General features: G+C 45.0%; 63 protein-coding genes and 1 pseudogene (1 of these 64 running past the window's edge). 22 read left to right on the forward strand and 42 right to left on the reverse strand.

Translation table 11 applies throughout. The annotated features are described in order from the left end of the window. The 3 genes and pseudogenes from G519_RS42700 to G519_RS0111270 all read right to left on the reverse strand — a co-directional run. Positions 1–466, reverse strand: a pseudogene (locus G519_RS42700) (hypothetical protein); the annotation flags it as partial. A gap of 72 nt (positions 467–538) precedes the next feature. After that, complete coding sequence (trxA, locus tag G519_RS0111265; protein ID WP_029194765.1) at positions 539–853, reverse strand: thioredoxin; 315 nt, start codon at positions 851–853, stop codon at positions 539–541. 142 nt (positions 854–995) lie between these two features. Next, a complete protein-coding gene (locus tag G519_RS0111270; RefSeq protein WP_029194766.1) occupies positions 996–1,379 on the reverse strand; it encodes a MerR family transcriptional regulator in 384 nt (127 codons plus the stop codon). A 209-nt stretch (positions 1,380–1,588) separates the two neighbouring features. Between G519_RS0111270 and G519_RS48895 the strand changes: the two genes are divergently transcribed. Beyond that, the gene (locus G519_RS48895) at positions 1,589–1,732 is read left to right on the forward strand and encodes a YqzM family protein (protein ID WP_084160126.1); all 144 of its coding nucleotides are present in this window, start codon (positions 1,589–1,591) and stop codon (positions 1,730–1,732) included. 138 nt (positions 1,733–1,870) lie between these two features. Here G519_RS48895 and dnaI read toward each other — a convergent pair whose 3' ends face one another. From dnaI to G519_RS0111295, 4 genes are all read right to left on the reverse strand, one after another. Then, on the reverse strand, positions 1,871–2,821 hold the full coding sequence (gene dnaI / locus G519_RS0111280; RefSeq protein ID WP_029194767.1) for a primosomal protein DnaI: 951 nt from the start codon (positions 2,819–2,821) through the stop codon (positions 1,871–1,873). Between the two features lie 55 nt (positions 2,822–2,876). Then, a complete protein-coding gene (locus G519_RS0111285; RefSeq protein WP_029194768.1) occupies positions 2,877–4,397 on the reverse strand; it encodes a replication initiation and membrane attachment family protein in 1,521 nt (506 codons plus the stop codon). A 328-nt stretch (positions 4,398–4,725) separates the two neighbouring features. Further along, positions 4,726–5,601: an alpha/beta fold hydrolase gene (locus G519_RS42705; protein ID WP_064743432.1), complete on the reverse strand. Its 876-nt coding sequence runs from the start codon at positions 5,599–5,601 to the stop codon at positions 4,726–4,728. A gap of 75 nt (positions 5,602–5,676) precedes the next feature. After that, a complete protein-coding gene (locus G519_RS0111295) occupies positions 5,677–5,961 on the reverse strand; it encodes a YuiB family protein (protein WP_029194769.1) in 285 nt (94 codons plus the stop codon). 191 nt (positions 5,962–6,152) lie between these two features. On the opposite strand from G519_RS0111295, the gene hemQ reads away from it, so the two are divergent. Beyond that, a complete protein-coding gene (hemQ, locus tag G519_RS0111300; protein ID WP_029194770.1) occupies positions 6,153–6,899 on the forward strand; it encodes a hydrogen peroxide-dependent heme synthase in 747 nt (248 codons plus the stop codon). 164 nt (positions 6,900–7,063) lie between these two features. Here the strand turns inward: hemQ and G519_RS0111305 are convergent, their stop codons facing one another. Next, positions 7,064–7,345, reverse strand: a complete 282-nt coding sequence (locus G519_RS0111305) for a hypothetical protein (RefSeq protein ID WP_029194771.1) — start codon at positions 7,343–7,345, stop codon at positions 7,064–7,066. 27 nt (positions 7,346–7,372) lie between these two features. Further along, positions 7,373–8,563, reverse strand: coding sequence for an NAD(P)/FAD-dependent oxidoreductase (locus G519_RS0111310; protein WP_029194772.1), 1,191 nt, complete (start codon positions 8,561–8,563; stop codon positions 7,373–7,375). 411 nt (positions 8,564–8,974) lie between these two features. Here G519_RS0111310 and G519_RS0111315 point away from each other — a divergent pair, with 411 nt between their 5' ends. Next, positions 8,975–9,976 (forward strand): NAD(P)/FAD-dependent oxidoreductase, encoded by a 1,002-nt coding sequence (locus G519_RS0111315; RefSeq protein ID WP_029194773.1) that lies wholly within the window; start codon positions 8,975–8,977, stop codon positions 9,974–9,976. Between the two features lie 309 nt (positions 9,977–10,285). Here the strand turns inward: G519_RS0111315 and sda are convergent, their stop codons facing one another. Further along, complete coding sequence (sda, locus tag G519_RS48900; RefSeq protein ID WP_409372009.1) at positions 10,286–10,450, reverse strand: sporulation histidine kinase inhibitor Sda; 165 nt, start codon at positions 10,448–10,450, stop codon at positions 10,286–10,288. Positions 10,451–10,780: 330 nt separating this feature from the next. Between sda and G519_RS0111320 the strand changes: the two genes are divergently transcribed. Then, a complete protein-coding gene (locus G519_RS0111320) occupies positions 10,781–10,942 on the forward strand; it encodes a hypothetical protein (protein ID WP_029194774.1) in 162 nt (53 codons plus the stop codon). 47 nt (positions 10,943–10,989) lie between these two features. Here the strand turns inward: G519_RS0111320 and G519_RS0111325 are convergent, their stop codons facing one another. Next, positions 10,990–11,670, reverse strand: a complete 681-nt coding sequence (locus G519_RS0111325) for a glycoside hydrolase family 73 protein (RefSeq protein ID WP_036632696.1) — start codon at positions 11,668–11,670, stop codon at positions 10,990–10,992. Between the two features lie 149 nt (positions 11,671–11,819). Beyond that, positions 11,820–12,098 carry a hypothetical protein gene (locus G519_RS0111330; RefSeq protein ID WP_029194776.1) on the reverse strand — a complete coding sequence of 93 codons (279 nt, stop codon included), beginning with the start codon at positions 12,096–12,098 and terminating at the stop codon, positions 11,820–11,822. Between the two features lie 291 nt (positions 12,099–12,389). On the opposite strand from G519_RS0111330, the gene G519_RS42710 reads away from it, so the two are divergent. Beyond that, positions 12,390–13,187: a DUF3888 domain-containing protein gene (locus G519_RS42710; RefSeq protein ID WP_051253332.1), complete on the forward strand. Its 798-nt coding sequence runs from the start codon at positions 12,390–12,392 to the stop codon at positions 13,185–13,187. Positions 13,188–13,450: 263 nt separating this feature from the next. On the opposite strand, the gene erpA is transcribed toward G519_RS42710, so the two are convergent. Both erpA and G519_RS50125 read right to left on the reverse strand, forming a co-directional pair. Continuing rightward, positions 13,451–13,822, reverse strand: coding sequence for an iron-sulfur cluster insertion protein ErpA (gene erpA / locus G519_RS0111345; protein WP_029194777.1), 372 nt, complete (start codon positions 13,820–13,822; stop codon positions 13,451–13,453). Between the two features lie 132 nt (positions 13,823–13,954). Then, positions 13,955–14,146 carry an aspartyl-phosphate phosphatase Spo0E family protein gene (locus tag G519_RS50125; RefSeq protein WP_036632699.1) on the reverse strand — a complete coding sequence of 64 codons (192 nt, stop codon included), beginning with the start codon at positions 14,144–14,146 and terminating at the stop codon, positions 13,955–13,957. A gap of 381 nt (positions 14,147–14,527) precedes the next feature. Between G519_RS50125 and mqnE the strand changes: the two genes are divergently transcribed. Beyond that, positions 14,528–15,631 (forward strand): aminofutalosine synthase MqnE, encoded by a 1,104-nt coding sequence (gene mqnE, locus G519_RS0111355; RefSeq protein ID WP_036632701.1) that lies wholly within the window; start codon positions 14,528–14,530, stop codon positions 15,629–15,631. 44 nt (positions 15,632–15,675) lie between these two features. Further along, positions 15,676–16,740 (forward strand): NAD(P)/FAD-dependent oxidoreductase, encoded by a 1,065-nt coding sequence (locus G519_RS0111360; RefSeq protein WP_029194779.1) that lies wholly within the window; start codon positions 15,676–15,678, stop codon positions 16,738–16,740. A gap of 2 nt (positions 16,741–16,742) precedes the next feature. On the opposite strand, the gene G519_RS0111365 is transcribed toward G519_RS0111360, so the two are convergent. Next, positions 16,743–16,997 carry a YuzB family protein gene (locus G519_RS0111365; protein ID WP_029194780.1) on the reverse strand — a complete coding sequence of 85 codons (255 nt, stop codon included), beginning with the start codon at positions 16,995–16,997 and terminating at the stop codon, positions 16,743–16,745. Positions 16,998–17,092: 95 nt separating this feature from the next. Here G519_RS0111365 and G519_RS0111370 point away from each other — a divergent pair, with 95 nt between their 5' ends. Next, entirely contained in the window at positions 17,093–17,338 is a 246-nt protein-coding gene (locus G519_RS0111370; RefSeq protein WP_029194781.1) for a NifU family protein, read from the forward strand. A 65-nt stretch (positions 17,339–17,403) separates the two neighbouring features. Here the strand turns inward: G519_RS0111370 and G519_RS0111375 are convergent, their stop codons facing one another. The 4 genes from G519_RS0111375 to G519_RS0111395 form a co-directional block, all read right to left on the reverse strand. Continuing rightward, positions 17,404–18,195: an SDR family oxidoreductase gene (locus G519_RS0111375; RefSeq protein ID WP_029194782.1), complete on the reverse strand. Its 792-nt coding sequence runs from the start codon at positions 18,193–18,195 to the stop codon at positions 17,404–17,406. Between the two features lie 7 nt (positions 18,196–18,202). After that, positions 18,203–18,913, reverse strand: a complete 711-nt coding sequence (locus G519_RS0111380) for a Cthe_2314 family HEPN domain-containing protein (protein ID WP_029194783.1) — start codon at positions 18,911–18,913, stop codon at positions 18,203–18,205. A 249-nt stretch (positions 18,914–19,162) separates the two neighbouring features. Then, the gene (locus G519_RS0111390) at positions 19,163–20,926 is read right to left on the reverse strand and encodes a UbiD family decarboxylase (RefSeq protein ID WP_029194785.1); all 1,764 of its coding nucleotides are present in this window, start codon (positions 20,924–20,926) and stop codon (positions 19,163–19,165) included. 133 nt (positions 20,927–21,059) lie between these two features. Next, positions 21,060–21,959 carry a COX15/CtaA family protein gene (locus G519_RS0111395; protein WP_029194786.1) on the reverse strand — a complete coding sequence of 300 codons (900 nt, stop codon included), beginning with the start codon at positions 21,957–21,959 and terminating at the stop codon, positions 21,060–21,062. 245 nt (positions 21,960–22,204) lie between these two features. On the opposite strand from G519_RS0111395, the gene G519_RS0111400 reads away from it, so the two are divergent. Further along, positions 22,205–22,726 carry a general stress protein gene (locus G519_RS0111400; RefSeq protein ID WP_029194787.1) on the forward strand — a complete coding sequence of 174 codons (522 nt, stop codon included), beginning with the start codon at positions 22,205–22,207 and terminating at the stop codon, positions 22,724–22,726. 89 nt (positions 22,727–22,815) lie between these two features. On the opposite strand, the gene G519_RS0111405 is transcribed toward G519_RS0111400, so the two are convergent. Further along, positions 22,816–23,160: a thioredoxin family protein gene (locus tag G519_RS0111405; RefSeq protein ID WP_029194788.1), complete on the reverse strand. Its 345-nt coding sequence runs from the start codon at positions 23,158–23,160 to the stop codon at positions 22,816–22,818. A 165-nt stretch (positions 23,161–23,325) separates the two neighbouring features. Here G519_RS0111405 and G519_RS0111410 point away from each other — a divergent pair, with 165 nt between their 5' ends. The 3 genes from G519_RS0111410 (at position 23,326) to G519_RS0111420 (ending at position 25,856) form a co-directional block, all read left to right on the forward strand. Then, positions 23,326–24,165, forward strand: coding sequence for an SPFH domain-containing protein (locus tag G519_RS0111410; RefSeq protein WP_029194789.1), 840 nt, complete (start codon positions 23,326–23,328; stop codon positions 24,163–24,165). A 12-nt stretch (positions 24,166–24,177) separates the two neighbouring features. After that, the gene (locus G519_RS0111415) at positions 24,178–24,369 is read left to right on the forward strand and encodes a type II toxin-antitoxin system antitoxin (protein ID WP_029194790.1); all 192 of its coding nucleotides are present in this window, start codon (positions 24,178–24,180) and stop codon (positions 24,367–24,369) included. Positions 24,370–24,554: 185 nt separating this feature from the next. Beyond that, on the forward strand, positions 24,555–25,856 hold the full coding sequence (locus G519_RS0111420; RefSeq protein WP_029194791.1) for a DUF2515 family protein: 1,302 nt from the start codon (positions 24,555–24,557) through the stop codon (positions 25,854–25,856). A 15-nt stretch (positions 25,857–25,871) separates the two neighbouring features. Here the strand turns inward: G519_RS0111420 and G519_RS0111425 are convergent, their stop codons facing one another. From G519_RS0111425 to G519_RS0111465, 9 genes are all read right to left on the reverse strand, one after another. Then, a complete protein-coding gene (locus G519_RS0111425; protein ID WP_029194792.1) occupies positions 25,872–27,545 on the reverse strand; it encodes a putative polysaccharide biosynthesis protein in 1,674 nt (557 codons plus the stop codon). 33 nt (positions 27,546–27,578) lie between these two features. Next, positions 27,579–28,058 (reverse strand): DUF456 domain-containing protein, encoded by a 480-nt coding sequence (locus G519_RS0111430; protein ID WP_029194793.1) that lies wholly within the window; start codon positions 28,056–28,058, stop codon positions 27,579–27,581. A gap of 43 nt (positions 28,059–28,101) precedes the next feature. Beyond that, complete coding sequence (locus G519_RS0111435) at positions 28,102–28,836, reverse strand: Cof-type HAD-IIB family hydrolase (RefSeq protein WP_029194794.1); 735 nt, start codon at positions 28,834–28,836, stop codon at positions 28,102–28,104. A gap of 36 nt (positions 28,837–28,872) precedes the next feature. Then, a complete protein-coding gene (gene asnB, locus G519_RS0111440; RefSeq protein WP_029194795.1) occupies positions 28,873–30,747 on the reverse strand; it encodes an asparagine synthase (glutamine-hydrolyzing) in 1,875 nt (624 codons plus the stop codon). 370 nt (positions 30,748–31,117) lie between these two features. Then, positions 31,118–32,398 carry a hemolysin family protein gene (locus G519_RS42720; RefSeq protein WP_036632707.1) on the reverse strand — a complete coding sequence of 427 codons (1,281 nt, stop codon included), beginning with the start codon at positions 32,396–32,398 and terminating at the stop codon, positions 31,118–31,120. A 72-nt stretch (positions 32,399–32,470) separates the two neighbouring features. Next, positions 32,471–34,534 carry a peptidoglycan D,D-transpeptidase FtsI family protein gene (locus G519_RS42725; RefSeq protein ID WP_051253333.1) on the reverse strand — a complete coding sequence of 688 codons (2,064 nt, stop codon included), beginning with the start codon at positions 34,532–34,534 and terminating at the stop codon, positions 32,471–32,473. 18 nt (positions 34,535–34,552) lie between these two features. Continuing rightward, positions 34,553–35,275, reverse strand: a complete 723-nt coding sequence (locus G519_RS0111455; protein WP_029194796.1) for an HAD-IA family hydrolase — start codon at positions 35,273–35,275, stop codon at positions 34,553–34,555. Positions 35,276–35,441: 166 nt separating this feature from the next. Further along, complete coding sequence (locus G519_RS0111460) at positions 35,442–36,590, reverse strand: transglutaminase domain-containing protein (protein ID WP_029194797.1); 1,149 nt, start codon at positions 36,588–36,590, stop codon at positions 35,442–35,444. A 41-nt stretch (positions 36,591–36,631) separates the two neighbouring features. Next, positions 36,632–37,066, reverse strand: coding sequence for a hypothetical protein (locus G519_RS0111465; RefSeq protein WP_029194798.1), 435 nt, complete (start codon positions 37,064–37,066; stop codon positions 36,632–36,634). A 321-nt stretch (positions 37,067–37,387) separates the two neighbouring features. Here G519_RS0111465 and G519_RS0111475 point away from each other — a divergent pair, with 321 nt between their 5' ends. Beyond that, positions 37,388–38,554 carry an MFS transporter gene (locus tag G519_RS0111475; protein WP_029194799.1) on the forward strand — a complete coding sequence of 389 codons (1,167 nt, stop codon included), beginning with the start codon at positions 37,388–37,390 and terminating at the stop codon, positions 38,552–38,554. 169 nt (positions 38,555–38,723) lie between these two features. After that, a complete protein-coding gene (locus G519_RS0111480; protein ID WP_029194800.1) occupies positions 38,724–39,077 on the forward strand; it encodes a toprim domain-containing protein in 354 nt (117 codons plus the stop codon). A 21-nt stretch (positions 39,078–39,098) separates the two neighbouring features. Here G519_RS0111480 and G519_RS0111485 read toward each other — a convergent pair whose 3' ends face one another. The 8 genes from G519_RS0111485 to G519_RS0111520 all read right to left on the reverse strand — a co-directional run bounded on the left by G519_RS0111485 (position 39,099) and on the right by G519_RS0111520 (position 45,645). After that, positions 39,099–39,731, reverse strand: coding sequence for an SCO family protein (locus tag G519_RS0111485; protein WP_036632708.1), 633 nt, complete (start codon positions 39,729–39,731; stop codon positions 39,099–39,101). Between the two features lie 17 nt (positions 39,732–39,748). Further along, complete coding sequence (gene cyoE, locus G519_RS0111490; protein ID WP_029194802.1) at positions 39,749–40,726, reverse strand: heme o synthase; 978 nt, start codon at positions 40,724–40,726, stop codon at positions 39,749–39,751. 206 nt (positions 40,727–40,932) lie between these two features. After that, entirely contained in the window at positions 40,933–41,787 is an 855-nt protein-coding gene (locus G519_RS0111495) for an urease accessory protein UreD (RefSeq protein WP_029194803.1), read from the reverse strand. Then, a complete protein-coding gene (gene ureG, locus G519_RS0111500; protein WP_029194804.1) occupies positions 41,780–42,439 on the reverse strand; it encodes an urease accessory protein UreG in 660 nt (219 codons plus the stop codon). Before ureG ends, G519_RS0111495 begins: the two co-directional genes overlap by 8 nt. Positions 42,440–42,462: 23 nt before the next feature. Then, the gene (locus tag G519_RS0111505; RefSeq protein ID WP_051253334.1) at positions 42,463–43,188 is read right to left on the reverse strand and encodes an urease accessory protein UreF; all 726 of its coding nucleotides are present in this window, start codon (positions 43,186–43,188) and stop codon (positions 42,463–42,465) included. 41 nt (positions 43,189–43,229) lie between these two features. Next, positions 43,230–44,912, reverse strand: coding sequence for an urease subunit alpha (gene ureC, locus G519_RS0111510; protein WP_036632735.1), 1,683 nt, complete (start codon positions 44,910–44,912; stop codon positions 43,230–43,232). A 13-nt stretch (positions 44,913–44,925) separates the two neighbouring features. Continuing rightward, entirely contained in the window at positions 44,926–45,309 is a 384-nt protein-coding gene (locus G519_RS0111515) for an urease subunit beta (RefSeq protein WP_029194807.1), read from the reverse strand. 33 nt (positions 45,310–45,342) lie between these two features. Continuing rightward, entirely contained in the window at positions 45,343–45,645 is a 303-nt protein-coding gene (locus tag G519_RS0111520) for an urease subunit gamma (RefSeq protein WP_029194808.1), read from the reverse strand. Positions 45,646–45,928: 283 nt separating this feature from the next. On the opposite strand from G519_RS0111520, the gene urtA reads away from it, so the two are divergent. The 7 genes from urtA to gerQ all read left to right on the forward strand — a co-directional run bounded on the left by urtA (position 45,929) and on the right by gerQ (position 52,445). Further along, on the forward strand, positions 45,929–47,203 hold the full coding sequence (urtA, locus tag G519_RS0111525; protein ID WP_029194809.1) for an urea ABC transporter substrate-binding protein: 1,275 nt from the start codon (positions 45,929–45,931) through the stop codon (positions 47,201–47,203). Positions 47,204–47,376: 173 nt separating this feature from the next. Beyond that, the gene (urtB, locus tag G519_RS0111530; RefSeq protein ID WP_029194810.1) at positions 47,377–48,282 is read left to right on the forward strand and encodes an urea ABC transporter permease subunit UrtB; all 906 of its coding nucleotides are present in this window, start codon (positions 47,377–47,379) and stop codon (positions 48,280–48,282) included. A gap of 21 nt (positions 48,283–48,303) precedes the next feature. Next, entirely contained in the window at positions 48,304–49,380 is a 1,077-nt protein-coding gene (gene urtC, locus G519_RS42730) for an urea ABC transporter permease subunit UrtC (protein ID WP_084160129.1), read from the forward strand. Between the two features lie 50 nt (positions 49,381–49,430). Then, complete coding sequence (gene urtD, locus G519_RS0111540) at positions 49,431–50,222, forward strand: urea ABC transporter ATP-binding protein UrtD (protein ID WP_051253335.1); 792 nt, start codon at positions 49,431–49,433, stop codon at positions 50,220–50,222. Next, entirely contained in the window at positions 50,215–50,910 is a 696-nt protein-coding gene (urtE, locus tag G519_RS0111545) for an urea ABC transporter ATP-binding subunit UrtE (RefSeq protein WP_029194812.1), read from the forward strand. Before urtD ends, urtE begins: the two co-directional genes overlap by 8 nt. A 227-nt stretch (positions 50,911–51,137) precedes the next feature. After that, a complete protein-coding gene (locus G519_RS0111550; protein ID WP_029194813.1) occupies positions 51,138–51,824 on the forward strand; it encodes a response regulator transcription factor in 687 nt (228 codons plus the stop codon). Between the two features lie 168 nt (positions 51,825–51,992). Next, positions 51,993–52,445 (forward strand): spore coat protein GerQ, encoded by a 453-nt coding sequence (gene gerQ / locus G519_RS0111555; protein WP_036632711.1) that lies wholly within the window; start codon positions 51,993–51,995, stop codon positions 52,443–52,445. Positions 52,446–52,500: 55 nt separating this feature from the next. On the opposite strand, the gene G519_RS0111560 is transcribed toward gerQ, so the two are convergent. Further along, entirely contained in the window at positions 52,501–52,797 is a 297-nt protein-coding gene (locus tag G519_RS0111560; protein ID WP_029194815.1) for a hypothetical protein, read from the reverse strand. 176 nt (positions 52,798–52,973) lie between these two features. Between G519_RS0111560 and G519_RS0111565 the strand changes: the two genes are divergently transcribed. Continuing rightward, positions 52,974–53,957, forward strand: coding sequence for a metal-dependent hydrolase (locus tag G519_RS0111565; RefSeq protein ID WP_029194816.1), 984 nt, complete (start codon positions 52,974–52,976; stop codon positions 53,955–53,957). A 172-nt stretch (positions 53,958–54,129) separates the two neighbouring features. On the opposite strand, the gene G519_RS0111570 is transcribed toward G519_RS0111565, so the two are convergent. The 4 genes from G519_RS0111570 to G519_RS0111585 form a co-directional block, all read right to left on the reverse strand. After that, a complete protein-coding gene (locus tag G519_RS0111570) occupies positions 54,130–54,996 on the reverse strand; it encodes an SDR family oxidoreductase (RefSeq protein ID WP_029194817.1) in 867 nt (288 codons plus the stop codon). A gap of 2 nt (positions 54,997–54,998) precedes the next feature. Then, entirely contained in the window at positions 54,999–55,502 is a 504-nt protein-coding gene (locus tag G519_RS0111575; protein ID WP_029194818.1) for a hypothetical protein, read from the reverse strand. Between the two features lie 107 nt (positions 55,503–55,609). Beyond that, on the reverse strand, positions 55,610–56,173 hold the full coding sequence (locus G519_RS0111580; RefSeq protein WP_029194819.1) for a MarR family winged helix-turn-helix transcriptional regulator: 564 nt from the start codon (positions 56,171–56,173) through the stop codon (positions 55,610–55,612). A gap of 145 nt (positions 56,174–56,318) precedes the next feature. Beyond that, on the reverse strand, positions 56,319–56,354 hold the 3' end of the coding sequence (locus G519_RS0111585) for a small, acid-soluble spore protein, alpha/beta type (RefSeq protein WP_029194820.1). Its footprint extends 192 nt past the window's final position; only the last 36 of its 228 coding nucleotides appear in the window; its start codon lies beyond the right edge, outside the window — the gene reads right to left on this strand; the stop codon is at positions 56,319–56,321.

The raw sequence follows: 56,354 nt of genomic DNA on the forward strand, positions 1-56,354 counted from the left end.
ATGGGACATCTTTCGCTTTTTTTGAAATCGTGGAGTGATCAGCTTTTGCCATCCCAGAGGAAGGCATGCGTTTTTCTCCATCACGGTAGCCGTCCCATTGCCCAAGAGCAGCTTGGGACAAAAAAAGAAAGAGATCATAAACTTTGAATTTCCGCCCAGTGTCAACGTATCCGGCTTCTTTGATGAGAGGAAGCACTTCTTCTTTCGGTATAATTGTTTGCAGAATATTCGAGAACATAGTAGACTTTTTCATGAGGTCGCCTTCTTTCGGATGTTTGTAGGGGTACAAACAGTTTACCGAATGAGCGGCCTTTTTCCCTGCCATTTTATGGATAATCAACAGACCTGTACAAAATACAACATTCGTCCATATTTGCCCATCTGCTCGAACAATTGTTGTATTTCGTACAACATAATCGTCGCAATCGTCCCTAATTATAAACGCTCCGCTATTTTCGGAAAACAAAAAAAAGCTCCTTTTCAGCATAGCAGAAAAAGAGCTTTTTCTCACGAACAATTGTTTCTAGTTTGTAACAAATTATTGATGACGAGAAACAACATTTTTCAACGCTTCTTTGGATTGGAAGCCAACTACTTTATCAACTGGCTGTCCATCTTTGAACACGATAAGAGTTGGGATACTCATAACGCCAAAGCGAGCAGCAGACTCTGGATTGTCATCCACGTTTACTTTTGCAATTTTCAAGGACTCAATTTCTTTATCAAGCTCTTCCAAAACGGGAGCGATCATTTTACAAGGTCCGCACCAAGGTGCCCAGAAGTCTACAAGTACTGTACCTTCTCCTTCAACTTCGGTTTTAAAGCTGTTATCAGAAACATTCACGATTGACATGATAGTTCCTCCTTCTAAGAATGGATTTGATTTATAACATCAAGTAGTACCTAGCTACCGATGAACGTCAACATGTAAAGTATACCACACCAGTGGGTCATTTCAACCAAGCCATAAGTTAGCAAAATGGTTGAAGTTGGATCTACTTAGCAGGTAACCCTACAGGCAGCCCCTGGAGTCTTTGCTGCTCGATATAAGCGATACGATCCTTCAAATTGGCTTGCAGCAACTGCAACATCTTCATCTGTTGTTCGATTTCTTCGAGCTTCTCTGTGTAGAGTGGCAGCAAATCATCGCACATCGACTCCTGATTTTTCATGACGCAGTTGAGAAAGCTTTCAATCTGTTCGGTCGTAAAGCCTAAGCTCAAATAAAACTGAATGGTCTTCACGCGCTCAACAGCCATCTGGTTGAATACCCGATATCCGTTTTCTTCACGCTGCGTCGCGATTAGCCCCTTCGCCTCATAATACCGTAAAGAACGAATACTGGCTCCGGTAAGCTTGGATAACTCACTAATCCGCATGGCCTTCACCTTTTTCCTTTTCCTTGATCAAGTAAGGATGATTTTATTGTAAACCATGACACTAGTGTTAGAGTCAAGTCTTATTTAATACTTTCCGCTGCTATCTGTTATTGTTTGCATAATTGTCACTTTGATAAGCTTTACAACTTTCGACGAATTTGGGTATACTAAGCTTAAACATACGAATGTCGGACGTAGGGGGTAACCACATGAGCGATCCTAAACACCCTGAGCTTCACGTGTACGAAGAACCGCGTAATGATTTCATGGATGTAGGTATTGGCTTTGGCGCTTTCTTTGGCTTTTTGTTTGTAATTGCAGCCATTGCAACCGTGATTCAAGTTATGAAATAGGAATGTCCAAGCCTCTAAGAGAGCCGCTTTGCACTCAGTGTGAAGCGGTTTTTTCATCCCGTTTGTTATTAGGAAGAACTTATATTTACTTATGTAGTCAAAAAAGCTGTACAGATGAAAGCATCTGTACAGCTTTTTTTATTTCCCACGCTTGTTCGTACCTGTTACCACAACAACATCGACAAAAGGACGAATACGGTCCATAATCCGCTGTCCCTTGTACTCCTCGTCACCATCTTTGTTCGTGAAGCTGAAATGCTTCTCCAAATCAGAGAGCGCATAATTGGACGTGAAAAAGGTCGGCTTACGATTCATCCGGTGATTCACGATAGCGCCAATCACATGATCTCGCAGCCACGGATTCAAATTCTCCGCGCCAATATCATCGAAAACTAATAGATCTGTTTCCTTCAGAAGATCAATCGTTTCCTTCAGCTTGTAGGGCTCCTGGAACATCCCCTTCAAGTCCTCGGCAAAATCCGGCATATAAACAATTGCCCCTGTCATACCGACTTTGGCCAGCTGATGCAGCATGTAGCCCATCAGGAACGTCTTCCCCGTTCCAAATGATCCGGACAAGTAGAGCCCTCTAGTCTGAAGCCCCTCTTCCATCGTCAGGCTGACGTAGTCGTTAATTTGCATAACGGCTTTCGCCCGATCCAGATCCGTTTCAAGGATATCTCCAAACGAATAGCTCCGGGAAATCATCCGCGGATCCACGTGAAAGGTGCGGATTCGGCTGCTTATGGCATCCTGCAGCTGCTTCGCATTGAACTTCTTGCAAGCCACCTTTTCCTCATGAACAAACGGCTTTTCATTGACGGAGTCGGCTGTTAACATCGTATAATGCCCCGTCATATCATTCGGACAGTTATCTAAACCTGGACAGTTGGAACAGTTTTTGTACTCTGACACATATTGATAAAGCTTGTTCATATTAATCTTAATGGTATAGTCATCGACAAACGGATACTTTTGGCGAAATTTGTGAACTAAAACGTCGTCCATGACAACTTTAATTTTCGCTTCTGCCTTCCGTCTCCATTCGGATTGCGGCATTGATTTGAGTAAGTGAGACAGGGAATCCATGCTTCCTGCACCTCCTTATAATTCTCTTGTACGTTTGTACCTTCGGCTCTAACCCTCAGCTCTTCCGATTAAAGCGCTCGTCCAGCTTCTGCGCCATCCTTCTCGCGGCTTCCAGCTCTTCATCTGTCAGCCTTGAAGCCGCTGCTGTGCCGGCATCCGGCACAACAATTGGAATGTGAGGCTTCTGCGTCTTGCCTTGCCGGCCTCTCGTTACAGAGCCACCGCCAGCTTTAGCGGCCTCCACCTTGGACGCGGCCTTTTGTTTGTAGCTGATTTTCTCACGCACATATTCCACCGCTTGTTCGTAAGTAACAATTTGCTTGCCCAGCATATCCGATGCGACCGCTTCAATCGAAGACTTAGCCCACGAGCGGCGGTCGATATGTAGGAAGTGGATCAAGACATTAATGACTTCCTCTTTCAATCTATAATTCAAATCAATCTTCTCAAAAATATTAAGTACACCGTCCGGGATGGAGCCCTGAGTAAAGAACATTTTCAGAACTGCCGTGTACGGCTCATTTCGCATAATGTAATTGTATTGATGATCTGTACATTCGCCGCGCAGCTGCTGCGGCACTTCTAGGTAATAAGCCATCTCAACTGACTTGTCTCCAGACGTGTCTAGCATATCCTCATTCGCTTCGCCTTGAGACTTCTCTTCCGATCTGGACAACGTGCGCTCTCGTTCCTCATCCCGCTTCTTGCTCTGTCTGTAGAACAGATTCGCATTATACTGCATAAGATCCATCTGCAGCTCGCCCTCTTCGGTGAATGCGCCATCCTCATCCAACAAACGGCATGTTTCCTGAAGCGAAAGGTTGTACTTCTTCGCCACAATATTAATCGCAGCCATCTGATCCGGTTTATGCTTGAGAGCCTCAACGAAAACACGATTACTCGCACCTCGCGGGAACCTCATAATAATATCCGCATACTGGAAGCCTTTGGTGGTCACGTCCATCCGAGCGTCTCCCTGTTTACTGGCCGAGGCCTCATACAGGGCTTGCTCCAGTTCGTAGTCAACCACCTGGGTATTGAGGCGGAATAAATCATAGAACGGAACAGACAGGTTCTCTTCACTCGCGTCACGGCACTCTTCCGGCTCCGGCGAGAGCAGCTCTTCCCGAAGGGAAAGGAGCATGAACTTACCGACCTTATCGCGGAGCAGCAGCGTCAAATGCTGATTGCGGAAAAACTCATTGGGGCCAAGCGGAGGAAACAAGGTGTATACGAAGACATAGTCTTCTTCGCCCGGCAGAAACTTGCGAGTTGTCTGCAGGAGCCCTATGGCTTCTAGCTTCGAAGATTGCTCAATTAAATATTTGCGTCCTCGCTCCCCCTGCTCAAGCTCGAGCAGCAGGAACAGCTTTCGCTGCTGTTCCAGAGGCGAATATCCGACTTTTTCTGCACTCATCTGCAGATAGAGTGCTTGATAGAGACTTATAGCCAATCCGCCGATCATAGGCTGATACATAATGGCTAGCATTTTATAATCCAGACTGCTCAAAGAAAACTCACGGTTTACACAAAACCTGTGGTTCTCGGTGAAATGCAGCATATTCGTCATTCTCATTCCGTTACAGCACCATCCTGCCTCAACCGATTGCAGCTATGTAAGCATCTCGGTTTCTCTCTATTAGTCTACCACAAAAATCGACATGCTTGGTATCTACGAGAGAAAGATAATATTACCTAATATGAAAAAACCAACCTTTCGGATGACAAAATTCCGACAACTTAGCTGTTAGACAGACGCTCCGACTTGTTTTTGTAAGCATTGCACAATCTTTGAACAGTTGGGAATATGATTGCAAAAGAGACTATGAAAGCGTTCAGACATTTTAATACAAAAAAAGAACCTGTTGAGTTTAATCAACAAGATCTTCAACCTATCAGCTTGGTTAATGAAGCGGCAGCTGACTTTCCTGGATATCCTCGCCATACATGGCCGGATTCAGCTTTTTTGCAATCGCTAAGTCCAGCAGCACACGCTGTGTCTGATTATCTTCCAGACTGTCCACCCAAAGGCGGATCAAGTCATTCATCTTTGAAGGGTTTTTAAGTGGAATTTGATGTTTAGCATCCTTGATGAAATAAAGTGAGCTATGCGGCAGCTCTTCATGGAGTATGTTCGCATACCTATGAAATGCGCGGTCCTTTTGACCAAAAATCAATAGGATCGGAAGTTGGATGCCCCGGAGACGACGGGTACAATTGTAAATCATGGACTGTTCAAAATATGGCTTCACATTTTTGGCATCATCACTCACGGAACTTTGGTACAGTTCATGATAAGTAGAAGCATTATCCGCATTCCCAAAGGTGATCGCCTTTTTCAACACATTCATAAAGAGACCAGAACCGGCCATCTGTACTGCGAGCCAAACCCTGCCTTTGTTATAAGGATCAGTTAATTCCGACATCCCGCTAACTACGATTCCCCCAAGGAAACGTTTCGGATATGTGAGGAGCGCTTCCAGCACTAACGAGCCACCTGTCGAATAACCGCACAGGAACACTTTTTCAATACCCAGGAAATCTAGCAACTGTCTTACATCTTCAACAATAAGCGCATAACTAAGTGTACGTTCTGACGACTTGCTCGCGCCGTGCCCCCTAATATCAAAAGTAATGACTTGAAAATGGTCGGAAAGCTGCTCTCTTTGATAAGCAAAAGTTTGTAAGGTCAATAAAGGTGGATGAATAAAGACAATCGGGGTGCCAGTCCCCGTAATCTCATAATTTAATTTGGTTCCGTTCACATGAGCCAAAGGCACAATAGTCTCCTCCGAAAGGTCAATTTAGGTAACTTAACCTTATCATGACCAGTTCTGCCTATTTCTATGAGAACCTTAAAACATTTTGAAGCCTCTAATCCGCAGCGCTTTAATGGCCGATCCGCTTAAAATAGCGCCAACCAAACCACCGATAGCCGGAACAATATCAACAATTGTAAAGCTGTCTCCACTGGAAAGAAAAGACGCCTCTCCGATTGAACCATAAATAACAACACCGATAACCAAAGCAATAAAAGCATACAGTGGAAACCATGTTGTTTTCATTAGCATATTCAAAATAAACCCAATCCCAAAAAATAACACTATCATTAAGACAGTGGCTATGACCATTTGTAACAATGTAAGTTCCCCCTTAGCAATGTAAGAAGCCCGTTCATCAATCTGACTTCCTTATAATTGTAATCCACGAAATGTCACAGGTAAAGTGTACACAAATTGAACATTTCCCTCTTCACCCTTTGTTCATTTGCCCTTTCCCCATGAATTGGATACAATGTAGGGGATATTAGCCCTTGAATGGAGGAAAACCAATGAGTGAAGCCGTACAAACACTGGAAGGCTGGTATGCTCTCCATGATTTCCGTCTGATTGACTGGAATGCATGGCATGCTGCAACCCCGCAGGAGCGTAAGCACGCAACGGACGAGCTGAATACATTTCTGTCTCAGTGGCAGCAATTCGAGAACGATAAACTAGGCAGTACTGCCGTTTATAGCATCGTTGGTCAGAAAGCCGACTTTGTATTCATGCAAATGCGCGAAACGCTAGAAGAACTGAATGAATTAGAAAATACGTTTAATAAATCCAGCTTCGCTGCTTTTACAATCCCGGTCTATTCCTACGTATCCATAGTAGAGTTAAGCAGTTATCTTGCTAAGCCAGGCGTGGATCCTTCAGAAGATCCGGAAATTCAAGCCCGCTTGAAGCCTATCCTGCCTAAATCGAAGCACATCTGCTTCTATCCGATGAATAAGCGTCGCGATGGCAATGACAACTGGTACATGCTCCCTGCGGAAGATCGCAAAACAATGATGCGCAGCCATGGCATGATTGGACGCACATACGCGGGTAAAGTGAAACAAATCATTACTGGTTCCGTAGGACTAGATGATTGGGAGTGGGGCGTAACCCTGTTTTCCGATGATCCACTTCATTTCAAGAAGCTCGTTTATGAAATGCGTTTCGACGAAGTGAGCGCACGTTTCGGTGAGTTCGGCGACTTCTATGTCGGCAACCTGCTGACTCCTGATAAATTTGCTAAATTAATTCAAATTTAAGATATAACTCAAGAGTGAAGGACTCCGTGTCCCTCACTCTTTTTTTGCATGACTGTACAATCAACATTGTGCACATTTTGGGAAAAGGGTAATCAGCCCTTGAAGATGAATGAAGCAAAAAAAGAAAGCCTGCTCAATGAAGAGCGAAGCTTTCTTATCATGAATTATTCCTCATCCTCATCGTCACGCAGAGCAGCCTCTAACTCAGCTTCCATCTGTGCTTTACGAGCTAGATACGCTTCCGTATCACGGTCACGCTGGCGACCTTTTTCCTTCAAGCGTTCAATCGCTGGTAGAATGAGGATATCAATTTCCTTTTGCACAACAGCTACATGATCATAACGTTTCTCAGTCTCTAGAAAGTGACCGACCTCGATCAGGGCATTGTAACGATCCAGTTCATCCCGGGTAAGAAGTCCTCTTACTTGGACACTGCAGTGCCGCATGGCGATCCCCCCGTTACCTAATGATGACTAGAAACGTCCTTTACGTATAACAAGTGGAATTCCGCCAATAATGTAGAGGTATCTCATATCAACCACTTTTTTCATCATGGCTGCAACGTTACCTTTGAGCTTACGGGAACCAACGATACCGATAGCTTGGCCTTTACCTAAGGAAGCAACTGTACCTTTGTTGGAGTATTTGAAAGTTTTCATTTGCGAACCGCGAATGGAAGCAATCAAGTTATGCGCAACAGCTTCACCTTGCTGCATAGCGATTTGAGCTGTTGGAGGGTATGGTCTTCCTTCATCGTTCATCACGATGGAACAGTCACCAACGACATAGATGTTATCGAATCCAGGCGCACGAAGGTGCTCATCGACCTTAATTCTGCCGCGCATCGTTTCGAAGCCAGCTTCATCTAGCATATGGTTACCGCGGATACCGCCTGTCCAAACGACTGTAGCAGCTTTGATGAACTCATCGCCAGCGATCAGAACACCTTCAGGTGTACATTCTTTAATGGCTGTACCGATTTTGAAAGTAATGCCTTTGTCAGTCAAAACTTTCATCGCATACTCAACAAGCTCAGGATCGAATCCTGGCAGCGCCGTTGGAGCTGCTTCAATATTATAAATCTTCACAAGGGAAGGATCTACGTCGAACTCTTTGCAAAGCTGTGGAATACGGTCAGCAAGTTCGCCAATGAACTCGATTCCAGTAAACCCTGCTCCGCCAATAACGAATGTCAGGTAATCTTTGCGATCTGGCTCACGCTTGTACTTCGCGAATTGATACTCAATATGTTCACGAATGAAACGAACGCTATTGATACTGCGAATGTTCAGTGCGTTTTCTTTAAGCCCAGGAATACCGAAAGTTTCAGCTTCGCCGCCAAGACCAATAACCAGGTAGTCATAGGAAAGCGTACCGTCTTCGAGAATAACCTTTTTCTCATGCGGACGGATTTGAGTAACTGTGGATTTCACGAAATCAACTTTAAATTCATCAATCAATTTCAAAATGTTCACGCGTGCATTTTCAGGATTATCCGTTCCTGCAGCAGGCATGTGAAGATGGGTAGTAATGTAATGATAGTCATGTTTGTTTACCAGTGTTACATCGGCTTCATTGTAATTTAGTTCTTTTTGCAAACGAATTGCGGAAAGGATTCCGCCATAGCCTGCTCCTAAAATAACGATCCTTGGTATTCTACTCATTTCTCTCTCACTTCCATATCCGTATTTATAGTCCTATGGTTTCTCTATCTTGTGAAAAATTACACAAACAGCTTCAAAAGTAGTATACTGCCTCTAGTTTGCACTCAGACGCAGCGAATTATGATGAAACAGGATGAAATTAGTCACAACATGCGTAAACCGATTCTCATGATATAATATAATTTTCATAAGTAAATATCAAGTGCTATTTTGCTTTAAAATAAGGCGTACAAGCCCTTCTAGCCTTACCATCCTGTGTAAGCATTATTTATCATATATATAAGCGAATTATATAAAGAAATCGCACTTTCCTGTTTCCTTCAATAGAAGAGACGTTTATAATGAAATAATGATTATGGCAATACATAAATATTTACCACATCAAAAGAACCGAATCGGAGGAGTCTAAGAATGAACGAGAGAGAAACAAATCAAGATATCGTAGATATCATTGTAATTGGTGGAGGCCCAGCTGGAATGTTTGCATCATTCTATGCGGGTATGCGCCAAGCATCAGTTAAAATTATCGAAAGTATGCCGCAGCTTGGTGGTCAGCTTGCAGCTTTATATCCTGAGAAATACATTTATGATGTCGCTGGCTTTCCCAAAGTAACCGCACAAGAATTAGTGGACAACTTGTTAGCCCAAATGAAACACTTTCAGATTAACACTTGCTTGGAAGAGAAAGTTCACCAAGTGATCAAAAAAGAAGAGCGTCTCTTCGAAATAACGACCGACAAAGGCACACACTACAGCCGCGCCGTTATTATTTCGGGTGGGGTTGGCGCATTCGAGCCTCGTCGTCTTGAGTTACCGGAAGCCGCGCAATTCGAGAAGAAAAACCTGCATTATTTCGTTAGCGATTTGAATGCTTTCGCTGGCCAAAAAGTATTAATCAGCGGTGGCGGCGATTCAGCAGTTGACTGGGCTTTAATGCTTGAGCCTATCGCGGAGAAAGTCACACTTATCCACCGTAGAGATAAGTTCCGTGCACATGAGCACAGTGTAGAAAACTTGATGAATTCCAAAGTAAACGTTGTAACTCCAACAGAAATCACTAAACTTCACGGTAGTGACCGCATCGAGCAAGTAACGCTGAAAGATATTAAATCGGGCGAAGAAACTGTACATGAAGTAGACGCTGTTATCATTAACTTCGGCTTCGTTTCTTCCCTTGGACCAATCTCCGAGTGGGGCCTTGAGATTGAAAACGGCTCCATCGTTGTTGACTCCAGAATGGAAACAAACATTCCAGGCATCTTCGCTGCCGGGGATATCACAACTTATCCGGGGAAATTGAAACTAATTGCTGTTGGCTTTGGTGAAGCACCGACTGCGATTAATAACGCTAAAGTCTATATCGACCCTAATGCAAAGCTTTCACCAGGACACAGCAGTAACTTAAAATTTTAATCTTCTTAAATAAAATGGGGTATTCTAAACCTAATCTACGGATTAGGAGGAATACCCCTTTGTCATATATATGTCCGGTTTGCAACGGCCTACAGGAGCTGAATGCCGAGTGTCCTGTTTGTTTACAACAGATGAATGATTGCGGAAAATGGAGTGACTATCTAGGTCCCTACTCTCCCTATCGAGAGATTGATGATATCTCCATGTCAGATGGAACACTAGGCTCGCAGAATAATCAATGTCTTCATCTGGTAAACTGCGCCAACTGCCACACGAATTTTACCATCCAGATAACTTCATAAATAACGTCTAGTTAAGCGGGGTCTCATCCTTGATGAAGACGTGCAGTTTTAAATTACGTCTCTGTATTTCTGCGAGCAACAGGTCAACAAAATCTGATTCCAATCTCAAATCCAATGCTTTGTAATAAGAGTCGATCAACGTTTCGTCACTAATTTGTCTCACTGAAATCACCTTTATTCTATAATTTGTAATTATATTATCATGGGGGCAAAATTAGAACAAGCGTTCCGTTATCCACAGATACCTGTGTATATCCTGTGGGTAGATTGTTAATATGTCCCATAAACGCGCTGTATGGATAGGGGATACTGTGTATAAAGTTATGCACACGCTAAACTGTCCGTCAGCCGATAAAAAAAATTGATCGAAATATCGGGAATATTTTACTCACACTTAACAAATCTTTAAGCTTGTTCACACAATTGAAAAGAAATTTTAATCGTCACTTAATATTCATAGCCTACAATGATAGTAGAAAGACAAAACAAAGGAGCGAAAGACATGATCGTCTACGATATTGTACTAAATGGTGAAATTAAAGAAACGATTAAACCTCGCAAGAACCGTTTGAAAGAAATTTACGCATTTATGCTAGAGCAAAGTAAGCTTATGAAAGCCAAGTATGGTGATAATGTTAAAATTAAAGGCCGCATGGTGTATTAGGGATTAATAACCCGTTATACACTAGCGGCCTTTTTCCTTACATGCCATTAGATGATCCCTTTGCGATGCAGAACCGTTAACAATCGATAGAAATCATAGCTCCCTTTCTCCGGAATATCGATTAATGAGGCTTGGACCGCAGCGTCTAGAGCAGCTTTTGCCCATTGGGGTACGACCTCCATTGCCGCTTGCTCCTCTAGGGAACTAACTCTATTTTGTAATTCTACGATCTGTTCCTGCAGTTTCTCCAACATACGAGCGACCTCCTCATCATAGTGAGTTAAACCATAGGTTTGAATAATCATATTTAGCTTACTTGCATAAGAGGGATCCGTTGCATATCCACTGCTTTGCAATGCTTTCGCTTGCTCACCAGGACTTCTCGCCGATCTGACACTCGCATAACGAGGGGCTCCAAAAAGTAAATCCTGATCACGAAACCCTGCCTCAATCGTAGAATATGCACGAAAATCTCCTGGTACGTTATCATAGCTTATACCTTCAATAACTTCCCATGTTGTTGTTGAAACGCGATCCCCCTGCCAAAAGGGCGTCAACACCCCATTACCAACCTTGTAACCCACTAGATTGTTCCAAGTGTTCCAATTGCCCCCTGTCTCCTGAATGGCTTGCGCGATTCTTACTGAAGGATAGATCGGTGAGTTCTCTATGCGCAGCTTCATTGCAATAGGTGCAATCATCTCAATAAATTCCTGTCTAGTTGCCATGAACACACCTTCTTCTTATTTCTCTAGTAAACTAAACCTTTCAATCTATTCTATTCTCTCAATACTTAAAAGGGTTCCGCTAGTTTTTCATTTTTTGCAAATAATGTAAAAAAGGCTCCCGCAAGTGCAACAATCCTGCACTCGGGGAGCTAATGAATCCAATTCCCAATCAACATCATAAGTAATCCAAATATAGCCGAATACCTCTTAATCGTTCGGTTCGTCTTCGGGTAAAACAACAGCAGCCAAATAATAAATCCAATAGGAATTAAAATACCAACTTTTAAATTGAATGTACCTAAAATGTAATATCCGACTAATTTCAACCCTAAATATCCTTCGTCCTCTTCCCTATTTCTGTAGAACAGCATTAAAACGAAAACGACAACAATTGTAGAAATGATTGAAATATTAAAATTCCAATTCACTTATAGGATTCACTCCTCTCACCAACTGCAGGAACTCCTTTTTATGTATATTGTATCACCTGAAGGTTTGTCTTTACTAAGTTGAAAATACAAAACTTTTCTTATAAAACCAAATCTAATCCAATATGGTAAGGGGGTCAAATTATTGAAGTATTAGTCGATTAGTAGATGGCACACACCTCCCCAGTCTTCCTACACATTCATAGACCATAAGAAAAAGCACCATCGAATGATGATACTATTTGTTCATGTTTTCACCTTTCCTGGGGAGCATAACCATGAGGTGATTAAATGAGAAAACCCTTTGTTATGTTCATATTGTCATTGACTATAGCTACAACGACATTTAATTACGCAGTCCATTCTGAACCACCACAAACAACATCACAAGAAACACAAGAAACGCAAGAAAGACTTATGCACGATACTTTAATAACCTCGCTTTCACCATACATTGATAAAGCCATAACCCAATACTATGGCTATCCAAAACAGTCTGCGTTATTTTGGACAAAAATATTGAATATAAAAAGGGAACAGCAAGGTGGTTATTCTTTCACAGTAAAATTACAAGTACGAACATTTGAACATGCACATTCCTCACCCTTTGGAAATGAAACTATGACTATGAGCGTAAGCCCCTTTGGAGTGAAGGTAATTAGCTATGAACACCAAGGTGATGAATGGGAAATGAAAATAGACAAATTTAAACAGGAACTCCTTGAGGATATTTTTAGAACTTTCAATTTAGATTTATCTTCTTACAAAAAGTATGAGTATAGACAGTTGCAGTATCTAACTGAACAGAGAGATGATTTAAAATCACTATATAGTGTAAATGAGGAAATTAATAATGAATTGAACAAGGACATAAAACCACCATATAAAAACTTCGTAGCCCCATTCACATTTGTGAAAGACGAAAAAGCATACATTTTGTTTAAAAAAACTGACGGTACTAACTTTGTTTATTCGTTGTTGAAGAAGAACGATAATAAATGGATAGTCATAAAAAAGGAAAGTTTGCAAGGTAAGGAGATGCCAAAAGAACTTCTGTGGTATATGTTTAAACGAAAGATTGATGAATGATGATTGAACCCCATCAATTAACGTAAAGGCATAAAAAAAGCACACCCGCTTGGATTGTGACTTAAATGAAACTTCAGAAATGAATTTTTCGTTTCTACGCTCACGTTTTTTAACATAATAAAAAAACCTCCTGAAATGGTGTGTTTTGCGTCACACACAAGTTCAGAAGGCTTCAATTAACAATCCAAAATGGTCACTTTTAGGGTTCCACAATTCATAATCCCTAACCCTTTACGAACACCCATCAAATAACTAAACCCGCATTAAGCCTCGACTTTATCGTCGCATTTCTCAACTAAGCCCTCTTCGTCCTTCACTTTGAAGGAAGAGCCGCAACCACAGGAAGCTACTGCGTTCGGGTTATTGATGGAGAACCCGCCGCCCATGCCTGCGTCCGTGTAGTCAATTTCAACACCGTATAAATACTTGGAGCTATCTTCGTCCACAACGACCTTGAGGCCATGAATGGTGAATACTTTATCGTCATCCTTCTGCTCATCATCGAAGCCCATGCCGTAAGAGAAACCGCTGCAGCCTCCAGCTTTGACACCTAGACGCAAGAACAGGTTCGGTGATTCTTCAGAAGATAGAAGCTCTTTAATCTTATCTGACGCTGATTCACTAATGTTAATCATAACGGAAATCCCTCCCTAAAGTTCTCCTTATGGAAAACTGGCATTATACTAAGTTTTCGTAATGCTTACTAACAAGTATACTCCTATATGAAGCATTGCTCAAGGGCAGCTGCGCAGTCATTCCTAGCCAATTCAGCCATAAACTTTACGGTTATGTCCTATTGCGTAATATTGCAACAGCAATTGATCGAGCTCTCGACTGCATTGCTGCACTTCTGGATGAAGGAAGCCGTACGCCGTACCTAAGGAAACCATTTGGCCTCGTAGCTGTTCTATTTCTATATTTAATCGTTCCTGTAGTTCGGTCACGAATACTTGTATCACGATATAATCACCTTTAGCCCTACGTAATCACATTGCAATAGTATACAGGAATTTGTTAATATTGGGAATAACATTTCCTAATATAGTAGGAAAAATCATGTCCTTTTTTGTATATTGTCAATTTATCTCCATCTAAATGATATTGCCCCTCCCAACACGTAGGTTTATAATGGGATGGATGGATTGCACGTTATAGATGAAACAAAGTATAGCAGAGAGACTTTGAGCTACGCCCAAAGATCCCTATATTAGGTGTGAATTCCTGAACCGAACTGGATGAACAGGTACGCGAGCGTCTCACACCGCTTAACGCATTTGGTCCTTATCTAGCTGAATGCGTCGATTCAGTATGGGCTTTATTTACTATTCAGAGGAGGAATAATGATGAGTGTTGTGACGACAGACCCGGTCAAACGGATGGCCGAAATTGCTGAAAAGGTTGAGAACAATCAACGTCTATCTATGGAAGATGGGCTATTTTTGTATGAATCAGACGATTTGCTAACCATAGGTCAATTAGCGAACAAAGTGAATACGCGAATGAACGGAAACAAGGTTTATTTTGTCCAAAATATGAGTTTGTACTTTACGAATGTGTGCGAGGAGCATTGTGCTTTTTGTCATTTCCGCCGCGACGAAGGTGAAGAAGGCTCATACACACTGACACCTAGTCAAATGTTAGATTATGTAGCTGAACATTTTAATCCAGAAATTAAAGAATTTCATATTAGTCAAGGGCATAACCCGCATTTGCCTTTTGAATATTATGTGGATTGTATTCGCCAACTGAAGCAAGCTTACCCTGACGTTACGATTAAAGCTCATACAGCAGCTGAAATAGAATTTTTCTCGCGTATCAGTGGTCTCAGCTTCCGCGATGTCCTGAAAACGCTAATGGATGCAGGCTTGTCCACGCTTCCAGGAGGAGGAGCCGAAATTCTGACTGAGCGCTACCGGACTAAAATGAAAGTAGAAAAAGCGTCCTCGGAGGAATGGATTGACGTTCATCGTAACGCTCATTTGCTTGGTATGAAAACTCACGCAACGATGCTGTACGGCTCAATTGAAACGAAAGAGGAACGCATTCGCCACATGATGCTGCTTCGTGAGCTTCAAGATGAAACAGGCGGCTTCTTAGTATTTATTCCTAATTCCATTCAACCAGCAAGCAAAAACGCAGGCCTGAAGCAGCGTGTTCCTGCTTGGGATGAGCTGAAAACAATTGCTATTAGCCGCTTGATGCTGGATAATTTCCCACATATTAAGGCTTATTTCATCAACATTGGTACAAAATTGACCCAGCTTTCCTTTACTTTCGGTGCTTCGGATGCACATGGTACGATCGTAAAAGAGAAGATTTCTCATGCTGCTGGAGCATTGTCACCAGAAGGTCTTACACGTGATGAGCTCGTTTATCTTATTAAAGGCGCAGGACGCGTTCCTGTTGAACGTGACACCTTTTATAATGAAATCAGAGTATATTAGTCATACTAGAGAAGAGATATTGTTCAGAAGGGATATTGGATGGAATGAAAAAGTTTGTAATTCTCGGAGGAGGTTATGGCGGATTGACCATAGCCTTAAACATGCTGGAGAAGGATTTACCAGAAGATACACTATTAGTACTAATTGACCGAAGCCCTTTTCAAGGATTAAAAACAGAATATTATGCACTAGCTTCAGGCACGATCGCTGAAACTCATATTCGCGTTGCCTATCCGAACGATCCACGGTTGCTTCTAACATTCGGTGAGGTTTCTAGTGTTGATTTGAACAACAAGCAAATTCTTTTTGAAGATCAAGAACCGCTATCGTACGACTGGCTAGTTATCGGTCTCGGGTGTGTGGATAGTTACCACGGTATTGTCGGTGCTAAAGAGCACTCTTCCAGCATCCAGACTCTTTGTCAGACACGTGCCACTTACCAGCGCATTAACGATATTGCGCCATATGGACAAGTCTCCATTATTGGAGGAGGTCTAAGCGGTGTTGAAATGGCAGCTGAGCTCCGTGAAAGCCGGGCTGATTTGAACATTCGATTAATTGATCGTGGTCCAAGCTTACTTTCAGCTTTCCCGAGCAATCTGCAGCAGTACGTCCGCGAATGGATGACGGAACATCATATTGAACTCCGTCCGGGGGTGTCGTTAGTACGACTAGATGGTGGAGATTTGTACAACGGGGATGAAATTATTAAAACCGATGCTACAATCTGGACAGCAGGCATTCAGCCCAATCCAATCGTTGAGGCATTGAATGTGCCCAAAGATCGCCAAGGCCGTATCCTGCTTAACGAGTATCATCAAATTCCAGATTATCAAGAAGTGTTCGTTGTAGGGGATTGCGCTTCCCTGCCTTTCTCTCCAAGTGCGCAAGCGGCGCAAGCCCAAGGCAAGCAGATTGCCGAAGCCATGCTGTCGATTTGGAAAGGCGATACGCCTCGACTTGGTAAAATTAAACTCAGAGGTACACTGGGTTCACTTGGTAAAAAGGCCGGCTTCGGCATCATGGGTAAACGTACATTAATGACGGGTAAAATTGCTCGTGTTCTCAAAAGCGGTGTATTGTGGAAGTCAAAACGCCACTTCGGGTAAGATTAGTCTCCGAGTAGTTCGTACATCGCTTCTATTTCTTTTATACGTTCTAAAATGCGCTCGTGGAGAGCATCGGCGCTTTCAGCTGCAATGATTTCGCCATTCACTAGCGCATAAGGCTCCATATAGCATTGCCCGCAATTGCCTAGACAGCCGTATTCCATGACGTCGAAGTCAGGGTTTTGTTCTAAAGCTTTCATGACTTTATCAGTTCCATGGTGCATATTACTGGCACAAAACTCAATGATTGGTCTCATTATATAAATTCCACCTTATGTTGATATTCAAGCCCACAACCATTTTCATTTAAACATTATTGTAATATAATAATAGAAGAAAGGAGATGAATCAAATGACTGAAAAAACAAAAGAAGTAATTTATGATGAAGTCCTTGAGGTTTTAGATAAACTCCGTCCTTTTCTACAACGCGATGGCGGTGACGTAGATCTCGTTGATGTAGAAGACGGTGTTGTGAAGCTGAAACTTATGGGTGCCTGCGGCAGCTGCCCAAGCTCAACAATCACGTTGAAAGCTGGTATCGAACGCGCATTGGTTGAAGAGGTTGAAGGCATAACAGAAGTCGTACAGGTATTCTAATTACGACTATATCATAAGAAAGAGCTTACCTCTATGGTAAGCTCTTTTTGCTTATAGGATAAGGACTAGTTTTTACGCTGGTTAAGCACTGGCAATGGCTGGATCGGATCGAGACCCCCAGATATATCCATAATATTTCCAGTAATGAAATCGGATGCAGGTAAACAAAGGAAATCAATGACTCTAGCCACATCTTCGCCCGTCCCCGGTCTTCCTACCGGTGTTTCCCCATCAGCCTCAAGACGTGCTTCTTCCATCGTCCGTTCTTTGTTCTTACCTCGAATATCGCCAGGGCATATCATATTGACAGTGATCCCATGGCTCGCTTCTTCTTCAGCCAATGTCTTCGTGAAGGAAACTAAGCCCACCTTAGCCGCCGCGTATACGGCGCGATGGGTCCAGCCCCTAGCTTCAGCCGCCTTGCCGAATCCAAAATGGATGATTCGCCCCCAGCGTCTCTCCCGCATCATAGGCAGAACCAGATGATCAAGCTCCATGACGCCTAGCAAATTGCCGCGCATCAGATACTCAATCTCATCGAAGTTATAGTCACCGAAAAAGCGTCGCTCTCTGAAGAAAGGTCCGGCATTATTCACGAGAATATCTATCGGGCCGAGCTTCGATGCCGTTTGCTCCACCATACGTATAATATCATCGCGTTTGGCAACATCGCCTTGTACGGCAATGCTGCGAACACCCAGATCTTCCAATTGAAGGACGAGCTCAGCGGCTTCCTTTTCACTATTTACATAATTGACAGCTACCTGGCAACCCCGCTGTGCTAAGGTGATCGCGGTCATTTTGCCCAAGCCTTTAGCACTGCCTGTAATAAGAACCGTTCGACCTCTTAATTCCATGGTCCCCTTACCCCTTTGCAATACTTGCCGTAATATAAGAGAATGCTATTGTTAAGGTTCGGCATACCATTTCAAATCCCTGCTGCAAATCAACAACATTAGATTTCACATTTTCAACGTGAATTCGTTCGCCTGGAATGGGTTCTTTTTGCATAAGATCATCCAGCATTTCAGCATTAATATAATGAATCTCCATATTGCGCTGATTGCGCAGTCGATCTAATGCCGATTTATATTCCATTTTGAGATTATAAAGCTGGAGCTCCAGCGATCCGTGAATTTTCTTTTCGTGCATGCGGCGCAGTACGGTAAAGTATGAGAAACGAGACTTAAGCGTTTCTGTTTTCAGCTCGAATAGATCATTCATAAACGTGCCCAATTTGTCCAAGATCGAGAACAAGCGAATGAAGGCATTTTTATAAAAATAAACAAATCGATGATATTCCTCGATCTCTTGCGGATTCATTTCTTCCAAGAAAGCCTTACTGATATGCTCAGCGTAACGCTCACAGCAATATTTGCTCTGTTCCAGCTCATCCAGGGCATCAATAAACCCCTTGCTCCAGATCGCCCGTCTATGGTACTTGGGATATTCTGAAGCTAGATGGCTATGCTTCTTAGATTCCAACAGCCCAATATACGTTCTCACCGCGTTGCCAGCGTCTAGAAGAAGTCCGCTATCGATTCGTTTCGGTTCATTAAACAATACTCGCAGCACGGGCACACCCCTTTTTCATCCTAGCAAATTTGTTCGGTTATAGCTGCCAAAACCCCAACACCACCCATACATTGATACAGGGATCCAACCTGTTGAACTGAGCCGCATAATAGGCGGCGTCAGCACGCCAAAGTACGAAGGGCAGCAGCGAAAGCGATCGATAATAAAAGTAAGTATAGACCCACAGCAGCGGAATCATACTCGCGAAGCGCAACCCGTTAAAAACCAGGGAATCGGAGCCGATCCGCATTATGCGAAATATTCCTTCCAGCGGCGATCCACAAGTTCCACGATATCTTCCCGCGGGAACAGCTCATCGGGGTATCCCGGTTTCATACGAGCATCAATGACAATCGGAACCTCGTAAGCGATGTGATGACGATTTACGCTGGACTGCGCGTACATGTCACTTGCTGGGTTGAAACGAGTGAACACGGTCCACAAGAACTTGGTTTGGTCGTGCGCGATGCCGCTGGCATCATCCACTAAGATGACTAGCGGCCATTCGGTTAAGCGGCTGGCTGCATTCGCCAGCAGGCGCTGTGGCAGCTCCGGCTCCGCCGCATAAGAAGCACCTGAGACGAGCAAACATCCGCCACAGTAAACGGCGATATCATGGATCTCTGGCAGCTCTCCGGCGGTGTAGGCTCTTGGCAGCTCACGTACAGGGTCGCCTGTACCGAGAAGGACTGCTTTGCTGCCGTGATTCAGCTGACCACCTGTATAATCAAGCGTATCATGCGATGTTTTGTTGAAGATAAATAGGTCACGACCCGGATCAAATCGTTCCAGCACAGTTTCAAGCAGCTCTGTGAAGTTAGCTAAGACCGTCGGCTTGTCCGTGACGATCAAGAACTTGGTGAGCGACAGTTGACCCTCACCTAGGATGCGGAATGCCGTGCCAAGCGCCTCACGGCTATAGCTCTCTCGGACGACAGCAGCTGCGAGCGGGTGGAACCCGGTCTCTGCATACGTCCAGAGGTCTTTCACCCCCGGCATCGCCATCGGAAACGCGGGCTCGAGCAGTCTTTGCAGGAATTCGCCAAGGAAGTAATCCTCTTGGCGCGGTTTGCCGACGATCGTCGCCGGATAGATCGCGTCTTTGCGGTGCCATACATGATTCACGTTGAAAACCGGGAAATCATGGATGAGTGAGTAATACCCGAAGTGGTCGCCGAACGGCCCTTCGGCACGTCTTGTATGCGGCGGAACGACACCGCATATCGCGAACTCCGCCTCGGCCACGAGGCGGTGCCCCCCATGGGGGTTCTCCACCATGGGGAGCTTCTGGCCGAGGATGAGCGAAGCGAGCATCAGCTCGGGCAGGTGCTCGGGCACTGGCGCAATCGCCGAGGCGATGAGCGCAGGCGGGCCGCCCAGGAACACGGTGACGGGCAGCGGCTTGTTGCGTTTCTCGGCTTCGTGGTAATGGAAGCCGCCGCCTTTATGTATTTGCCAGTGCATCCCGGTGGTGAAGTCATCATAAACCTGCATGCGGTACATGCCGAGGTTATGATGACCGCCGTCTGGATGCTCGGTGTAGACGAGCGGCAGCGTGACGAACGGGCCGCCATCTTCTTGCCAGCTCGTCAGGACAGGCAGTCCTGCGAGTGGGTTGTCCTGCTTCAAGCCGCCGAGAATCGGCGCTTGGCCCGGCTGAACCTTTTTCGTTCCAACTTTCAGCAGATCCTTAATGAGGGCACGTTCGCCCCAGAGCGCTTGCGGCGTTGGAGGCATTAACGTGCTTGTAGCGTTAATAACCGCTTTCATGAATTGCTCCGGTTTGGGGCCGAAGGCAAGATCAACGCGTCTTGTTGTCCCGAACAGATTGGAGACGACAGGGAATGAACTTCCTTTGACATTCGTGAACAGCAAGGCTGGGCCTTGCTCATCAATGACTCTACGATGAATCTCGGCAAGTTCTAAATTTGGGTCTACTGGAGCGGAGATTTCAATCAGTTGATTTTCGCGGCGCAAAATGTCTAGAAAAGCTCGTAAATTCGTTGGTACCATGTATGTTCCACCTTTGACTGTGAGATTGTAGATGAGTAATTGTAAGTAAAAAGGAAATAGCCTTCCGCGTCAGAAGGCCTCCTCTACCGCAAAGGTAGCCTGCCGTGCTTCCAAGGAGCTCGTCCGTCAGGTATTAAGCTTTGCGGTCATATAGCGTAAGTACACATAGATAACATAAGAATCCAAACATGCAAGAAACAATAACCGCGTGAATCATGCCGGTAAATAAATAAGCGACTTCATTCCCCATGGACCAGGTCACAACGGCTCCGCTAATGACTTGAAGTGACACTAAAATTAGCGCCCATTTGCTGCCAAACCTCAGCTTGTCTGAGCCTTGATAATAACGTTTGGCCTGTAAGTAAAGAAACAAAATACATATAAAAAGCAGTAAAGCCGCTACACGGTGGGTAAAAACAATACCCGTTGCCCCGCTGAGTTCAGGGACTACTTCTCCATTGCATAAAGGCCAGCCCGAACATCCGCCTGATGAAACGGTGTGACGAACGAATGCGCCCAGATAAACAACGACATAGCTGTAAATCGTCGTGATCCATACAACGGCTTTAAAACTGCTGCGAATGGCCGTATCACGCTGGAATTGCCCCCATGGCGTAAAAACAATGGCTAATAGCAAAGAGAATGCAAAGGCCAATAAGGATAATCCGAAATGTAAGGCCAAGACGAGTGAAGATTGGGGCCATACGACAGCCATAGCTCCCATTGCTGCTTGAATTAATGTCATCAATACCGTAGCAGAGATGAAAAATTTGGCATCTCTACGTTTCACATAACGAAATACAAGGATGAATGTTGCAACCAGGATTAACGTCACAATGCCGACAACCAATCGATGGCTGTACTCAATAAACGATGAAATCGTATGTGCCGGGACGAACTTCCCATGACATAGCGGCCACTCATCTCCGCAGCCTCTACCAGCATCAGCCTTCGTAACTAAGGCACCCATTGCCAGAATAAGAAACATGCCAATGGCCGAAAGATTCGCTAATCTTTGAATCAATTTTTGCATGATTGCACCTACTTTTATGTCGTGACTTCTGTTAATCATGTCGAATGATGTTGTTCCGCTTTCAATTATAGCTTTATTAAGTTGGCAAATCCATTCGCAATTGTTACAAAGCTCCGAAACCACGCGGAAGGCCGCCCCGAAGTTCATAAGACATTCAATGTTTCAACTTTTTGGACGAGGGTAAATAAAGGATGAGCACCAAATTATTGCTGATCAACCAAAATCGATTGCAGGAGGTTTTATCTATGGGTAAGCACATTATTGGAGTATTCAGTTCGGAAGAAGAAGCCATTCGCGTGATTAACCAACTCAAAGCAGAAGGCTACAGAGCAGATGATATCTCAGTTATCGGCAGGAATAATGAGGGTTTAAGTCAAATCGAGGATGAAACAGAAACCAAAGCGGAAGAAGGACTAGCAACCGGTGCTGCTGCTGGCGGTGTATTGGGTGGCGTTACGGGATTACTGTTGGGTATTGGTGCACTTGCCATTCCAGGTATAGGCCCTATTATAGCAGCCGGCCCTATTGTCGCGACATTGACCGGCACAGCCGTTGGCGCTGGTGCAGGCGGCCTAGTCGGTGGTTTGATCGGCTTAGGTATTCCCGAGAACGAAGCCAAAGATTACGACAATTACGTTAAAGGTGGGAAAATCCTTGTCCTCGTCGAATCTGATTCGACCCGCAATCATAAAGCTTTTGAAACATTTCGCAATAACCAATCGTTGAATGCTAATACCTATACCCCTGAGTATGGCTATCGATCCTAGATATATACTTGGGTTAAAAAAATCTCTCTTTAGTAAAATGGGGTCAAGTCAAAATGGCCCCATTTTACTCATAAGAGAGATTTTTGTGCTTACGACTTTAACGCATCTGACACTTCGATTGCACGGCCCAGAAACTCTTCAATTTCTTCGCGTGTTTTGCGAAGTTTACTGACAAAACGAACCAGCTCTTTGCCTTCACGGAAAGCAATAAAGCTTGGTATACCAAGGATGTTCAGTTGCTCACAAAGATCGGGCACTTCGTCACGGTCTAATTCGATGAACGTAATACGCCCAGCATAAGCTTCTTCGACTGCAGGCATGAAGGGTTCGATATAGTGGCAGTCTTTGCACCAACTTGCTTTGAATACAGCAATGGTCAACTTGGACTGCGAGATTTGTTCTTGAAAAGCTTGTTCATTGGATACTTTAATCATGACGAGCACCTCGCTGCTTTGAATTTATTAACTTATAGCACGTCCAAACATTTGTGTCAAGATTAGAAAATAGGCCGCACTTTGCTTGAAATTGATTTACATTAAAAGTAAAAAGTGATATCATATAAATATCAAAAAGATATACTTTGAAGGGGTGTTGCAAGAATGAAAGAAACGAATGCTTGGTCGTTGAATGGTTTTCTAGGTTTATTGTTATTTATTATCGGCGGTGGGCTTGGCGTTTTCCTTCTTACGCAAGAACAAATTCTTCCGGGTATTATCCTTATTATTCTAGGGCTAATATTCGTCTCAACAATCACAGCTGTTAATCCGAACGAAGCTTCAGTCATCACTTTCTTCGGCAGCTACTTAGGTACAATTCGAAAAAGCGGACTATGGCTGATTGTCCCTTTTTCAAGCAGAAAGAAAATTTCATTGCGGGTGCGCAATTTTAACAGCGTAAAACTCAAGGTAAACGATATTGAAGGAAATCCTATCGAGATCGCAGCTGTTATTGTGTTTAAAGTAGTCGATACCTACAAGGCCCTCTTTGATGTGGACAGCTACGAAAAGTTCGTTGAAATTCAAAGTGAAACGGCGCTGCGTCATGTCGCCAGCAAGTATCCATACGATCGCTTTGAAAGCGACGGCTACTCACTCAGGGGCAATGCCGATGAAGTTGCCGCTGAGCTCAGCCTTGAACTGCAGCAGCGTCTGTCTGTTGCAGGTGTTGAGGTCATCGAGTCTCGCCTGACCCACCTTGCTTATTCCACTGAAATTGCAAGTAGCATGCTTCAACGCCAGCAAGCTTCTGCCATTTTATCCGCTCGCCAAATTATTGTTGATGGCGCTGTAGGTATGGTTCAGATGGCTATCGCCCGTTTGGAATCCGAAGGTCTCCACCTGGATGAAGAGAGGAAAGCGGCCATGATTAACAATCTTCTTGTTGCGATTGTATCGGACCGCTCAGCGAGTCCGGTCATTAATACCGGTTCGTTGTACTAACGGGAAGCGGCTATGGCTCCTAAGAAAAATTTCCCGCTCCGACTTGATCCTAAGCTGTACGAGGCTTTGGAGCGTTGGGCGGAGGATGAATTCCGCAGTGTTAACGGTCATATCGAGTATTTGCTGCGTGAAGCGCTTCATCGAACCGGACGTGTGACTAAACCCGGATCAGAACAAGCCGTTACGGATAAGACAGATGAGTGATTATTATGACCTTGCGATTAACACTCGCAAGGTTTTTTCTTTATAAGTTTCTAGGTATCGACTTGCCGGCTATTCAACAAATGAATGTAAGCCATAGCCATATTTGGCCCCGTTCCCACATACCTGTAAATGAATAAGCAAACACTAGAGGTAAGGATTCGGTGAAGGTCGGGAGGTAATTGGTGTTGGGAGGAACAGTCAAACCAAGTGGTAAGAACATGAAAGCTGTTCTAAACAAAATGAGAGGACTCCCGAACGCGGTCGCACAGTTGTTCAAACAGCAAGCATCGCTGCTTTTGGATTCCTCCCCTAAAATTGGTGACCCCTTGGAGGCTATTCCTGTCACAACAGCATTCATTGGAAGGCTGGAAAATGGCTTAAAACATCAAATAGCTCTGCTGCAAAGCGGTGTCGTAAGTTCTCCTCTATCCACATCTGAAAAGGAGATTGTGCACCGAATCAGGGAAAAAACCCAGTGGGAAAACCGAAACAATGTGACACGAACTAACGCGTATTGGTCATGTTATCAGGATCATCCGGAGCTTCATTGGGCACTGCTTGCCCATATGGTTTCACGCAACGGGGGTTGGTGCATGACCGATCTCCGCGGGGAGCTGCTGCCACATTTGATTAGCAATGAATTGGCCCAGCATCTATTTGCTTTTCTGGAACGAGCGAACGGTCTTATTTTTCAAGATGCTTATCCTCAACTACTGCTCTACCACGAAAGCAAGAAACGAAAGATGAGTTTATTTCATCTCCTGCCTCATCTGGACATTTCGTCCTGGATGGCCCCCGTCTGGAGCGATTTCTGGACGCATCGGGAATCGGCCGCGCTAACGATATCACTTATTGTTAATGAGCAAAACTACATTGAAAAACGAATCGTAAAGAATAAACTGATTCAGCAAACTGTGTTGAATACGCCTTTGTTCAAAACACAAGCTTGGCTGCAATTGAATCAAATCGGTTTTCCCTTTTTTCCCGCTTCTAACGAAACGCAAGGACCACAGCCGCATCTAGCTGGACTTATCCTTGAGAATTTCGCTAGCTTAACAGAACGCATCGAATTCGGAAAGAGCTTGTATGCGATACTTTTCGGAGCACCAGATGTACTTCAAGGGGTGCTTAGATTTGCGGCCACAACTCCACACACAGGATCACGTTCTGATTACTGGCCTCACCTGTTTGCCCAAATAAGAAAAACCCCTCCCGATAAGAAATATCAGGAGAGGCTGGATGGCAGCGCCCTCAAGAAAGGGACACAGCCGTTTTATAGTCCTACACTTACATCCGTATGGCCTGACAGGAGCTTGGCCCCCGTAGAGCCAGGTGACTGGTTTACGAATGTGAAGAAGCCAATGGTGCATATGCACTCTATTCCTATACCGATTCCCTATGATTTAACGAAAGAAGTGTACTTTGGTTTAAGCAAGATTGAATTAGGCATTGTAGCCGCACAAGCCATTAAGAAAGTGATACGGTGACTCAGCTTGGCAATGCTACGAACGTTTGAGAAGACGACTTACTTTGCCGATTAGCTTTTGCACGGGCGATGGAAAGTTTTTCACATCGTCCTTCGTTACGACACGTGTTACCATCAGAATCAATGGATACAGGGCTGCCGAGAAGCCACAAACAAGTACAGCATTTATTCCTTCATTTAGTCGATACCAGGGAGTTGGATGCACATACGTATGTGTAAGCCATTCTGCCCCTAGACCAAGGATGACGATGACAACAATGGATAACAGTAATCCGATGAAACGACGTCCGAGGATCGTAAAGTCGACTTCTTTACGAAGCGAGCGTAAATTGAGCCAAGACGTGACAATAAAACAAAGACCTGTTGAGCCGATGATTCCATAGATGCCAAACCACTGCGCAAGTAAGAAGCTCCCAGCGAGCTTGACCGCTATACCAACGGCAACGTGCGTCATCAGCGGTTTCATCCGGCCCATGCCCATCAGGACAGCGCCTGATGTTTGCATCACAATTTGGAACATAGCTCCTAATGTGAGCAGTGAAATCATATAAGGTCCGTGGCTCATGCCAAATGCGGTATCCTCATGCCCGAACATAAAGAAGTCTAATGGACGTGCAGCAATAGCGATTACCAATACAGCCGGTAACCCGGAAAGAATCGACAGTTGAAGCACCCTAGTTGTCTGGTGACCAACCTGTTTCAAATCTTTGCGGGAATAAGCCGCTGAGATGATGGGAACGACAGATTGACTAAGCGCGATGGCCAAAATAATCGGAATCCCCGCCAAGGACTGGGCACGCCCTCCTATAATACCAACAAGCCCAAGCGCTTCGCTTCTGCCAATCGTCCCTTCTAAGAGCGGGATAATAATTGAAGTATCGATCGCATACACAAGTGTAACGGTCACTGAGAAAATAACGATCGGAATCGACAGCTTCAATAAGCTGCGATAGATTTCGCTATAACGTGCCGGTGCCTGTGTTATTGGCGATTGCGTGCTTCCCGCAGCTATCTGTTCGGCCGCTATGTTGGACTGCGCATCTCTACGCTTCAGCTTCAAGGCATAGTAAAGCATAACGGCAAGCGCCGCAATCCCTCCCATGACTCCTCCGAAAGATGCGCCCGCAACTCCCCAACCTAAGCTAATGTTCAATAAAATAAATGCGAGTCCGATTGAAGTTACAAGCCTGAATACTTGTTCCACAACCTGTGAAATCCCGTTAGGCATCATGTTTTGCCTGCCTTGAAAATAGCCCCTCATAATAGCAATAAGCGGGAAGAACAGCATGGCCGGCGCGATAGCGCGAGTAGCAAGTGTCGCATCTGGTCCGCCATGTGAAATTTGTTCGGCATAGATCGGTGCAAAGACATATAGAATCGCCGTCATCACGACTCCAGCTACGATTGCAAACCAAATTGCCGCGCGATAAATCCGCTGCGCTTCTGCAGGTCTTCCGATCGCATATTTCTCGGACACCATTTTACTTAGTGCGCTTGGGATACCGGCTGTTGCTACAACAAGTAAAATCGAGTATAGATTAAAAGCAATAGAATAACTGCCCATTCCTTCCTCATGAAGCAAATGTACCAGCGGAATTCGCTGGAAAACGCCGAGAAACCGCGCTATTAGCGCGGCCACGGTGAGAATGAGCGTCCCTTTTACTAGAGAATCTTTGGTTTCCTTCGTCAAGTCCGTTCCTACTCTCTTACAGTATTCATTCCATTAGAAAACCCAGATAAAAAAGATAATAATCATGGCCAGCTGGAGCGCAATTTTCACCGCACTGCTTGCAAAGAACCCCAGTACAGAGCCGACACCGGCACTTATCGCTTTTTTCCACGACGTACCGATGATGATTTCACCAATCACTGCGCCTAAGAAGGGGCCAATAAGCAAACCGAAAGCTGGAATAACAAAAGGCCCAATGATAAGACCAATGGTACTACCGATGATAGCCGCCTTAGAGCCTCCAAACTTCTTTACCCCCAGCGCACCTACTGCGTAATCAGCCACCATAATGATAACGACAATCAAGGATTGGATAAGCCAGAACCCGAATCCGAACGGCTCAAAGCTGATCAACCAACCATAGATGAAGAAAGCTCCATAAATCGCTAGCACACCGGGCAGCACTGGATAAACTGCGCCGATCATGCCCACTACAAATAATAGGATAACTAATGTCCAGCCTAAGGTGATCATAGATCGCATCTCCTCCAATCCTAGCAGATTATCATTATTACTTTTACAGCATATAAGTACGAATCACTTTAGCAATGGCATGTTCATTGTTGGTAACAGTTGTAATATCCGCAATACGCTTCACTTCATCCTGTGCATTGCCCATAGCTACGCCAAGACCCACTTCACGAATCATCGCAATGTCGTTCTCACTATCTCCCATCGCAATGACTTCTGACATGCTAATACCTAGAAGCTGACAGACCGTCTCTACACCGCTCGCTTTATTAATGCCTAAAGGGTTAAGTTCAATATTAGAAGGATGTGAATTCGTTATTTCAAGTGTTCCCCATCCCTCTACAATGTCCCGGATTTGCTGCAGTTTCTCCATATTTTCGGTGAAATAACCGAACTTTAGCCATTCTTGACTGTCAATGTCCATGGCTTCACTCTCGCGATTGAACATGCCTTGCACCGAATAAGCCCACCACCAACAATCATATGTTTGAGCTAATCTATGCAAATTACGTACCGTCTCAGCAGGAAGCAGGGTCCTCTTCAGTAATTTGGACGGAGACTCCCACACTTCACCGCCATTGACCACAACGAGAGGTGAGGTAAGCCCTAACTCCTGAATATAAGGCATTGCGCTAGCAGCTCCGCGTCCTGTAGACATAATAACGATCTTACCCGCTTTAGTTGCTTCCTGAATCGCTTCTCGGTTTTCAACGGATATTTTTTTATCATCGTCCAGCAAGGTACCATCCATATCGAGGGCGATTAATTTATAAGATCCCACGTGTTCCCATCTCCTGTCTCTACGTCATTAGTAGACCTAGTAAGCAGCGAGCACTTTCTTAGGCAGTTCTTCCATGAATGTTACATGCCAGAGGGCAAATATATAAATGGTCCAAATGCGGCGAGCATAGTCGCCCTGACCGTTACGATGCTTATGCAGCATGCGCTCTACAGCGTTGATGTTAATATAATCTTCAATCCCGCTGGACTTAATTTGCTCCAAAACCATATCGCCCATCGAGCCTTTCATCCAATCGCGCAGCGGCACTGGGAAACCAAGCTTCGGACGGTTCAGGATGGGATCAGGGATGATACCTTCCATTGCCTTGCGGAAAATGTATTTCGTCGTTCCATTTGCGATTCGGTACTTCGCCGGAATGCGGCGTGCCACTTCGAACAGTTCCTTATCGAGGAAAGGAACACGCAGCTCGAGTGAGTGTGCCATCGTCATCTTGTCGGCTTTCATCAGAATATCGCCAGGCATCCATAGATTCATGTCGATATACTGCATCCGGCTCACAGGATCAAGATGCGTCGTCTTGCTGTAATAATCGCCAGCAATTTGCACAGGATTCTTATAGGCGCGCAGCATCTCATTATCAAGACGCAGCACCTCCGCTTTCATATCCTCGGAGAAAATCTTGGCATTGCCGAGGAAACGCTCCTCAAGCGGTGTCGTGCCGCGCAGCAAGTAGTTGCGGCCCTTCACGCTGCTTGGCAGCATCCGGGCAAAGCGGTTCAGCATGCGCTTCACCGATGTCGGCAGCTGGTCGATCGCGCGCAAGGATTGCGGCTCGCGATAAATGCGGTAACCGCCGAACAGCTCGTCCGCGCCTTCGCCGGACAGCACAACCGTCACGTGCTCGCGCGCAAGCTTCGCCACGTGATAAAGAGCAATGGCCGAAGGATCGGCGACAGGCTCGTCCTGGTGCCAGATCGCCTTCGGCATCGTGCCGAAGAAATCATCCTGCGTGATGATTTTGTCGTAATGCTCTGTGCCGAGTGTCGCAGCCGTTTGGGCGGCAATCGGCGTTTCATTGTTGGCGCCCTCGAAGCCAACGGAGAACGTGCGGATCGGTTCGATATTCCGCATATGTGTGGCAATCGCAGTCGAGTCAATCCCGCTCGACAAGAAGCAGCCGCGATCCACATCACTAACCATGTGGAGCTTGACCGAATCATTCAATGTTTCCCGAATTTGCTCCACGTAATAGTCAAACGGACGATCCTCCGGCTCAAACATGGGATCCCAATACTTATGTATCGACATTTCTCCGTCAAACGTTATTTTGACCGTATGCCCTGGGGGAAGCTTTTGTATGCCATGGAACATGGTGTTAGGCTCAGGCACATATTGAAAAGTTAGATAGTTCAGCAAGCTGTCCGTGTGGATCAACCGGTTCATGCCGTCCGCAGCCAGCAGGCTCTTAATTTCGGAGCCGAACAAGAACTGGCGGTCATTGACATGATAGTAAAACGGCTTAATGCCGAAGTGGTCTCTCGCTCCGAACAGCTGCTTCTTTTTCTTGTCCCAAATAACGAAGCCAAACATGCCGCGCATGTACTTGACGCATTCCTCTCCATACTCCTCATAGAGGTGAACGATAACCTCCGTATCGCTTTGCGTGCGGAATTGATGCCCACGCTCCTGCAGCATACTGCGCAGGGCTTTATAATTATAAATTTCCCCATTGAAAATGATCCACACAGAATCATCCTCATTGGCCAATGGCTGATGCCCTTCTTTTAGGTCAATAACAGACAAGCGGCGAAAGCCAAGACCAATCCGATTATCCGTCCAAAAACCGGAATCATTCGGACCCCGATGAACAATAACATCTGTCATTTGCTGCAACATTGCAATGTTTGGTTCTCTATCTTCAAAATACATCACACCCGTAATACCACACATGGTGAAACTCACTCCTCCGTACCATTCATCAATCTTTCTATTCGACAACCGATATATTAGTATACCATATCTGTCCGTCATTCTGGAAATGCGATGAAAGTACGTGAAAGCGCTGTATCCTATAGAAAAATGATGGAAATCAGAAGTCGCTTTAATGAAGCTGTTAACCTGGTTTTTTTCATACGTGCCTCCACCTTTCCTCTGTGCATAAAAGTTTACCTTGTGCAACTTTTAGAGTGAAAAATGTTCTTTCCCCTACATTAGGATATGCTCATGGATGCGAAACGGTTCCTGCACTTGTGTACAGCTTGAATAGGCATAGAAAAAGGACCTGCTTCCGCAGATCCCCTTTCATAATCACTATTAGCGATTACTGTTTTATAATTTCAATTTTACGGATCCGATTGGCGTCTCTTTCACGTACAATGAATGTCAATGAACCGTAATACCACTCTTCACCTATCTGCAGCTCCGGTTGTTTGCCATATAACCAACCGCCGATCGAATCGACATGCTCATCAATAATGTCGGTTCCTAATACCTGATTGACCTCATTCAACAGGACAGTACCTTCCACTACATAATGATTTTCTCCTAAAGTCTCTATTTCTTTCTTTTCATCTTTATCAAATTCATCACGAATTTCACCGACAATTTCCTCCAGAATATCCTCAATCGTTATAAGCCCTGAAGTTCCCCCGTACTCATCCAAAAGCAGCGAGATATGAACATTTTCCTGCTGCATTTTCTTAAGAAGAGCTTTAACTGGCATGACTTCCGGAACGGTCATCATCGGTTGAAGCAAGGATTTAAAATTAAAGTCCGGGTTACTAATGTAACTCAAGAAAAACTGCTTGGTGTTGACGAAGCCAATAATATCATCTTTGTTTTCTTTAGCAACTGGAAAGCGAGTATATTGTTCTTTCGTAATAATCCCCATATTTTCTTCCAGTGATTTATTCGCATAAAGGCAAATCATATCCGTACGCGGCACCATAATTTCGCGAGACAACAGTTCATCAAACGAGAAGACTCGATTCACATAACGAAACTCGGTCTTATTTATTTTACCACTCTGATAACTATCCGATAAAATAATACGAATCTCTTCTTCCGAGTGTGCTTCTTCATGCTCATTTGCAGACTTGATGCCAAAAATCTTTACCAGCTTGTTCGCCGACCCATTCAACAGCCAAATGAAAGGATACATGATTTTATAAAATAAAATAATGATTGGGGCTGTTAATAAAGAAATGGCTTCTGCCATTTGGATGGCTAACGTTTTTGGCGCTAGTTCACCGAGTACAACATGGAGATACGTAATGGATAGAAACGCGATAGTAAATGACAAGATATGGGATAAGCTTTCACCTACTCCTATCACATGGAACAATGGGTTGAGAAGCTTTTCCACTGTTGGTTCACCCAGCCAACCAAGTCCCAAGGCCGTAATCGTGATGCCAAGCTGACAAGCAGACAAGTACCCATCTAAATTAGAAGTAACTGTTTGTACAGCAAGGGCATTTTTCTTACCTTCCAATACCATTTGATCCACTCTACTGGGGCGAATTCGAATAATAGCGAATTCAGTAGCGACAAAAAAAGCGGTAAGTAGGATAAGTATTGCAATTAAGAACAAATTGATAAGCATAGTTACCTTCCTTCAGCTTGTAGATCTATGGGAACTTTTTATCCAGCCTTTGCAGGCTATTTTTCAGTCCTATTACCACGGCCTTTTCCCGCCGCCGAGCTTCGTCAGAATGCCATCGTTCGCCGCATCATAAGCCTGAAAGATTTTGGCTGCGATCGGGGATGCCCCGTAGCGTCCGAATCCGCCTTCTGGCACAACAACAGCTACCGCTAGCTTCGGGTTCTCCACAGGAGCGAATGCGATAAACACTGCGTTTTCTACCGAGCCTCCCGATACAGCTTGCGTCGATGTACCTGTTTTGCGTGCTACATTAAAAGGTAATTCATCAATGCCTTCGGCACCGCTTTTCATCCCATGAATAATGACATTCCAATCTTCTTTAGCAAATTCAGAGGAAAAATCCTCAATAACCTCTGGCTCAATTTTTTTAACTAATTTACCTTGGTAATCTTGAATTTCATCTACAAAGAGTGGCTTCATGCGCTTCCCGCGACTAGCCAATGTTGCTGTATATTGAGCGAGCTGCAGCGTAGTCGTTTTTTCATTTTGTCCCCATGAAGCGTAGACCATGGCAGATTGGTAACTGTCTTTTTGGGCATTTTTAATAAAATCATTGGAACCTGCGAACTCACCTGGGAGACCGCTTCCTGTCTTTACCCCCATACCAAATTTCGCCAAGTATTCGGCCCATTTCGCTGTGACCTTTGGTGATTCTCCTCCATATTTCAAATAGAAGGGAATGCCCACTTTCTCGGACATAAACGTGTTAGAAGAATGTTCAATAGCCCCAGCAGCATCAATATATCCGTAAGCGGCTTTACCCGAATTTGTGATGGTACTGGACCCTCCCTTACCAAAACTAAACGATCCAGAATCGTAATAGTTCTCATAAGCGCCGAATAATTTTTCCTTAAGTCCAATTAATACCGACAAAGGCTTAATGGTAGAACCCATAAAAACAATGGAAGACGGATGCTTCGCATTCTCTTTCTCATCTGGATATTTGGACTTAGCTGTCATGATGGAGCCATTGGAAATATAAGTACCAATTTCTTTGTAAATATCCGGCGAAATTCCTCCGGTCCAAGCATTAGCATCGTAATCCGGATAGTTGGCCATAGTGACGACGCGCCCCGTATCCACTTCCATCGCAACGGCAAAACCAGAGGTGGCCTTCATCCCTGTTTTCATATACAGATCATTGGCATGAGTCGGGCTGCGTAAATATTTGATATGATCCTCCAACATTCTCTCTGTTGCCTTCTGAATATCTTTATTAATCGAAAGATAGAGATTATTCCCTTTGACAGGTGCTGTCACTTCGGCTCTTCCGATAATCTTCATAGCCGCGTTGACGGGATATTTTCTACTCCCATTTTTACCGCGCAGCTCATCCTGATACATGCGTTCAATGCCGTCAAATCCTACATTTTCTGAGTTCAGGTATTCTTCGCTATTTGGGCTGTCTTTATAAATATCTTTGGCCGTTTGTGTAGAAAATGATTTCAAATATCCAACCAGATGCGTGGCTATCGTGGTCTTGTTGTCATCGTCCATTTCATAAGTACGGATACTCTCCTCCGTCACTTCTAGCCATTTAAATTCATCTCGGTGCTCAAGTAAATAGGCCATTTCCCCTTTGGATAAATCAGCCTTAATCCGTCGCGGTACCCAATAGTAACTTGGGTCTTTTACCTTGTTTTTGTTAATGTCGTAACCTAAATCCATCGCTAGAACGATCTCTTCCGGAGTAGGGCTGACTGAATTCGGTTTGGCATATTTATCAAAAACATCAACCTTTAGCCGCTGAGCAAGCGCAATTACTTCATCTTTGTTTTGTTGACCTGGTTCAATACGGAAAAACAAGGACTGAACAGGGATTGTATATGCCAGAGGAGATTTTGTAGAGTCATAGATATTGCCTCGAATGGGAGCGATACTCGTGGTCTGATTCGTATTCGTATTTTCTGCCGCTTTAAGATCTTTGGCTTGAACGAATTGTAAGATAGCCAATCGCACGATTAAGATCGAAAATAATAAAAAGGTTATAAAGAAAAATATATTGATCCGAAACGAAAAGTGCCGCTTTTTGGTAATTTCTTTTTTCTTCGGATCATCCATAATGGATGACTTCATCACTTCTCAGATCCTTTCTTATGCTATGGCTTGTTCATGGAACAGCTCAAGTAGGGAATGAATACCCTCTCCTGTATGATAGGAATAACGGATAATTCGCACAGCATCGATACCGACTTGATTTGGCGCCCAAATATCATTCGTTTCATGGTCGCCTATATAAAGTATATCCTTCGCCTCTAACCCCGCCCTATCCAATGCAAGCTGGAAAATCGCCGGATCTGGCTTCTCTAAACCTACTTCTGTTGAAACAATGACAGGGTCGAAATCATTCAAAATCCCCTTATCCTCCAAAATGGCTTTCAAGGTAGGAGCAAAATTGCTGATAATCCCTATTCGAAAACCTCGGGCCTTCAAACCCTCTAAGAATGGCTTAACATCATCAAACAATTCATAATACTCGGGTGCCGTGTAAATGTCGTAGAGCTCGTGGCAGCAGGCATAAATCTCTTCCTCTGTCCACTCCTCATGAATGCCCAATTTATGAAGCACATATTTATATAGATTAACCCAGAACTCACGATCTGACTCTGGACTGCAAACCACGAAATTGTCCTGCTTATTCACATAATAAAAAAGACGAAAAGCTTCCGTAAATAGTTCACTAATATGAGCTTCATCACGATCCACAGATCGCAATTGTAAGTACTGTTTCAATATCGTCTGAGCTGCTGGAATCGTAAGTAAAGTGTCCCCAGCATCTAAGTAAATCATCTTATATTCCTGAAGTGGTTTCCGCATACAATCTCCCTCGTTTTTATAAACAATCCTATCTTAATAAGTGTACCACATTTAATCATCATATGAGAAAACCCACCGGAACTACCCATCATTTTCCTAGTAGGTATGGCTGCCATAACATAAAAAAGCCTTCCTTCGATTTCCAAAGGAAAGGCTTCTTACTCTTCTAAGCGTCCTTAACATGAGTTTGATCGAAGTTAGGCGGATTGAACCAGTTGCCTCCGCTTGCCACCCAGGTGGAATCCAGCGGTACCCAGCGATCCGACTCTTTCAGGTAAACCTCATTCCAAGCGTGAGGCCCGTAGCTGCCCTGCCCGTCATAGCCCAGTCCCGTTACAACTTTCACATCAAGGCCGATGGATCTGGCCATCTGTGCATATAGCCTGGAGTAGTCTATACAAACTCCTTCGCGGGTGTTGAAGGTATCCTCCGGCGTCTGTTCCTTCCAGATTCGTTTCTCTTCATACAGAGTTACCTTATTCCAATCATATTTGATGCGGCTGCCTACCCATTTATACAACAGCTTGGCCTTCTCTTCATCCGTCTTCCCGCTGGCGGTTACTTCTTTGGCGGTATCAGCAATGTTGCCTGGAATTTTCGCGTCTAGAACTTCGTACTTCCGCTGCAGGATATTCGTAAATTCCTGCTCGACTGCACGAGTGAACACGGGCACTTTGTCGGCAATGAAGTCACCTGTAAAGGGTGAAATGACTTCTTTTGCACCTTTCTGATACATTTGTGACGATTCAATGTAAGGTGTAATCAAAGAGTGCGGGAATAACGTTACATAAATGAAAAGCACAGCAATAAGAATGAGCGCCCTAGCGAGTCCTGCGACAGAACCAATGACTCCACCCGAGACAGAACTAATAAAAGAATTGCTGCGCTCCCTGTAAGGATCTCGATTTGCCAACCAACTTCCTAACAAAGGATTGATCAGTAGGTTCAGCAATTGCTTCACAATCATATAGCCAAGTAAAAATAATACACCGAAACGCAGCAGCGGAAAATCGCGGATACTCGTCATGGCCGTATAATAGGCTTGTTTAAGCATGCTTATTTCAACGGTTGGAATTTGCAAATTCTGCCCCTTCAACCAGGTTTGGATCACTGGAGATACCCACTGAACCCCTTTCCACGCGATAAACATGGACAAGATGACGATTACCGCCTCCACAAGCATAGACAGAAGATGTTTGGCTGAACCTGACCCTCCCCGGAAAAACCCTTGAATGACAGAGCCTACAAATGTGAGAACGATCAAGATGGATATTAAATTTATCGAAGTTGATTGTAACCACGTCATATCCGTCATGATTTCTCACCATCCTATCTTTTTCATATCATTTACTCCATTTACTGCTTAGCGTTTTTCTTCGCTTGCTCAATGAAAGCATTAACGGCTGCGTTAGCATTCATCTTAAATGTTTTACCAAGGAAGGTGACTTGTACTTCATCCGACCCTGCTTTGCCTTCCACCTTTAAGCTCTTCGTCGTAATGAGGAAGGAACCGTCGGGATTCGCTTTAAACTCTGCATCTTTGGCTTCCGAGGTCAACGTACTGACAGCCTTATCTTTGATTTCATCCCCGACTTGCGCAACCACGCTTGCCCCAATATCCTTTATTTTATCCTTATAGCTCGCTCCATAAACGACAAGAGCTCCAACAATCGCGATGACCAGAATCCATTTCACCACGGTTTTCACAATTCCGATCACGATAAAAAGCACAATAATAGCAGCTACAATTAAGTACCAACGATCCTGCGCAAAGGATATCCATTGATCCATACTAACCCCTCCTATTTATCCAAAAGTCCCTTCCTATCATACTACAGGAAATCCTTAATCTTCATCTCTTTTTTTCCTTAACAGGGCTAACTTCCGTTCTATCTCCTCTGTTTTATCGATTCTGCTTCTCGTCTTTCGAAAAGACTGTCTCAACCGAAAAACCAGGAAAATAGCCACCCCAGCAAGTAAAACAATCATATATGCGTCCATAAAGCCTCCTATAAACAGAATTGTGTCATTTGTATGGAAAGGTCATATCTATGGGACGAGCGGCGTACAACTTAAGAAGAGACAAGTCTAAATGATTGAGGTGGTGAGATCATGCGAACAGCTCTTTGGTTGTACTTATTTATGTTTGTTGCTTTTTTTGATTTACACGCACAGTACCCGATTCTTTCTCCCTTCGCCTTATCTTTAGGAGCAGCTCCTTCATTTATAGGGCTCATTATGGGCGTATACTCGATCACTCATTTGCCTGGGAATCTAATCGCTGGGTATGGCGTGGACAAATACGGAAGTAAGATCTTTATTGTCTTTAGCCTGATTGTAGCAGGGATCATCTTACTTTTTCAATCCAATGTGAAAGATCCTTGGCACTTGCTATACATTCGTTCGATCAGCGGATTCGTACTCGCCTTCTTGTCCCCTGCCTGCTTATCGCTGCTTGCACGCATAGCCAAGGATCGCATCCATCAAAGTAAACTGATGACTGGCAATGGTCTCATTCATACCCTTGCTTCCGTGGTATCTCCAGCAGCAGGCGCTGTATTAGTTGCCAAAATCGGGTTTACAACAGCCTTCTCGGTCTTAGGTTGGATTCTTATTATCACAGGTGTTCTTGCCATCTTCGGCGTGAAAGAAAAACAGCTATTAGCCCAAACAGGGAGCAAATCTCCTATCTTAGATCATCATGGTCATGGCATACTGAGAGATGAATCAGATCTGCCCGCCAGCATAACGATTCCATGGTTATTCTTTCTCATTCCGATGGCACTCTCCTGCTCGCAAGGCATTCTCTTCTTTGAGCTTCCATTAATGAAGTCGGCCAGAGAGTCCATCTTAACGTCTGGCGTTTTTTTCACATTAATCAGTTTAGGGGCATTGTTAAGCATCAGCTTTTGGTTCTTAAATAAGATCCCCCCTTTTATCCGAACTGTCTGCGGGAGCTTATCGCTTGCGGTCGTTTTCTTCGGTCTAGCCATTCAGTGGCCGATACCGCTCACTGTATCTCTTTTCCTAATCGGAATGGCGAAAGGTGTCATTTATCCCGCTCTCGCTGCCCTTCTTGCCAGTATAACAAGCAGCAATCGATACGGACGCGTCTTTTCCCTTCTTTCCATCTCCTATTCCGTTGGCGCTTTTATCGGTCCAATGATGGCAGGACAGCTTCGCGACCACATTTCCTCTTACTTCATCGCGTTCTTCATCTTAATGCTGGCGCTTTCCCTCTTACCGCTGCGCTCATTTAAAACGCCTATCACGACGTAATTTCCCAATAAAATAGCGGCTTGAGCTTATCAAGCCGTCTTTTGCGCTGTAAATCCCTGTCATTTCCCGGGAAATGACACCAACATTTTCGCCTAATCGTCGAATGAAATCCTTGGATCACTTGCGAAAACCGGTTATACTACAAAAAAACCTAAAGCGAGGAAATCCCATGTCGATTGTCATCATTGTAGAAGGTAAAAATGATAAAAGCCGATTAAAACGCGTCGTGGATGAAAGTGTCAAAATCCTCTGTACGTTCGGTACCCCCAGCTCATTAACTCTAGAGGAACTGAGAAAAAAAGCGGAAGATAATCCTGTTTTCATATTTACGGACAATGACGCTTCCGGCAAAAAAATACGTTTTCTATTGCGAGAAACGTTTCCAGATGCAGAACAGATCTATACGCGCAGAGGGTATGCTGGCGTGGAAGGAACACCTGAGGAATACATTATTCAGCAATTAGAAAAAGCAGGGCTGGATGAGTATATCAAATACCCTGCTCCAGACCCTGCTTTTGAATAGTTAATTGTATGAATGATTGACTTATTTTCCTTTAGATAAGGTCACGACATCTTTGACAATATGGTCAACATCCAACTCTGGGTTGCTCGCATCATAATAATTCCGGAGTTTTCCTTTTGGGTCAACCAGCAAAATTGCATTAGAATGCGAGAAATTACCATCCTTCTCTTTAATCACCATAATGCCAAAATCTTCAGCAAGCTTGTGAATTTTCGATTCCTCACCACGCAGGAACGTCCACCCACCTGGAACTGGCTTCGATTCAAATCGGTTTCCGAATTCTTTAAGCACTTCCGGTGTGTCTCGTTTTGGATCGACTGTTATCGAAACAATTTCCGCTTTAGTACCAAGTAAATCTTTTTTCTTCAAAGCTTCCTGAACCTGAGACAGTAAGAAAGTCGTCGGCATGCAAACATCCGGACAAAACGAATAAAAGAAATATACAAGTCTAACCTTACCATCCATATCCTGAGAGGAAACGGGTTTACCGTCTAAATCCTGAAGTTGAAAGGAAGGAGCTTGTTTCATAGCTGTTAAGCGTTGGTCCGGTTCACTGCTATTAGCCCATAATTTATAGGCAAATGATGCAATCATGGCAATTAAAATAGCGCCTAGCGCTAGCTTAAACCAATTTTTCCCGATAAACGTACTCATGACTTCAGCCCTCAATTCTAACTAATTTTCACAGTATCAATGACCATGAGGAACGATAAAAGCGTTAAATACAATAGAGAGAATAGGAACATACGCTTAGCCCATACCACTTCGGCCTCACCTGTTGCCTTAAAGCCTTTGATACTCATGAAAGCCCAAATCAATCCTAAGATCGTTGATGCGAATAAAAACAAGTAACCTACATACCCATAAGCCGTTAACATAACAGTTACAGGAACAAGTAAAACCACATAACGCACCATACTGATCTTGGTCACGTAAGTCCCCTTCACGACGGGTAAAAGCGGGAATCCTGCAGCGCGATATTCTTCCATACGGCGAATCCCAAGAGCCCAGAAATGCGGAGGCTGCCAGAGGAATAAGAAAGCAAAAAGGAGAATAGCACCTAGATCAACGGTACCACTTACAGCGCAGTATCCAATAACGGGAGGTGTAGCGCCAGAGAATGCCCCAACGAATGTACTCCATACCGAAGTTCTCTTAAACCAAGCTGTATAGAGCCAAACATACAAGAACAGGCCAATCAGTCCGATCAACGTTGCAAGCGGCGACTGTGCTCCAAAATATAGGACTCCCAGACCGATCGTTCCTAAAATAATACCGTACCATAGAACGACATTCGCACTCATTCTCCCGCTTGGAAGAGCTCTATTCTGCGTACGCTCCATCTTCGCATCCATTTCACGGTCCAAATAATTGTTGAGCACCGTTCCACCTGCCATGACAAGAGCTGTTCCTAGCATGGTCATAATAAGGTGTACCCAGCTTACATCCCAATGGGCAGCAACCCAATATCCAGCAAAGGCTGTCATTAAATTGGAATAAATAATGCCTGGCTTTACCAAGCGATAGAAATCTTTCAAGGTCACCGGCTCAGCCGATGCTTGCCTATTGCTAGCTTCTATGGATTCTGTCCCCATGGTCCCTTGTGACGAACCGTTCGAAACGCTTTCGTAGCTAACTTGATTTTCCACGTAAACGTCCTCCTCTATGTCGAATTTCCGAGCAAACTTAATTATGAACATTCCCATCATACCAACCCCTACATCGTTTGACAATGAAGTGCAGCCAGTTGTCATTATATTGTCGATTCTCCTTCCAGTATGCGTGGAAAATGATTGGAACATTCGATTCCATGTAAAAAGGAGCCCCCGAGGGCTCCCTACACAGTTTAATCCTATTATTTATTAACCATTAGTGGCGTTAATGCTAATAAGCTGCGGCGAATATCATGCCATGCTTTCGACAAAGTCAGTTGTAACTCCCATGCATGTCTTCCCATGACGGTGACGATTAAACCGTATTTATACGTAAGACTGGCTCCGATACGGACATTTACACCCTCCAGCTTCTCAAGACTCCCCAATACTTCCTCGAGATGACGTTGTTTAAGACGATCAGAGAAAATGTACAGATTACCGAGGTGTGTTTCCCGCTCCCAGCAACCTGGTGCTGATAGCTGCATAGTCTTTGGTTCAATTCTTTGATTCTGATAAAAAATCAATTCCTTACCGTACCAAACTTTCATACGATTCATATAACGGGAGTACTGAAATATTTCGCCTCGTTGCGTTCGTCCGGGACAACAAACATCCGAGAAAATCAACACTGACCCGGTTGCTAAATGAACATCCATTTCTGCTGCTAAGCAAGCATCCTTATAGAGCATTAAGGGCTCTGGCATGTATTCCAGCATCGCATCTTCTTCCAAATGCAGCGTCTGTCGCTGGGTGCTTCCGTGACCAGCCTCAGACGGATGAACCTTCGTGAACGATTGGTTCGTTAGAAAAACACGTGCCCCCTCTCCAAGGCGCACGTTGATTTCGTAATGATCCCCCGACATGAGTCCTGGGGAGCAGTCCATCATATAGACGCCTAATTGATCCGTAGGATTGGCGTCATGTAGCAGCGTTTCGTTCACGTAACGAAACGTTTTGGCGATTTTGAGCGGGGAGGCGTGGTATTTGTGGACCAGCTGTGTCTTGCCGCTGCGTACCGCAAATTCCGCCTGAATCTCCCCGGTCAAGCTAGGCATGGCTGAACTCCTGTTCCACCCATGTGACAATATCGTCCACCCCTGTACCGCCCATCAGGTTGGAGAAAATATAAGGACGGTCGCCGCGCATCTTCTTCGTATCCGAATCCATTACTTCCAGGCTGGCGCCTACATACGGAGCTAGATCGATTTTGTTGATAATGAGCATATCGGAACGCATAATGCCGGGACCGCCTTTGCGCGGTATTTTCTCCCCTTGGGCGACATCGATAATGTAGATGAAACGATCTACCAGCTCTGGGCTGAACGCTGCAGCCAAGTTATCGCCGCCGCTCTCGATGAAAATAATATCGAGATTCTCGAATCGATTCTCCAGCTCTTCGATGGCTTCGAAATTCATCGAAGCATCCTCACGAATCGCTGTATGCGGGCATCCGCCTGTTTCTACCCCAATAATGCGTTCCTCAGGCAGTGCCTCGGAGCTAATCAAAATACGGGCATCTTCCTTCGTATAGATATCATTTGTAATCACCGCAATACTGTAGCGGTTGTTGAGTTTACGAGCCAGACGCTCCACTAGCGCTGTTTTGCCAGAACCCACAGGTCCGCCGATTCCAATACGCATAGGGCGACTCCGATCAACAGCAGGTTTCTCCCAGTGGTGGTGATGATGACCTTGACCTTGACACATAGTCATTCCTCCTAAAGATATGATTAAGACATGAATAATCGCGAATACAGCGTTTCATGCTGCATCATGGCCAGATCTGCGGCTGGCGAGTTCGTATACGCATCCATTGGATCCATATGCGCTACACGCTGCCACTCGCTTCCTGTCAAAGGAAGCAGCTTCGCAAGAAGAATTTGTCCTTGGGTTTGCCCCATGGACATGAGTCTGAGCGCACTGTTGATGCAGGTCATGATACAGCTGTACAGATAGCCTTCCGCCGCTTGATTCAACGGCACACCGAGGTGATAGCTCACCCATCCATGGACAATCGGATGATTAGAGCTGCTGCGGCCGGCTTGCACAGCTTCGTCAAGAGGCAGCCAGTTCAGCTCGGGGTACATCGAGCGCGAAAGCTGGAGCAGCCTGCGGCCCATCTTTTGAACGCCGCTCCTCGCTTCACTCGATACACGCTGCACATGCAGCATGTGGTCGATCTCCCAAAGCTGATTCCATTCCTGCCTTGGAATATGGGTATAGGCAGCTTTGATTACCATCGCATCTGACGGTGCCCAACTAGTTGCGAGCATCGTGCGAATATAAGCTTCGAGCTCTTCAATCGTTGTTAGTCGCTCCTGCTGAATGAGCGTTTCCAAACCAAAGGAATGAGAGAATCCGCCAATGGGCAAGGCTGAATCTAGAAGCTGCTGATAAGCGAGCCAGTGAAACCTAGGCGTTATCTCTTCCGTGAATGTCGTTGTCTTTGTTGTCATCGCTTTTATGTCGTCACCTCGATCGGGGACTTCCCACTCTTTTAAAATAAGAAATATAACTGTGCCATCGGCAGTTCGGTCGCCGGCTCACAAGTAATGGCTTTCCCATCAACCTTCACTTCATAGGTCTCTGGGTCTACTTCTATAGAAGGCGTGCCGTTATTATGAATCATGTCTTTTTTCGAAATATCGCGACATCCTTTCACAGGCTCGACACGCTTTTGCAGCCCTAATTTCTCAGCGATGCCACGATCATAAGCGGCTTGAGAGACGAAGGTAATCGAGCTTTGCGTCAAAGCTTTACCAAAAGCGGCAAACATCGGACGTCCAAATACAGGCTGCGGCGTTGGAATTGAAGCGTTCGGATCTCCCATTTGTGCATAAGCAATGCTGCCGCCTTTGAGAACCAGATCCGGCTTAACTCCGAAGAACATCGGGCTCCATATGACCATATCCGCGAATTTTCCAGGCTCAATGGAACCGACAAGGTGAGAAATCCCATGCGTAATCGCCGGATTGATCGTATATTTGGCGATGTAACGCTTAATTCGGAAATTATCGCCGGCTTCCGTATCGGGAGCCAGCGGTCCACGCTGCTTCTTCATTTTATCGGCTGTTTGCCATGTACGAATAATAACCTCGCCAACCCGCCCCATGGCCTGAGAATCCGAGCTTAGCATACTGAATACACCTAGATCATGAAGTATATCTTCGGCAGCGATCGTTTCTGGGCGAATCCGTGAATCCGCGAAAGCAACATCCTCAGGTATACGGCTGTCCAAATGATGACACACCATGAGCATATCCAAATGCTCTTCAATCGTATTGATCGTGTATGGACGTGTCGGGTTTGTCGAAGACGGTAGTACATTAAGCTCAGCAGCTGCGCGGATAATATCTGGCGCGTGCCCTCCGCCTGCTCCTTCGGTATGATACGTATGAATCGTACGGCCCTTAATAGCTGCGAGCGTATCCTCGAGAAATCCCGCTTCATTTAGTGTATCGGTATGAATAGCTACTTGAACATCATATTGGTCTGCGGCTTCGAGACAAGTGTCGATTGCTGCCGGTGTCGTTCCCCAATCTTCATGAAGCTTCAAACCAATTGCTCCCGCTTCAATTTGCTCCGTCAACGGAGCTAGAAAAGAAGCATTGCCTTTTCCCGTAAACCCCAAGTTCATAGGGAAAGCTTCAGCTGCCTCCAACATACGCTGCATATGCCATGCGCCTGGCGTACAAGTTGTGGCATTCGTCCCTGTCGCTGGTCCTGTTCCTCCACCAATCATCGTCGTCACGCCAGAGGAAAGCGCCGTTTCAATTTGCTGGGGACAAATAAAATGAATGTGAGCGTCGATCCCGCCTGCGGTTACAATTTTACCTTCACCTGCAATAACTTCCGTGCTCGCTCCAACGATCATATCGGGATGTACGCCATCCATTATGTCTTGGTTTCCCGCTTTACCGATCCCCACGATATGACCATCCTTGATGCCAATATCACCTTTGACAATACCCCAGTGGTCAATAATGACCGCATTCGTAATCAGGGTATCCAAGACACCTTGGTCACGGGTAGCTCCACTGGACTGCCCCATTCCGTCGCGAATGACTTTGCCTCCGCCGAACTTGCATTCATCCCCATAAACGGTGTAATCATGCTCGATTTGTGCCCAAAGCTCGGTATCAGCCAAACGAATGGCATCTCCCGTAGTAGGTCCGAACATTAGCGCATAACTTTTACGATCTATTCGATTCACCGGGCTTCCCCTCCCATGCTTGCCATCTCTCTCGCGCAGCACTTGACATATTCCCATTAGCTGCTAAGCCTTTACTCAAGTTATTTAGTCCATAAGAAAGTTTGGCTCCACCAAGTTCAACGAGCTGAACAGGTTTCTGTTCTCCCGGCTCAAAACGGACAGCTGTTCCCGCGGGAATATCCAAACGCATGCCATAGGCTTGTTCTCTCGAGAAGTCCAAAGCTCTGTTCACTTCAAAAAAATGAAAATGCGAGCCCACCTGAACGGGACGATCTCCTGTATTCGTAACGATCAAATTAACCGTTTGTCTTCCTATATTCATTTCAATATATCCCTTGACTGTTCGATATTCGCCTGGAACCATCTTCTCGCCCCTTTCGATTCATCATTTGTATAGTTAGGTTATTGGTTCGTGTACGGTTACTAATTTGGTCCCATCGGGAAACGTAGCCTCTACCTGTACTTCATGAATCATTTGAGGCACACCTTCCATGACTTGCTCTGCTCTCAAAATCGTTGTACCGAATGCCATCAATTGAGCAACGGTCAATCCATCCCTGGCTCCTTCCATAATTTCGGATGTTAGCAGCGCTATACTTTCGGGATAATTCAGTTTCAAGCCTCTGGCAAGTCTTCGGCGTGCTAGATCTGCAGCCACAGTAATGAGCAGCTTTTCTTTTTCTCTCTCCGTTAAATGCACATCTTCACCTCATTAAAATCCGAATAATGGTAATCCTTTATCCTTATTATATTCGTGTATTCCATGATTGTAAATCATCTATGTTAGATATAATGACATTAAAACATTGGTTTCTGAAGTCATTTTTCGTATTTTATGTGATTTTAACAAAGAAATGGCCGGTATTTGTGCGCTATTAACAAAAAAAACTTGTTTAATGTCATGTATATTGACATTAACTTGTTTTGCACTTTATCATAAGCCTTGTAATCCAAATCTTGTAAGCAAAGGGAGTGGGACGTGAATGAGAGAGATACGAAACAAAGGTAAGCTCACAGTCGCTTTGAGTATGGCTTTGATGATGGTCATGGCTGGCTGTGCAAAAACAGAGCCAACTACATCCACGACAACTACACCTATGGCGACCAAAGCCGCTGAAGCTAAGGCGGAGACGAAGGATGAAACTGTACCTGTCGGGATTCTTCACTCCCTCACAGGCACTATGTCCATTAGCGAAGTATCCGTAAGAGATGCTGAACTTATGGCGATTGACGAAATTAATGCAGCTGGGGGACTCTTAGGTAAAAAAATCAAGCCCGTGATTGAAGACGGTGCATCCGATTGGCCGACTTTTGCAGAGAAAACTAAGAAGTTACTGCAAAAAGACAGCGTCGTAACGATCTTTGGCTGCTGGACATCTGCCAGCCGCAAAGCCGTGCTTCCGGTCGTCGAACAAAACAAAGGATTACTGTGGTATCCGGTTCAGTATGAAGGCGTGGAATCATCACCTAATATCTTCTACATAGGCGCTACAACGAACCAACAAATTATCCCTTCTGTAACTTGGCTTCTTCAAAACAAAGGCAAGAAGTTTTACCTTCTCGGTTCCGACTATGTTTTCCCAAGAACAGCCAACAAAATTATTAAAGAGCAGTTGAAAGCTGAAGGCGGGTCGCTTGTAGCCGAAGAATACACACCGCTTGGACACACGGACTACAATACAATCATTAGTAAAATCAAAAAAGAGAAGCCGGATGTCATTTTCAATACGCTGAACGGCGACAGTAACGTAGCCTTCTTCAAGCAATTGAAAGATGCAGGCATTTCATCCAAAGATCTAACAACAATGTCCGTAAGTATCGCTGAGGAAGAGGTTCGCGGTATTGGAGCTTCTGTCTTAGATGGACACTATACCGCTTGGAATTACTACCAAACAACCGATACACCTGAGAATAAAAAATTCGTTGAAGCTTACAAAGCTAAATACGGCAAAGACCGTGTTACGGATGATCCGATCGAAGCAGGCTATACGGCCGTATACTTATGGGCTGCAGCTGTGAAGAAAGCAGGATCCTTTGAGGTAGAGAAAGTGAAAGCTGCTGCCAAAGGTATCGAGTTTAACGCACCAGAAGGTAAAGTGGTTATTGATGGAGAGAACCAGCATATTTCCAAAACGGCACGTATCGGTCAAATTACGGCTGATGGCCAAATCAAAGAAATATGGAACTCCGGCCAACCACTCAAACCAGATCCTTTCCTCAAAACATACCCTTGGGGCGGAGAAGTAACGAAAAAATAAAGATAGTTATTGGAGCCAGGATTGCCTAACGGCAGTCCTGGATTTCACCAAAATATAAGAATTTATATGTTTCACACGATAAGTCGGCTATATTTCAGGATAAACGCCCCCGTCCGAGAAGGACGGGGTAGACGTTTATTTTGTTTACTTGGGGTTTACTGGGAGGGATTTCCATGAGTCTGCTGTTTCTTCAATTATTCAACGGTCTAAGCCTTAGCTCCATTCTGCTGTTAATTGCCATTGGCCTTGCGATTACATTCGGCTTAATGAATGTTATGAATATGGCACACGGTGAATTCATCATGATTGGCGCCTATATGGCTTATCTAGTCCAGCAGTGGTTCCAGAAGTTTCTACCGGCCTCCGCTTTCGGATGGTATTTCATCGTGTCGCTAGGTGTCGCCTTTGCAGCAGCCTTCTTTGTCGGCTGGCTGCTCGAAGTTGTTCTCATTCGATTCATGTACGGCAGACCGCTAGACAGCCTGCTTGCTACATGGGGAGTAAGCCTTGCTTTGCAGCAGCTTGCGCGCACTATTTTCGGTGCTCCTAATGTGGCTGTCAAAGCGCCCGAATGGTTGGAAGGCGGACTTCATCTATCGGCCGACCTCATTCTCCCCTACAAGCGCCTTTTTATTATTGCTTTGGTTGCGCTGTGTATCTTGGTGATATATATGTACCTGTACCACTCAGCCGGAGGAAGACGCATGAGAGCTGTTATGCAAAATCGTGAAATGGCTGCTTGTCTTGGTATTTCCACACGCAGAGTAGATGCTCAATCCTTCGCTTTTGGCTCCGCTATGGCAGGAATTGCCGGATGCGCCTTAACACTGCTTGGACCTATTGGACCAACCATAGGCACATATTACATTGTGGATGCGTTCATGGTTGTTGTTCTAGGCGGAATCGGTAAGCTGATTGGAACCGTGGCAGGAGCATTAGGTATTGGGGTTTTCAACACAGCTTTGGAATACACAACAAGTGCTACGCTTGGTAAAGTGCTAGTCTTTACGCTCATAATCGCCTTCTTGCAATGGAAACCGATGGGACTTGTGACGATCCGTTCAAGATCCTTAGATTGAAGAAAGGATGTGGCATCTTCCATGCTCTTAACGGGACAATCCAAGCTTAAACTGATCGTCTATGGCATTTTTTTGATCGCTATTGCTTTGGCTCCTTTATTCATGTCAGACTTCCGACTTTCCCTTCTTGGCAAGTTTCTCGCTTATGCCATCATTGCCATGGGAATTGATCTAATTTGGGGCTATACGGGCATTCTTAGCCTCGGCCATGGTGTCTACTTTGGACTTGGCGCTTATTGTATGGCCATGCATCTTAAGCTCGCCGCGACGCCAGACCAACTGCCGGATTTCATGTCATGGAGCGGCGTTGAGAGATTACCCTGGTTCTGGGTTCCATTCCAACAGGCAGGCGCAGCATTCCTTCTCGCCCTTATCGTGCCAATGATCGTCGCATTCATCTTAGGATATTTTACATTTCGCAATCGTATCAAAGGTGCTTTCTTCTCCATATTGTCTCAGGCGTTAGTCATTATTACCGTCACGCTATTCGTTGGCCAACAAGGCTATACAGGCGGAACTAACGGACTAACCAATTTCACTACCTTTCTTGGATTAAATCTCCAATCACAATCTACGAAATTACTATTTTTCTATCTCACCTTAGCTGTTGTTGTTGTCGTTCTTATCCTTTGCAGTCTGCTCGTCACCAGTCGTATGGGGAACATTCTCACAGCCATACGTGATGGGGAAAATCGGGTTCGCTTTATTGGCTACAATCCAGTCACATATAAAGTATTCATTTACTGCGTTTCAGCAGGCTTAGCCGGACTTGCCGGTGTGCTCTTCGTTCTTCAGGAAGGCATTATCTCGCCCGCACAAATGGGCATTGTCCCCTCTATTGAAATGGTTCTTTGGGTGGCTATCGGAGGTCGTGCAACGATTGGGGGCGCCGTTCTCGGCGCATTAATCACCAATGCAGCCAAAACAACGTTTAGCGAAGCTTACCCCGCTTGGTGGCCTATTATGCTCGGAGCCATGTTCATTATTGTCGTACTGATGCTGCCCAAAGGAATCGTCGGTACGATTACACACTACACCTCCAATTGGAAAAAACCAGATCTCCCTAAGCCGATTTCATCATCGCATGAAGCAAGCTGACTATATACTACATCCTTAATGTTATGAAATTTGAAGGGGGGAACATCCCAATGCCAGGACAATTAGCGAAACAACAACCTGTAACCGGCGAGCAAATCCTTAGCGTTAAAGGGCTTGAAGTGAGCTTTGACGGATTTAAAGCCTTACGCAATCTGGACTTTTCCTTGCAGCATGGCGAGCTCCGGTTTGTTATTGGACCGAACGGAGCAGGTAAAACAACGCTCTTGGATGTCATTTGCGGGAAAGTGAAGCCTTCGCATGGTCACGTTTTTTTCAAAAAATCCATTGATCTTACCAAACACCAAGAACACCAAATTGCACAGCTCGGCATTGGACGTAAATTCCAAGCGCCTTCTGTCTTCTCAACCTTAACCGTTTTTGAAAATTTGGCTCTTTCTATGAAACAGCAGCGCGGCCTCCTTAGCGCACTATGGACCAAGACGACGAGTGAACAGCGGGAACGCCTGCATCTCCGACTCGAGATGATTGGCTTGCAGAGCAAAGTCAAAGAGCGCGCAGGGTCACTCTCTCACGGCGAGAAACAGTGGCTAGAAATCGGGATGCTGCTCATGCAGGAGCCCGATCTGCTGCTGCTGGATGAGCCTGCCGCCGGCATGACAGATAGCGAAACCGAGAAAACAGGTGAGCTGCTGCACGAAATAGCGGCTAATCAAACGATCATCGTAGTTGAACATGATATGGAATTTGTTCGTCAATTCGCTAGAACAGTCACCGTACTTCATGAAGGAACCGTACTTCGGGAAGGCACGATGCAGGAAATTCAAAGTGATAATAAGGTTGCTGAGGTTTATCTAGGAAGGAGAGTGGAGCGAGGTGCTTAACCTTCAGAAGATAGAAGCAGGTTACGGTGAGAGTAGGATTGTACGCCATGTGAACCTTGAGGTGAAACCTGGACAAATCGTTTGTCTTATGGGCCGCAACGGGGTAGGGAAATCCACACTCATGAAAAGCATCATGGGACTCATTCAGCCGAAGTCCGGCACGATCCATTTTAACGAACGGAACATGACGTCCTTTCCTCCGGATCGACGAGCCAAATTAGGGATCGGCTACGTGCCGCAAGGCCGCGAAATTTTCCCGCAGCTTACTGTCGAGGAAAATCTGCTGCTTGGTCTAGAAGCTGCAACAGATGGTAGAAAAAAACTCCCTGACTCTCTCTTCGACACTTTCCCCGTGCTTCGTCAAATGCTTCACCGCAAAGGAGGCGACCTCAGCGGCGGGCAGCAGCAGCAACTAGCGATAGCCCGTGCCTTGGCCCCAGGCCCCAAGCTGCTGCTGCTGGATGAACCGATGGAGGCGATCCAGCCTTCTATCGTCATGGAAATTGAAGCCATCATTGAATCAATCAAACGCAGTCGAGAAATTGCTGTATTGCTGGTAGAACAAAGCCTCGAGTTCGCTACAAGCATTGCCGATTATTATTATGTATTGGACCGAGGAACCATTGCCGCCGAAGGTCATGCCGAGCATTTGAGCGAAGATCAAGTACGAAAGCATTTAACGGTATGATCTTGATTACACGGACCTACTCTATAAAAGGAAGCTGGATGACTTGACCTATGAAACTAGGCGTCAAGTACCGTCCAGCTTCTTTTTTTTCATACAAAGGAACTAATTATAAAGTTAAACTGGACGTCACAAAATGTATAATGATAACATGCATATATAGGATCGAATGTTGCGTCCGGCATATCGAGCACCGAACCTTTTGAAGGAAAAGGAGGGGGGGAACGTTTATGTCTAAGATTTTAATTATTGAAGATGATTTAAGCATTGGTGAAATGATGTCGATTTATTTGTACGAAGAAGGCTATCAAGTCATGCGTGCGGAAACGGGCCGTCAAGGCGAAGTGTTATTCCGAGATTTCGAACCTGATGTCATCGTGCTTGATATTATGCTGCCTGATGTTGACGGGATTCAGCTATGTACGGACTTCCGCAATTCGTCAACCATCCCCATTCTTATGGTGTCCGCCAAAAATGAGGTCTCCGATCGCGTCAAAGGCCTGCAGACTGGTGCTGATGATTATCTATGTAAACCATTCTCAATGAGGGAACTGTCAGCACGAATACAAGCATTACTGCGACGTTCACATGCCTTTCCTCCGCCAGTTCAAACTACCGATACGAACGAGCAAGTCGTTCATCTGGACCTAGAGAAGCGCTGCCTTTTTGTACATAGCAAAGTAATAGAGACCACGTTCTCTGAGTTTGAAATTATGAAACTTTTTTGGCAGAATCAAGGACGAGTATACAGTCGAGAGGAGCTTCTAAACCGGGTCCGCGGTTTCGATTCCTATGTAACCGAACGTGCAATCGATGTACATATCGCAAACCTTCGCAAAAAAATAGAAGCTGATCCCAAAGAACCGAAATATATTAAGACGGTTTGGGGTGTCGGTTATAAATTTCTACTTACGTAAGCTCCCGATGGGGCTTTTTTTGTTTGGGATAATTAAGCAAAAACTAGTCACCAAATAGGCTGATGCACAATATGATGATTATGGATAATGACACGTACTTAGAATCTGTTTCGCATTACTATTATGAAGAAAGCTTTCTTAAGGAAAGCTCAAGGAGGAAATACAAACATGATGAATAGTCCTTACAAAATCGGAAACCAAGGCATGACCTCGCAAGCCCCTTATGGATATCCTTATCCGGCTTATCCCGTTCCAACAATGGGAATGGGTGCCAATAATCCACCTGTTCCAAGCGGAGCACCTACACCTACTGGCGGTCTGCAAACCGGTGTAAATGTACCTGGTCAACTCCCCATGGAACAATCTTATATCGAAAATATTCTCCGTTTGAACCTTGGCAAAATGGCTACCATCTACATGACATACGAGAATAATTCGCAATGGAATGCCAAAATCTTCAAAGGCAAACTGGAGGCAGCAGGACGTGATCATATCATCATCAGCGATCCAGCTACTGGCATGCGTTACTTATTGCTCATGGTAAATCTAGATTACATTACATTCGACGAGGAACTTAATTACATGTATCCTTACACAGGTGGAGTCGGCCCACGGAGATAATGGTTAAATCAAAATATAAGCCGCTTGCTCTTTCGTTAGAGCAGCGGCTTTTTTGTCATGAAGAAGTCACTTCTGTGAAATGCCACATATGCAGTTTGCGCAGCCCGCCTTCAATCCACTCTTCCCATAGGGCTTGATGTGAAGCATCTTCAGTTCCATGCAAACGTTCTTGTTTCAAAGTAAGATACTCCTCATACGTAACATCCTTCCAAATTTCCACAAAAAGTCCTTCCTGATCGGTTCCCTCTAACAGTTCCAATCGCCCTTCCCTCCGCTTCCATTCCTGCATATAGATGAGAAAAGACTCCCGAAAAGCGGGTTTTATGGCATACTCTACAAAAACTTTGGACATTTTTAGATCTCCCTCTGATTTATTTTTTGCTCCAAAATGGTAAACTAATAAAAAGACGGAAAAATGACCATGCTTACAAGGATAAATGATTCTGTCGTCTTATAAGGATAAGGAAAACTCAGCCCATGCTTACGAAGAAAATTTTCCCTACGGAAAATTCTTAGGAGGAAACCCATTTGGACACAGGCACTCATCTCGTTATTGGTTTAGGGTTAGCGGGACTGTCACAAATTGACCCTAGCGTATCTGCGGATTCAGCGGCAACCACTGCGGTCTTCATTGGAACGGTTATTGGCTCACAGATTCCGGATGTGGACGGGCTGCTTCGTTTTAAAGGGAACGCCACTTACATTCGAAATCACCGTGGCCGCTCTCACTCCTTGCCAGCTTTACTTTTATGGACACTGCTGATCACTGGAGCTCTTGCTCTGTTCTTCCATGGAATCTCCCTGCTGCACCTGGGTATGTGGGTAGGAATCGCCGTTTGTTTTCACGTCTTTACAGATTGCTTCAACACCTATGGTACACAAGCATTCCGGCCATTCTCTGAAAAGTGGGTGTCTTGGAACATTATACACATCTTTGATCCCTTTATCTTTTCAAGCCACATCGCAGCTATTTTCATGTGGTCCTTCCATGTCGCTAGTCCAAAGCTGGTATTCCCGTCTTTGTACGGGGTTATCGCCCTATATTACATCTGGCGCTCTCTCGACCATTACATCGTAGAAAAAGGGCTTTATCGCAAAGACCCTACCCATATGCCCGGGGATAAATACACACTTATTGTAACATTCAACCTCTATGTGTGGAACGTTGTAAAACGCAGAACTGACGGCACCTTCCAGTTGGGTGAACTGAAGAATTCAAAGCTTCGGTGGATCGACACCATCAAATGTGAAGACCACCCAGCCATCGAGGCGTCCAAGAATCACGAAGACATCCAAGCCTTACTCTACTTCTCGTCCTTCACCTGTGCGGAAGTAAAAGAACATCGCTGGGGCTACGAAGTAAGATGGGCTGATGTGCGTTATCGCCACCGCAAGCAGTATCCTTTCGTCGGCGTTGTCTTGATGGATCACAATTTCCAAACACTCGATTCTTATGTGGGCTGGGTGAATGACACTAGACTTGAAAAAAAGCTAAAAGTGGATCTATATTAGAAGCAATCTGATAATCAAGAAGGAGTCGCGTGTGCGATTCTGCGAGAGGCCCTTGCAACAGCGCATGGGCCTACTCGATGAACCCCCCTCTCTCAATGGTAGGGAAAGCTACGAGTTCGTATTACCTTACCCTACGCCTCCAACTCAATCGGTTGCGATCATTGTTCCTCCGCTACCGGAAATATTGTACATGCTCCTGCAGAAAAGCGTCTAGCGTGCGAGGCTCTCTACCGAGCAAGCGCTTTACTGTGTCCGTGGGCCTTTCTAGCACTACCGTAGACATGGTTTGAATTTCCACAACGTGGCTCGCAAGCCAAGGAGGCATATGCCCGTACTCGATTAGATTATTGCGTAGTACTTCGGGCTCCATGTTGATGTAGTTTATCGGCCGATCAAGCAGTGCGGATAGTTTACTTGCGATCTGGGGATAGCTAAAAATCTCTGAACCCGTAAGTGTATAGATTTGGCCTGCTGCCTCGCGATTGGTCAGAGCCTCAGCGGCAACATCTGCGATATCGCGACAGTCAATGAAGTTACAAGGTGAATCGCCCATGGCGCCGAAGAAAATATTTTGGGTTGTGACCGTTGGTACAAGACGCAATAAATTTTGCATGAACGCATAGGGGCGCAATATAGTATGAGTAAGACCCGATTCACTCAAAGTTTTCTCGATTTCTTGATGCCAGTCTGCCACTGCTACTGGAGATCTCTTCTCAAAGGCAGGACTGGATATCTTTACGATGTGCTTGATGCCAGCTTCGGCAGCAATCGCAATGATCGAAGTCTCCAATTCGATCTGATTTGGGCTGTTGGACATGGCGAGGAAGAGCTGGCTAGCTCCTGCAAACGCGCGGCGCAGTGATTCGTGGTCGGAAGCATCCGCCGATGCGACCTCGATCGTCGACCAGCCTTTATCCCCGATCTGAGCACTTAACTTCTCAGGCTCTCTGCTCAGTGCTCTGGCGGGCACGCCAAGATCAACCAAACGTTTCAAAAGCGCACTACCTATCGTACCTGTTGCTCCAAGAATAACGATCATTTTTATCTTCTCCCTTGAAATGATAAATTAGTTTTGACGGCAAGACGCCACCTCCATGTTACTATCGTGCTGGCAATCACTCCGGATAACGGGAAATCGATCCATATACGATCGATCCAAACCAAATTATCGATAGGAATAATAATTCCCAGTAAGTTAGTTGTCGCCCAAGCGGCGCATAGGCCCAACATGGCTCCCATCAATGCGAACAGCCCAACCACAACCAAGTGAGGTGCGGCGACGAGCCACCGTTTACGACCTCCCCGAATGCGCAGCCAAAGGCCAAGCATCAAAGCTATCAAAGCAGATGTTCCACCGATTGTAGTCAAAGCAGCTAATTGGAGCCCCTTGTCAGCAGTGATCAATCCCCCGATACCTGCCATAATGGCAGGAGATACATAAGCCATAATAACTTCACGCCACAGTACAAAAGTCTTTGCGCCAGAACCAGCTGCCTTGATGTCGTAAAGACGTTCTGTCTTATTCGGGTATTCCGTCTTGTTCATTCAGTTACATCCTTCCTTTCTTCTTATTAATTATTCAGCAATTGCCTCCATATAATTAGGAAGCTAACTATAAAAGAGTGAAAATAGGCTAGCTTCACTAGCCCATTTTACTCATTACTGATTTGTTCCTTTAATCCGACTGGTTCATCCGTTAGCGCTGAGATGCCTTGTGTAACTCGGCCGAGCAGATCGAGAAATACGCTGCGTTCCTCGATACTGAGTAAGCCCACCATGGCTTCTAGCCGCGCAAAATGCTCGTGGGCCATTTCATGGAGCTTCTTCGCTCCTTGCTCTGTCAATATGACCGCTTTCTGTCGGCCATCGACTGAACTTGATCTCCGGAATACGAGGCCATCTCGCTCAAGCGTGTCGATAAGACCAGTCACTGTAGCACGTGTAATACCTAAATGCTCCGCCAATTGCGAGGGCAACACTTCTCCTTCGTTATCTTCAAGATCAGCTAATAACCGATATCGCCCTGTTGATAAACCGAATCTGGCGAAATGAATCTCCGAAGCATGTCCAAGCTTGGCTCCCGCTGCCATCAGCCTAGATGCGACGAGCACAGCCTGTGCGTCTACGTCTAGATTATAACGATCAATCTGACGCTTGGATTGTGCAAGAGAGGGAATAGCTTCAATTTTATTTACTGTATTATTTTCGTTGGTCATATATATAGTATGGAACCTAACTAAATTGATGTCAATATATTTTTTACGACTGTGGTGAGGCGCACGAAGAAAAAAACCCAGAGGTTTTGGCCCCTGGGCTTTATTGTTACTTAAATTGGGAAAACTATTGACGAAGTCAGGCTATCTAGCTGCGGAAGCCAGATTGTCCGGCTAGCGTTTG

Origin of the sequence: Paenibacillus alginolyticus DSM 5050 = NBRC 15375, from assembly GCF_000422905.1 — a bacterium.
Classification (GTDB): Bacteria; Bacillota; Bacilli; order Paenibacillales; family NBRC-103111; genus Paenibacillus_E; species Paenibacillus_E alginolyticus.

What these genes read in the sequence shown, in the direction of transcription:
- G519_RS42720 (WP_036632707.1), bottom strand. Translation starts at nt 32,398, where the DNA reads ATGCTTATCAATTTGTTCTTAATTGCAATACTTATCCTACTTACCGCT.
- G519_RS0111400 (WP_029194787.1), top strand. Translation starts at nt 22,205, where the DNA reads ATGGGTAAGCACATTATTGGAGTATTCAGTTCGGAAGAAGAAGCCATT.
- mqnE (WP_036632701.1), top strand. Translation starts at nt 14,528, where the DNA reads ATGATGAGTGTTGTGACGACAGACCCGGTCAAACGGATGGCCGAAATT.
- G519_RS0111485 (WP_036632708.1), bottom strand. Translation starts at nt 39,731, where the DNA reads ATGAGTACGTTTATCGGGAAAAATTGGTTTAAGCTAGCGCTAGGCGCT.
- G519_RS0111570 (WP_029194817.1), bottom strand. Translation starts at nt 54,996, where the DNA reads ATGATCGTTATTCTTGGAGCAACAGGTACGATAGGTAGTGCGCTTTTG.
- G519_RS0111305 (WP_029194771.1), bottom strand. Translation starts at nt 7,345, where the DNA reads ATGCGGCACTGCAGTGTCCAAGTAAGAGGACTTCTTACCCGGGATGAA.
- G519_RS0111405 (WP_029194788.1), bottom strand. Translation starts at nt 23,160, where the DNA reads ATGATTAAAGTATCCAATGAACAAGCTTTTCAAGAACAAATCTCGCAG.
- G519_RS0111560 (WP_029194815.1), bottom strand. Translation starts at nt 52,797, where the DNA reads ATGTCCAAAGTTTTTGTAGAGTATGCCATAAAACCCGCTTTTCGGGAG.
- ureG (WP_029194804.1), bottom strand. Translation starts at nt 42,439, where the DNA reads ATGTGTCAAGGTCAAGGTCATCATCACCACCACTGGGAGAAACCTGCT.
- G519_RS0111395 (WP_029194786.1), bottom strand. Translation starts at nt 21,959, where the DNA reads ATGCAAAAATTGATTCAAAGATTAGCGAATCTTTCGGCCATTGGCATG.
- G519_RS42725 (WP_051253333.1), bottom strand. Translation starts at nt 34,534, where the DNA reads ATGAAGTCATCCATTATGGATGATCCGAAGAAAAAAGAAATTACCAAA.
- G519_RS42710 (WP_051253332.1), top strand. Translation starts at nt 12,390, where the DNA reads ATGAGAAAACCCTTTGTTATGTTCATATTGTCATTGACTATAGCTACA.
- urtD (WP_051253335.1), top strand. Translation starts at nt 49,431, where the DNA reads ATGCCAGGACAATTAGCGAAACAACAACCTGTAACCGGCGAGCAAATC.
- G519_RS0111375 (WP_029194782.1), bottom strand. Translation starts at nt 18,195, where the DNA reads ATGGAATTAAGAGGTCGAACGGTTCTTATTACAGGCAGTGCTAAAGGC.
- G519_RS0111480 (WP_029194800.1), top strand. Translation starts at nt 38,724, where the DNA reads ATGTCGATTGTCATCATTGTAGAAGGTAAAAATGATAAAAGCCGATTA.
- G519_RS0111370 (WP_029194781.1), top strand. Translation starts at nt 17,093, where the DNA reads ATGACTGAAAAAACAAAAGAAGTAATTTATGATGAAGTCCTTGAGGTT.
- G519_RS48895 (WP_084160126.1), top strand. Translation starts at nt 1,589, where the DNA reads ATGAGCGATCCTAAACACCCTGAGCTTCACGTGTACGAAGAACCGCGT.
- ureC (WP_036632735.1), bottom strand. Translation starts at nt 44,912, where the DNA reads ATGTTCGGACCTACTACGGGAGATGCCATTCGTTTGGCTGATACCGAG.
- G519_RS0111285 (WP_029194768.1), bottom strand. Translation starts at nt 4,397, where the DNA reads ATGAGAATGACGAATATGCTGCATTTCACCGAGAACCACAGGTTTTGT.
- G519_RS0111315 (WP_029194773.1), top strand. Translation starts at nt 8,975, where the DNA reads ATGAACGAGAGAGAAACAAATCAAGATATCGTAGATATCATTGTAATT.
- G519_RS0111415 (WP_029194790.1), top strand. Translation starts at nt 24,178, where the DNA reads ATGGCTCCTAAGAAAAATTTCCCGCTCCGACTTGATCCTAAGCTGTAC.
- G519_RS0111320 (WP_029194774.1), top strand. Translation starts at nt 10,781, where the DNA reads ATGATCGTCTACGATATTGTACTAAATGGTGAAATTAAAGAAACGATT.
- hemQ (WP_029194770.1), top strand. Translation starts at nt 6,153, where the DNA reads ATGAGTGAAGCCGTACAAACACTGGAAGGCTGGTATGCTCTCCATGAT.
- G519_RS0111465 (WP_029194798.1), bottom strand. Translation starts at nt 37,066, where the DNA reads ATGGATCAATGGATATCCTTTGCGCAGGATCGTTGGTACTTAATTGTA.
- urtC (WP_084160129.1), top strand. Translation starts at nt 48,304, where the DNA reads ATGCTCTTAACGGGACAATCCAAGCTTAAACTGATCGTCTATGGCATT.
- asnB (WP_029194795.1), bottom strand. Translation starts at nt 30,747, where the DNA reads ATGTGTGGTATTACGGGTGTGATGTATTTTGAAGATAGAGAACCAAAC.
- G519_RS0111475 (WP_029194799.1), top strand. Translation starts at nt 37,388, where the DNA reads ATGCGAACAGCTCTTTGGTTGTACTTATTTATGTTTGTTGCTTTTTTT.
- G519_RS0111580 (WP_029194819.1), bottom strand. Translation starts at nt 56,173, where the DNA reads ATGACCAACGAAAATAATACAGTAAATAAAATTGAAGCTATTCCCTCT.
- G519_RS0111550 (WP_029194813.1), top strand. Translation starts at nt 51,138, where the DNA reads ATGTCTAAGATTTTAATTATTGAAGATGATTTAAGCATTGGTGAAATG.
- G519_RS0111515 (WP_029194807.1), bottom strand. Translation starts at nt 45,309, where the DNA reads ATGGTTCCAGGCGAATATCGAACAGTCAAGGGATATATTGAAATGAAT.
- dnaI (WP_029194767.1), bottom strand. Translation starts at nt 2,821, where the DNA reads ATGGATTCCCTGTCTCACTTACTCAAATCAATGCCGCAATCCGAATGG.
- G519_RS0111390 (WP_029194785.1), bottom strand. Translation starts at nt 20,926, where the DNA reads ATGGTACCAACGAATTTACGAGCTTTTCTAGACATTTTGCGCCGCGAA.
- trxA (WP_029194765.1), bottom strand. Translation starts at nt 853, where the DNA reads ATGTCAATCGTGAATGTTTCTGATAACAGCTTTAAAACCGAAGTTGAA.
- G519_RS0111365 (WP_029194780.1), bottom strand. Translation starts at nt 16,997, where the DNA reads ATGAGACCAATCATTGAGTTTTGTGCCAGTAATATGCACCATGGAACT.
- G519_RS0111460 (WP_029194797.1), bottom strand. Translation starts at nt 36,590, where the DNA reads ATGACGGATATGACGTGGTTACAATCAACTTCGATAAATTTAATATCC.
- G519_RS0111575 (WP_029194818.1), bottom strand. Translation starts at nt 55,502, where the DNA reads ATGAACAAGACGGAATACCCGAATAAGACAGAACGTCTTTACGACATC.
- urtA (WP_029194809.1), top strand. Translation starts at nt 45,929, where the DNA reads ATGAGAGAGATACGAAACAAAGGTAAGCTCACAGTCGCTTTGAGTATG.
- G519_RS0111455 (WP_029194796.1), bottom strand. Translation starts at nt 35,275, where the DNA reads ATGCGGAAACCACTTCAGGAATATAAGATGATTTACTTAGATGCTGGG.
- G519_RS0111270 (WP_029194766.1), bottom strand. Translation starts at nt 1,379, where the DNA reads ATGCGGATTAGTGAGTTATCCAAGCTTACCGGAGCCAGTATTCGTTCT.
- G519_RS0111505 (WP_051253334.1), bottom strand. Translation starts at nt 43,188, where the DNA reads ATGACAACAAAGACAACGACATTCACGGAAGAGATAACGCCTAGGTTT.
- erpA (WP_029194777.1), bottom strand. Translation starts at nt 13,822, where the DNA reads ATGATTAACATTAGTGAATCAGCGTCAGATAAGATTAAAGAGCTTCTA.
- gerQ (WP_036632711.1), top strand. Translation starts at nt 51,993, where the DNA reads ATGATGAATAGTCCTTACAAAATCGGAAACCAAGGCATGACCTCGCAA.
- G519_RS0111410 (WP_029194789.1), top strand. Translation starts at nt 23,326, where the DNA reads ATGAAAGAAACGAATGCTTGGTCGTTGAATGGTTTTCTAGGTTTATTG.
- G519_RS0111360 (WP_029194779.1), top strand. Translation starts at nt 15,676, where the DNA reads ATGAAAAAGTTTGTAATTCTCGGAGGAGGTTATGGCGGATTGACCATA.
- urtB (WP_029194810.1), top strand. Translation starts at nt 47,377, where the DNA reads ATGAGTCTGCTGTTTCTTCAATTATTCAACGGTCTAAGCCTTAGCTCC.
- G519_RS0111495 (WP_029194803.1), bottom strand. Translation starts at nt 41,787, where the DNA reads ATGCCTAGCTTGACCGGGGAGATTCAGGCGGAATTTGCGGTACGCAGC.
- G519_RS0111430 (WP_029194793.1), bottom strand. Translation starts at nt 28,058, where the DNA reads ATGATCACCTTAGGCTGGACATTAGTTATCCTATTATTTGTAGTGGGC.
- G519_RS0111310 (WP_029194772.1), bottom strand. Translation starts at nt 8,563, where the DNA reads ATGAGTAGAATACCAAGGATCGTTATTTTAGGAGCAGGCTATGGCGGA.
- G519_RS0111325 (WP_036632696.1), bottom strand. Translation starts at nt 11,670, where the DNA reads ATGGCAACTAGACAGGAATTTATTGAGATGATTGCACCTATTGCAATG.